The organism is Clostridium sp., assembly GCF_017888565.1.
Taxonomy (GTDB): Bacteria; Bacillota; Clostridia; order Clostridiales; family Clostridiaceae; genus Clostridium.
Genome location: NZ_JAGHFX010000058.1, coordinates 115,343 through 173,013, shown reverse-complemented (window position 1 = coordinate 173,013; position 57,671 = coordinate 115,343). Strand labels below are relative to the sequence as shown.

Below are 57,671 nucleotides of genomic sequence, written 5' to 3'. Positions count from 1 at the left end.
ACCTCTACATATAAATGTATAAGCATCTAAGAATCCTCCTACTATTGCAAGTAGTACTCCTAATCTTAGTGATTCAGATGTTATTTCATGACTTGGTATCATTCCTCTTACTCTACTAATAATACCTTTTATCTTAACTTCTTTTAAATCCAACTAAAAGCCCCCTTGATACTCACATTATTACTATTAAAGTATATTTTTAAGTAAATACTGCTTTTAATATTTACGCTTCAACTATATTTTTAAGCCATTTCTTTTGCTTATATCTTCTAAAACCTAATATAAATTTATAAACCTCTTCAAGTGTTATCATTGCATAAACATAATAAATAGGTAATCCTAAAATAATTCCTCCAAAGAAAGCCATTGGTATTCCAACACACCATACCCCTGTAATATCTAAAAGTAGAGATGCCTTTGTGTCTCCACCACTCCTAAGAACACCTACTATATTAACTAAATTAAACATTCTAAATGGTAAATAGCATATGAATACAGTTAAACATTTAGTTATATCTAATGCTATATTATCTGGAACAGAGAATAATTTAATTAATGGAGTTCTTATCATAAAGCATACTAATCCCATGACTAGTGTTAATAATAACTGTAATACAAAAAAGCTCTTAGCATGTTTATCTGCATCCTTTAGCTTATTAGCACCTAATTCATTTCCTAAAATAACAGCAGTGGCTGAACTTAATCCTTGGAATATAACAACACATATTTGCTCAACATTTTGAGTTATTGTAATTGAAGCAACGGCTTCATCTCCCATTCTTCCATAAACTAATGAATACATAGTAACTCCAAGTCCCCACATAAATTCGTTAGCTATAACAGGTGATACTGTAATTAAATATTTTTTAATAAACTCCTTATCAAAGTTAACAAGTTCTTTTATCTTAGCTGCTGCTGGTCCTTTACTTATATAAACAATAGCTAAAATAGATAAACACTCAACTAACCTAGCAATAACAGTTGCTATTGCAGCCCCTTGAACACCAAGTTTTGGTGCCCCAAAATTACCGAAAATAAATGTATAATTTAATATTACATTAACTCCAATAGCTACTACACTTATAAAAACAGGTGCCTTAACCTTATTTGTTGCTCTTAAAAGTGAAATATAACAATTTGTTATTGCAGTTAAAGGATAACTTAAAGCTACTATAATTAAATAAGATGCTCCAACAGCTATTGTATTTTCACTTGGAGTAAAAATTCTCATAACTGTCTTAGGCATAAAAAGTCCTGCTAACATAAAAATAATAGCACCTAAAAGTCCTATAATAAGAGATATTCCAAGAACTCTCCTAATATTTTTCACATCTCTTTTCCCCCAATATTGAGCAGTTAATATTGAAGAACCACTAACAACACCAAATAATAATAATGTAAAAACAAAAAACACTTTATTAGCTAGTCCAACTGCTGCAATAGCACTTTGTCCCAATGTTCCAATCATCATTGTATCAACAAGATTTAGGGTTGTATTAAGAAGTGCCTGTATAGCTATAGGAATCCCAATTGCTACAGTTTTCTTTAGAAATTTTTTATCCTCAACTAAATCTTTAAAATATGATATAACCATAATTTATCTCCTCCTAATCCTATTTTATTCATTATAAAAAGCGTACCTTTCGATACACTTTTATAAAAATTAATATTAATTCTATTCCTAGAATAAAAAGCACATATACAAATTTACTTATTCAGTCATTTGTCTCAAAATCTAAGTAAACTTATATATTCTCTGTATCTTAAAACATATGCAAAAACACTTATAAATACTAATTCTGCATTTTAATTCAATAAATCAATGCATATATCTTATTAATTATAACATAATTTAAAGTATATAATAATATAATTTTACACTTTAAACTTTTGAATCATTTCATTTAAATCTTGTGCAAGTTCCGCTTGAGATTTAGCTGTATTAGCTATCTGTTCCATAGCCTTAGTAGACTCATCAACACTTCCATTTATCCCCTCTAAATTTCCCGATGATCTTTGAGTCATGTCTGCCATACCTTGAACCGCTTCACTAACTTGATTCATTGTTGCTAAAATTTCTTCTGTCATTGCAGCTAACTCTTCTGACATATTATTTACAAATATTCCATCACCATGATACTGTTCTCCAATTTCTACAAAAGTTTCAAACTGAGGAACAATACTATCATTCATAAACTTCAATAATTTATTGCTATTTCCTGATAGGCTTTTAAAAGCTTCTTGCACTTTTTCTATAGTAGTTTTAACATTTCCTACTGCTTTTGAAGATTGTTCTGCTAGTTTTCTTACCTCTTCTGCAACTATAGCAAATCCTTTTCCTTGCTCTCCTGCTCTTGCAGCCTCTATAGCAGCATTAAGTGCTAAAAGGTTTGTTTGTTCTGCTATTCCTGAAATAGTTTCTGCCATTACTTTAATATCTTCAACAACTTTTCCCTTTTCTATATCATTCAAAACTTCTTTTTCCATTTCACTATAAACTTCTTTTGTGTTTTCAGCTGCTATCTTACTATCCCTTCCAATTTTCGTTGCTCTATTTCTTATCTCAACTGCATTATTACTACCTTCCATTGCTTTATTGGATAATACATTTACACTTGAGTCTACCTCTTGTACTGCTGCAGATATTTCTTCAGCTGTTGCACTATTTTCTTGTACACCTGAATTAACTTCACTTGTTAAAACATTTATACTTTCAAATTTTGCAGTAATTTCCTCTACTGTGGCTGATAATTCTTCACTTGACGCACTCATATCTTGAGATCTACTCATAATATTTTTTATTAATTCACTAATATCTTCTTGCGCCTTATTTAAATTAATTCCTATTTCCCCAAACTCATCCTTTGATTCTATTATAATTCGGTCTGATAAATTATAATTAGATAATCTATTAGATAATTCTTTTATCTTATTTAAAGATTTCTTTATTGATTTTTGCATTACAAAAGCAAATAAACTCATTAATATAAGTAATATTACTATAATAGAAACAATTAATATAAGTGAATTATTAAAAGTTTTTTCACTTTCTTCTTTAACTTCATTTGCCCATTGTTCATTTAAATTTATTAACTTATTTAACTCATAGCTCATATCATCTCTTATTTTTGTCATAGTTGAAATTTCTATTTCCGCTTCTTTTTTGTTACCACTAATAATTAAGTTTGTATATTTTTCCCTAACCCCTTTATATACCTTTAAATTTTCTTTAAATTTATTAAATATGTTTCTTTCTTCATTATCATCTATTGTCGATTCATAAATTGCAATTTGCTTTTCATTTTCTTCTGAAAGAGTTTTAATTTCTTTGACTAATTCATCTAAATCAACCTTATTACTTGAATTATTCATTAACTCTACATTTTTATAAATATTCAACTGATTTTTATCTATTTTATTAATTGCATGAATTGATTTTATAGTAGTGTCATATAAATAATCTACTGACTGATTAATCTTATTCATATTATTTATTCCTATTATTCCAATTACCCCCATCGAAAAAATAGTAACAAAAAAATATATTAGCAACCGTGTAGATAACTTTAAGTTATTATAAAATTTCATATGTCTCCCCTTATTTATTATTCTTATGTTTATATTATTTTTAAACTTCTGTTCATATTTATTATTAAACATTTATTTAGCAAATGTCAAATTTATCTTCTATAACCTTATTGTGATAACATAGTTGATTTTAAATTAATATCTCTTTCTTAAATTTCTAAACTAATTTATCTCTAATTTTTATATATTATTTAATAATTTTGTTTATTATTTTGTTTATATTAATTACTAATAATATTTTAAAGTTAAATGAGAGCATTAATGATATAAATTCATTAATGCTCTCATTTTAAGTAACGGATAGTTTAATATATAGCTTAAATATATTATTATTACATTCTACATAAATCTCTCCATTGTGAAGATCTATAATATTCTTAGCTATTGCCAAGCCAAGTCCAGAACCAGGAATCTCTGAATTTCTAGATTCATTACATCTATAAAACCTATTGAAAATTTTATCTATATCTTTCAATGATTCTTGTTCTATTTCATTTTCAAAAGATATTATGATATTATTATTTTTTTTAAAAATATTAATTAAAATATTACTATTTTTTCTACTGTATTTCACAGAGTTTGATAAAACATTTTGAAAAACTCTACCTATTTTACTAGAATCAATGCTCAAATTGATATTTGAATATTCATATCTCTTAATAAATACTATATTCTTCTCTGTTGCCTCAATATACAATTCGCCTATACTCTGTTCTATTATCTCAATTATATTTACATTACTTTTATTTAGAGAAACTGAGTTAGATTGAAGCTTAGAATATTCAAATAAATCTCCAATTAAGTCCCTTAACTTATAGGATTTTTCTATTGCACTTTTAGTATATCTTTTTTTATTTTCTTCTGAAGTTTTTTCATTATCAATAAGTTGTAAATATCCTATTATTGATGTTAATGGAGTTCTTAAATCATGAGAAACATTTGTAATTAATTCTGATTTAAACCTTTCTTGGTTTCTCTCTGAATCTATACTATTTTTTAAATTTTTAGCCATTAAATTCATACCCTTTGCTAAGAATCTTAATTCATCTTTTCCTTTTTCTGATATTAGATAATCTAAATTACCTGATGAAAACTCATATATTCCTTTAGTTAATTCTCCTATATATTTAGCTTTTCTAAAAGCGTAGATGTATATTATAAATATTGCTAACAGAAAGCTTATTGAAATAACTAAAATTATTTTTATAAATACTTCACTTCCAACTTTTTCTCTCCATATTAAAAGATTGTAATCTTTATTATCTAATCTAATATCATATCTTTGATATATATTTTCATCAGAGTATTTATTATGAAATATTTTTTCAATTTTATTAACATCAATTATAGTTTCATCTACATTTTTTGATTTCATATAGATATTTCCGTGAACATCTACAATAGCTGCATTAACCTTATTTAGATCACATACTTCATTAAAATATTCCTTACTATTATCATCAAGTTTATTCACGTATCTTTGTATATCTATATAACTTTTATTAAAAAGGTTAATTAATCCTACAGTTGAATTTTCATATTCAATCCTAATGCTCATAATAATTCCAGCTACAACAATTAAAAGAGAGATAAGACTTAATAATAAAAACTCTTTTTTCAAGCTTCTTTTAAACATATTTTTTATCCTATGATTTTTCAATTTTATATCCAACTCCCCACACAAGTTTTATATACTTAGGCTCCTTAGGATTAATCTCAATTTTTTCTCTTATATTTCTAATATGGACAGCCACTGTATTTTCAGAGTTATAAAATGGCTCACTCCATACTTTTTCATATATTTGTTCTGTACTTAATACTCTACCTCTATTTATAGCTAAAACTTCTAATATATCAAATTCTCTAGGCGTCAATCTTATCTTTCTATCATCTACCAAAACTTCTCTATTTGCTTTATTGATTCTAAGACCATCTATATATATTTCTTCATTATTAATTTCTTTGGCTTCACTAAAACTAGTAACTCTTCTTAACTGAGATTTAACCCTTGCTACAAGCTCTAGTGGATTAAAAGGCTTTATAATATAATCATCAGCCCCTATGTTTAATCCTAATATTTTATCACTATCTTCACTCTTAGCTGAAAGCATTATAATAGGCATCTTTTTTTCTTTCCTTATTTCAAGACATGTTCTAATACCATCAAGCTTTGGCATCATTATATCTAAAATTATTAAATCTATTTTTTCTTTCCTTAATTTTTCTAGGGCTTCTATTCCATCACTGGCTAAAACAATATTGTATCCTTCGTTAATTAAATAAATTTCTATTATTTCTCTAATATCTTTTTCATCATCAACAACTAATATTGTTTTTTTATCGTCCATCAAAAACATCCTTCTTTCAATTAATTTTTCATTTTTATCTTTTTTATCCAATTATCAATTGTATATCCTAAAAAAATTGTAAGCATTGAAATTAATGGATAAGAATATCTTTCAAATGTAAAATAAGGTAGATAAACAAAATTAATTAATATTATAGTTCCTATTATAATTATTATATCAAAACTCCACTTTAACTTTTTCTTACACATTACTATTCCCACTATTGATAAAATTAAAATTAAATAATGTTGAATTAGAGCTACTGTAAATCCTATTGCTCCATTCCAATAAAATGGTTCTCTCCAAAAATAAAATGTTTTCCCTAGAGTGTACCAGTATATATATTTAAGGGGATCTTTCCTACCATAAACTTTTAATCTTTCTATTCCTGCTTTAATTTCATTTTTATTGCTTTCAATATAATTATCACCTTTCTCATATGGAACTCCAAAACCATCACTTTGATCATAATTTACAAATGTTCCTTGTAGAAATGGATTTCCACTAGATGCTGTAAAAGGTATGAAAATATTAAACTGCTTATAATTCCTTATCCACCAAGGGGACATTATTAAGCAAAATATTAATAAAACAATACTAGCATACTTGATCATATCCTTCAATTTGTACTCTCTTTTTATTATCCAAGCTAATAGTATCACTGCTGGAAATGCTGCAATTGTAGGTCTAAATAAACATGCTATACTCCATACTACTCCTGATATTATATATAACTTTGCACTTTTTCTTTCAATTGCATATATGCTTAAATATACTAATAAAAGTAACAAGAACTTAAAAATAACCTCCATGAGAATTAAACTCGTAACATAAAATTCTACTATATATAATGAATTAATTAAACATGCTATTATCCCAATCCTACTATTAAATAATTTTCTTCCTATAAGGAATATTATATATAAGGAAGCACATTGAATAAATATCTGAAATATTCTAAATGCCACTATTGCATTAAACTTGCCAAACAAAGTAACAAAAACTGATAGTATAAAAGTTAATCCTGGCATAATATATACAGTTGGCTCATTTATATTTTCATAGGATAACATACCATTTTCCACTAAGTTCCATGCACTTCTTATATATTTAACATCATCATTATCAAATTTTTCTAAACTACCTAATAGTGTTGAATCTCCAAACTTTAATATATAAAATAAAGCTATTAAAGCAAAAATTACCTCTATTAAAATAAGGGTTACTTTTATATTTTTTTCTTCTTTTTTTATTGAAAACATATATTTCTCTCCCTAACTTAGACTTATTATAACTGCTCCACAAATTATTAGAACCAATCCAAATATTTTAAGGACATTCATATTTTCATTAAATAAAAATACTCCAATAATGGTACCAAACACATAACAAAGGCTTTGTAACGGATATACCTTACTCAAATCCTCTTTTGATAATATATAAATCCATACTATACTTGCAACTACATATATAATTCCTCCTCCTAAAACGTATGGATTAAGAATAAAGTTTATTATTCCCTTTAAAGTTATTTCAAAATTTATTGTTTTTGTACCTAGTTTCCATATAGTTTGTCCCAGAAGCAATAAAGCAATATTTATAATTATTAATAAATAAATCATTTATTTACTTTCTCCTTTAATAGCTCTAAAATAATTGCATTTTCTTGTGTCAATCTTATGACTTTTTTCTTCACATTAAAGATTTCATAAAGAATATAGACTACAAAGATTGTAATTATTAATGCTTTCATCTTATGCTTCGACTCCTTTCTTATTAAGACTTATAAAATTACTATAAGAACAATTAATTACAACCTTTATAGTTGATAATGTTACTTTAATCATATAGTACATAGCTCTAATAGGAGTTATAGAAGATTTCCCTGCTTCTCTATCATTCATTTCAACTTTAACCTCTTTTATATTTAATCCCTTCTTGCATGCATACACTATTGTTTCAACCTCTGGATAATCCTTTGGATAATAATTCAAAAACAGTTTTATTACTTTTCTATTTACTATCCTATAACCAGATGTTGTATCATAATAGCTTTTCCCACATAATATTGAAACTAACTTTGAAAAATATTTTATTCCAACATTTCTAAAAAAACTCGGTTTATATTCAGTTCTTTCAACAAATCTAGATCCTATTACAATATCTGCATTGCCTTCTTCTATTTCATTAATTAAATTCTTTAAATCCCTTGGATTATGTTGTCCATCTCCATCCAACTGGACAGCAATATTATATCCTTTGATATATGCATAAATATACCCACTTTGAACTGCACCACCTATTCCTAAATTATTAGTTAAATTGATAATTTTTGCTCCTGCTCTTATCGCCTCACTATATGTATTATCAGTAGAACCATCATTTACAACTAGAACATCTGCGAATGGAATATTTAATTTAACAGATGAAACTACATTATATATACTTTTCTCTTCATTATAAGCAGGTACAATAACTAATATTTTCATTTTTATTACCTCCATTTACAATTCATCTTCTATATACTAAATTCTAAATATCAAATTTGAATATTTTGAATTAAAATTCGCAATAAATATTAAAGAATTTATGAAGAATTTATGAAGTTCAAATTTATATACTTTAATATAAAAAAGGATATTAACTTTACTTAATTACAAGTAAAATTAACATCCTTTTTTTATAAAATAATTAAAGTAATTTATAGTTTAAAATAAGTCTATCCTTATCTTGTTTCTTAATAAGCTCACTAATTCATAATAGAATTGCTCTTATCAAACTAGCTATTATTATTTATCTATAATATTTTTATTTAAAACATTTCTTTATACAACAAAATCTATTTCTACTTCTGTTTCATTATAAGTTACTTGTCCACCTATATCTGATATTCCTGAGTCTGTTAAATAATTAGGATTCCCATGTTTTGTCCACCATCCAACATACATTAAAATCACATAATCTGCTACTATATTATTAACTTTTAGCTTTACTCTTATTTCTCCATTACGATTTCTTAAAGTAACTATTTTTTCTTCATTAAAAGATAAATTCCTAGCCATACTTTCATTTATATAAGCAATAGATATTCCATCTTCGTCCATCATATGTTGGCTTGATAAAGTATCTCTACTATGATTAGTAAGCAGTTTAAAACTTAATTTATTATCTTTCTTATTATCATTTTCTAAATATAAATTTTCATTAAAGAATATTTCAAACTTTCCTGAATCTGTTTTAAATTGTTTATTCTCCCAAGCTATAGGTTTATGGATTGTAAAATAGTTATTTTTTAAATACTCAATATCTACTTTGTCATTAAACTTCTTTAATGGTTCTATAACTTTTGATAAATATTCTTGCTTATTAACATATGGATAATTATTTAATTTAACTCTTTTTGCAAGTTCTTTAAAAAATTCATATTCATCCATTAATTCATTTTTAGGTTCAACTGCTCTTTCATTATAAATTATATATGGACTTGTCATAGAACTATATATTAAATCTTCACTTTCTAATGTGCTTGTAGTTGGAATAAACAAATCACATTCTTTAGCTGTATCAGTCATAAACATATCAAAACATACTTTAAATTCTACTTTTGAAAATGCATCCTTTAAATTATTTAAATGTGCTAATTGATTTAATAAATTGCTTTTCGTTATTACAGCCATTTTTATTGGTATATTATATTTTTGAGCTTCTTCATCTAATTCTGTATCTTTCAAATAAATTTTGTTATCATCATAAAAATCTTTTCCATTTAATGAATTATTTATAAAATCCGCCATATGACTTACATAAAAAAATCTATTTTCACAATTTTCCTCACTATTGTAAGGATCAGAATTAATTACCTTTGGATAAACTTTATTAGCATAATTAATACCACCGCCACTAAATCCAATTTGACCTGTAATAGCCCCTAAAATATCTACTAGGCTTATAGTATTTCCACCATTTTTGTATTTTTGCATACCATATCCAAGCAATATAGTAGAATATTTATTTGTATATAACATAACTAATTCTTCTATCTCTTTTTTACTTACACCGCAAATTTCTATTAGATCTTCAAGATTTAAGCTTTCCACATAATTTTTATAATATTCAAATCCATTAACATAGCTTTTTATGTAGTTTATATCATATAAATTTTTTTCAATTATTATTTTACCCATTGCAAGTGCAAGAGCTCCATCGCCATTAGGTTTGATTCTCACGTATTTATCTGACATTTCTGCAGTCTTTGTATATATTGGATCAATTACTACTATCTTGCTTCCATTACTTTTAGCTTTCTTTATACTTTGCATTGTATGTATAGTAGTAAAAGCAGGATTTTTTCCCCATATAAATATTGTTTTACTATTTATCATATCATCCAAAGAATGACTTTTCACATCTCCAAAATTATATGTTTGTGCTTTAATTCCAGCACTCCAACAAGGTCCACCTTTAGATTTACTAACTCCGCCATAAAAATTAAAAAATAAATCTCCCATACTTTTAAGTAATGCACCATTTCCATATTGTTCATAATACAATAAAGACTTTGATGAATATTTACTTTTATAATACTCAAGCTTTTCAGCCATAATATTTAAAGCTTCATTAAAGGATATTTCCTTCCATTCCCCATTTATCTTTATCATTGGTGAATATATTCTGTCCTTATGCTTTAACCTATCTAAATGTGCTAATCCCTTCTTACATATAAATCCTTTAGTATAAGGATGATCTTTATCTCCCTGGATTTTTACTATTTCATTTTTATCAACATAAATATTAAACTTACAACAATCAAAGCAATCTAACGTACAACCATGACTTAACTTTTTCATAACACACTCCAATTTAATTTATATATTTTACTTATTTTATAATATTTTAGGTTATCTAACTTTCTCTTTCTAGAATATCAAATTTTACTATTAGTTACTAGCATAAATATTTTTACTATTTAGCTATTTATTTTTTGTAAACTTTAATAGGCTATATCAAATCAGATTTGATATAGCCATTGTACAATTAAGATATAAATTTATTGAAACTTATTTACAAATAAATCCATAATACTTTTTCATTTCACCAGTTTCTACACTCACTAAGTCAATACATTCTCAAGTTGTATGTCCAAGTTAATCAATTTGCCATCCCCACTCACATGCAAAATAAAATCAACCTTAAAGTGAAAATTTCTATGCAAACAAGTTTAGCTTATACTAAAAAACACTATCCGATTTAGTATATTTGCATTACAAGATATGCTCATCCCTCCGTTAACGATTTCATCAGAATTTTCATGAACTACAGTTTTTATAATTTATTTAAACCTTTTTTAAAATGCTGTCCACCCTGCATCTGCAACTATCTCTGCTCCATTAATCAAACTAGAATCATCACTTGCAAGGAATAAAGCTATTGTTGCAATTTCTTCTGGAGATCCTGATCTAGGCACACTTTCCATGCCAAGTTTAACTCTTGAAAATCCAAATTGACTAGGATGACTTATCCCTACTCCAATTTCTGAATCTACGCCTCCAGGGCAAATAACATTACATCTTATCCCTTTATCAGCATACATAAATCCAATATTTTTAGTTAATCCTAATAACGCATATTTAGAAGCTGTATATGAAACTCCAGCTCTACAACCATTTAAACCACCTATAGATCCAACATTAATTATATTTCCACCACCTTGCTGCATCATTAAATTTACTGCCTTTCTACAAGCATAAAATGGACCATTTAAATTAACATTCATTACACTTTCCCATAATTCATCTTCAACTTCCCCAACTGGCATCATTTCATCCATTATACCTGCATTATTAACTAAAATATCAATTTTTCCAAACTTCTCAACAGCAAGATCTATCATCTTTTCATTATCTTCTTTTCTTGAAACATCACCTTGCATAGCTATTATCGTACCATCGTAATCCTTTGATATCTCAACTATTTCATCCAATTTTTCTTTTCTTCTAGCAACTACAACAACAGAAGCTCCTTCCTTTGCATAAAGAAGAGCAATAGACCTTCCCATCCCTGAACTTGCACCTGTAACCACAGCAACTTTACCACTAAGTTTCATATATAATACCTCCCAAATATAATTATTTTTATTTTAAATTAAATGATTTACTTTATAACCATAATACTTTGTTATTTTTTAAACTATATCTCTTATGTTATTTTATTTTTTGGTATCTATATGAATTAATTTATAATTTATTATAACTTTTAGTATGTAATCGATAAAAGCCTAGTGCCAGAAAAACTTCATATTTTATCCATATATTACTTTAAGTGTATTTTATTGTTACTTTTTTGTCAATTGTTAATGTAAATTTTTATTTTATATATTATCCCTTATTTTCATGATAAACTTATATAAATAGTAAAAGTATAGTTGATATCTTAAGAAGGATTTCAAAACTTTATTAGACAATACGAAATGTTCTTAAAACTAAAAAACTAATTCTTATAAATTTAAAATAAAGTTACACTTAATTTGTATAATAAATGTTATAATATTACTATAAATTTGAAAGGAGAAAAAGATTTGGCTAATATATTAACGCTTGTATTATCATTTATTATAGCTAGTATAATTTTAAATTATTCATCAAAATATTTAATAAGTACTGGAAAGATTCCATTTAAAGCTGCAAAAACAACTAAAGGTAAAATAATTTGGACAATCATCTGCTGTGCTATTTACATAGTTGGTTACGTTCTAATAGACTTTTTAACTTTAGGAGTAATAGGCTTTAATATCGCTAGAGGAGTATTACTAGCTATATTTGTAACTATGCTATTATTTGATTCTTATAAGAAATAAATAAAAATCGTACCATCTGCCGGTACGATTTTTTATTAAATATTTACAACTTGTCCTGTAGATAAGTATGTAATTTTATTTTTAAGGTTTTCTTTCAAAATATTAAATGCTTTATTTCCTGTACAACGACAAGTATAAAAATCAGTATTCTTATTACTTAAATTTTCAGCTATATTACTTATAAATTCTAAACTTTCACTTTTTTTATTTACCGGATTAAATAAATGAAACCCACTAATAACAGCTGCTAATTCACCAGATATCAGTTCTTCAGCCCTTTCTACTATATTAACTATTCCATTATGAGCACATCCACCAATTAATATACATTTATCATTTTCTCTTATCAATAGGCTTTGCTCATGAGTAAAGTCATCTTTATAATATTTGCCATCAATTTTAATAAATAATGAGTCATTTAAATTTGATGTCTCATATTTCTTTGGGACATTTGAAAAAAGACATATCTCTTCATCAACTTCAAATATATCTTCAGTAAATATAATTCTTTCATTAAATTGAAGTCTATCATCTAGACCCACGTAAAATTTAAGTCCTCCTAAAACTGAAGTATAATGCTTATTAAAAGCATCTTTATGAATATATATTTTTGCTTTATTATTGTGTTTCAAAAATAACTTTAATGCTCCTCCATGATCCTTATGCCCATGAGATATAATAAGAATATCAACCTCTGATATATCAATATTAAGTTTAATAGCATTTTCAATAAACAATCCATCAGAACCTAAATCAAATAATATATTATGCTTATTTGTTTTAATGTATAAAGATAATCCATGTTTACATTTAAACTCTTTCGATACTGAAGTATTTTCAACTAATGTAGTTATTACCATCACTATCACCAACCATTCCCATATTAATTCCAATTACTATTTTATCATATTTTACTTTTATTACATTACTATTTTATTAACTCTATATGCTATAATAATAAAAAATAACTTGTGAATACTTTTTATAAATTGCGAATATAAAGGCTACGATAACTTATATTTTGCCACTTAAAATTATCAAATGAAGAATTATCCTCATTAATGATATGTATTAAATTGGAGATTTTATTATAATGAGAAACTACAATTTGATGCATATCATTAAGGCTAATTCTCAATTTATAAATAACTACGAAAGGAAACGAATGATGGAAAAATATATTTCAAATATAAAAACTTCGAAGATTAGTATTGCCCCTATGGTAGACAAATCCCATAGGCATTTTAGATATTTTTCAAGGCTTTTAACTAAAGATGCTTTACTTTATACAGAAATGGTTACAGCCCAAGCAATAATCAACGGTGATAGAGATAAAATTCTTTACTTTAGGAAAGAGGAAGGTGATGTTGCTCTACAAATTGCAGCATCTAACCCTGAAGATGCTTATAAGGCTGTTAAATTGGCCAATGATTATAACTATACCGAAGTTAATTTAAATTGTGGCTGTCCATCTGATAGAGTATCTGGTAACTTAATGGGGGCAGCTCTAATGTCTTCTAAAGAATTGGTTTATGAAATCTTATGTGCTATGAAAGAAGCAACAGACAAACCTGTTACAATAAAGCATAGAATAGGAATAGATGGAACTGGTGTTATAGAGGATGAAAAAAGCAAAATTATAATGGATGGCTATGAAGATTTATTAGAATTTTTAGATTCTGTATCTAAAGCTAAGCCTGATAGATACACAATTCATGCACGCTCTGCTATATTAAAAGGCTTAAGTCCAAAAGATAATAGAGAAATTCCTCCACTTAATTATGATATGGTATATAAATTAAAAAGAGAATTTAATCATTTAAATATAGAAATCAATGGTGGTTTTAAAACATTAGATTCAATTAAAGATGCTCTTACAAAAGTAGATGGTGTAATGATAGGAAGAGCTTCATATGAAGATTGTTATCTTTTAGCTAACTTCCATAAACTTTATGAAAATAATAAAAATATAGAAACTATTTCAAGAGGAGAAATTATAAAGTCTTATATTCCATATATTATAGAAGAACTTGAAAATGCTAATAGTATTCATTCTTTAATTGCCCCACTTCAAAGTTTGTTTCAGAGTCAAAAAGGAAGTAAGAAGTATAAGCAATTATTATCATCTTCTAATGTAAAAAGGGAAAATATTATAGAGATACTTAATACTATTCTTGAAGTGATGCCTCAAAATATATTATGGGAAAATAATTAAATAATTTTATTATAAAGCGAGAGTAAGGTTAGATATTACTCTCCTTTTGATTTACATTTAATATCAAAGCTTCAATCTTTTCTTGCAAACATCCTGTTACATAAAAATAAACTTACTAGATAATCCTACTTTATAAATAATTTTTAAATTTATATAGCATACAATTTCTGAGTATATATGTATAATAATTTATATAATATATTTTTAATAAGTTAATTACGGGGGAACATATTGTGAGTAATTTTAGAGAAATTAAACCTGAAGATTTAAATGAAAGTGCATTTAAATTAATTGGTCATGACTGGATGCTTGTTACAGCTGAGAAAGAAAATAAAATTAATACAATGACTGCTTCATGGGGTAGTTTGGGTATTATGTGGGGGAAAAATGTAGTTTCTATAGTTCTAAGACCTCAAAGGTTTACGAAAGAATTTGTAGATGCATCTTCTACATTTTCCCTTACATTCTTTGATAAAAGTTACAAAAAGGATCTAAGCTACTTGGGAACAGTTTCTGGAAGGGATGAAGATAAGCTTTCTAAAACTAATTTAACAGTTGCCTATGTTGATAATACTCCAGCTTTCGAAGAAGCAAAGCTTACAATTATCTGTAAAAAGTTATACGCTCAAGAACTAAAACCTCAATGCTTTATAGACAAAGATATTGATAAACAATGTTATCCTGAAAAAGATTATCATACCTTATATATTGCAGAAGTAGAAAAAATTTTAATAAGAGAATAATAAAAACAAGGTGCTGTGGCATTACATTAAATGGCTTTCTGCGACAGCTCCTTGTTTTTTAATCTTTTTAATAATTATAAAACTTTCTATATAAGAAAATTTTATAAACTTTATTTAAACTAATTTAATTTTCCTAAAACTGATTCTCCAATAGTACCTTCTGACATTTTAACATCAAAATTATCAGCTATTGTTGCACCTATTGCTGCAAAACTATTACAAGTTTCTAATACTCCATTTCCTTTCATTGAAGGTGAATAAGCTAAGAATGGTACATGTTCTCTTGTATGGTCTGATCCAATATATGTTGGATCATTTCCATGGTCTGCAGTTATAATTAATAAATCATCCTCTTTAAGTTTTTCTAAAACTTTACCTAAACTAACATCAAACTTTTCTAACTCCTCTGCGTATCCTTGTGGATTTCTTCTGTGCCCCCATAATGAATCAAAATCTACTAGGTTTACAAAGCATAGACCTTCAAAATCCTTATCCATTATCTCTAATGTTTGTTCCATTCCATGAACTGAGCTTTTTGATTTATGTGATTCCGTTATTCCTTCACCATCAAATATATCATTTATTTTTCCTACAGAAATAACATCATAATTATTATCTTTTAACTCATTTAACACTGTTCTGCCATATGGCTTTAATGCATAGTCATGTCTATTGCTTGTTCTCTTAAACTCGCCTTTTCTCTCTCCAACATATGGCCTTGCAATTATTCTTCCTACCTTCCATTCATCTTTTAAGGTAATTTCTCTTGCAATTTCACAGCATCTATATAATTCTTCTAATCCAAATGTTTCTTCATGTCCACATATTTGTAATACTGAATCTGCTGAAGTATATACAATCATATCCCCAGTCTTCATTTGATGTTCCCCAAACTCATCTAATATTTCTGTTCCACTAGCACTTTTGTTTCCTACTATATTATGACCTGTTCTTTTAATCAACTCATCTAGTAGTTCCTTAGGGAATCCTGTATCAGTAAAAGTTTGGAATGGCTTAGTAATGTGTAAGCCAGCAATTTCCCAGTGTCCTGTCATAGTATCCTTACCTGTACTAGCTTCTTTCATTTTCATTTGATATCCTAATGGGTTTTCTTTAGCTTTTAAATGCTTTACTGGACGTAAATTTGCAATTCCCATTTTTTCAAGATTAGGCACTTTAAAAGACTCTACTGATTCTGCAATATGACCAAGAGTATCAACATTTACATCTCCGTATTCTTTTGCATCCTCCATTTCTCCAACACCTAATGAATCTATTACAATAGTAAAAATTCTTTTATATTTCTTCATGTTATTACTCCTTTCCAAGCTTCTTTATTTAAGACTATAAATAATATATTATATATTATTTGTTATAATTCAATTAATTAATCTTAAACTTAATTAGTTAAATTATAGCATATTTAAATTCATAATACATCACTAAACTTGTCTTTAACTTGTCTATTATATATTTATAATACTACAATCCATTTGTATCGGTCAACGTTTTCACTGTTGTATTTTATTGATATTTTATTAGAAAAATTTGATAATTTATTCTATAATTATATTATAATAACTAATATAAACTTGTATTTAACTTGTTTATTTTTATAGAGAGAGGTTTTATTATGCTTAATACTGATATTATGAAAAAATCTAAAACTTTAAGATATGTTGAAGTATATAACACATTATTTAAAATGATAAAGGAAGAAGACCTTCCAGATAATTATAGACTTCCTTCAGAACCTGATTTAGCTAAGGAACTAGGAGTAAGTAGAACAACTTTACGTCAAGCCTTATCATTATTACAAGATGATGGTTTAATAAAAAATATTCGTGGAAAAGGTAACTTCATAGTAAGAAATCAAAAAAATAAAAAGATTGGACTTGAAAAATTAGGACATATTATATATAAATCATTAGAAGCTAAAATAGATCATGTAGAAATGGATTTTCATATAGAACCTCCATCTGATTATTTTATAGAGGTCTTAGGTAAAAAGACTGTTGCTGCAGTGAATATTGATAGGTGGTATATGAGTAATGGAAATGCCCTTGCATATACTTATACAATTGTTCCTATTGAAACTATCTCTGCCTTTGATATAGATTTAAATAATACTAATAGCCTACTTAAGTTTATTGAAGACGATATTTACAATAATTGTAGCCATAGCTCTATAGATATTAAATTTTCATCATCAGGAAAATTTGCAACTAAAAGACATTCCATTTCCTCTGAAAAACAATATTATTTAATTGAGGAATCTATATATAAAAACAATGAATATCCTATTCTATTTAATAAACACTATTTACCATTATTGAATACATCAATTAAAATTCATACTTCTAAATAAAAATATTCATTTATAAATTATACTATCAAAGTACTATATAACATTATTTTAACTTATTTGATAATTTAACATATTTTTAATTCCTTATTAACTTTTAAGTAGTATTATATAAATATAATTATAAAGAAGGTGAGAAAATGAAAAAATTTAATATATGTATTGATATAGATGGAACTATAACTGATGCATACTATTGGCTTGAACCTTGTAACAGATACTTTAAAACAAATATTAAAGAAAATGAAGTCACAGAATACTCTATTTCTAAGATTTTAGGTATAAGTGAAGAACGTTATTTAGAATTTTATGAAAAATATAAGTATGAACTTCATTCCAAACAAAAAATAAGAGAGCATGTAAGATATGTAATAAATGAACTTAGTTTATATAGTAATATTTATTTTGTAACTGCAAGAGAAAAAAATCTTGCATTACTAACTCACGGATATCTGAGAAAAAACTCAATTTACTATGATAATCTGTATCTTTTAGGTAGTCATTATAAAGTAGATAAAGCTAGAGAATTAAACTGCAATATTTTTATTGAAGATAATTATTCAAATGCAATAGATCTTTCAAATGCAGGCTTTAAAGTTTTACTTATTAATACTAATTATAATAAAGATCCTATTAATAAAAATATAATAAGAGTAAATAACTGGTTAGAAATATATACAATAGTAAAAAAGCTATTATTACAAAGTGAAGCAATGTAATAATAGCTTTTTATATATCAGATTATATTCTTATTTAATTTATAAATTTTTATTTTCTTCTTCTTTTATAAACTGCTACTCCACCAAGTAGTGATGTAATTCCTAAAAGCATTGTTGATAATCCTGATGGCCCACCTGTTTGAGGAAGCTTGCCTGGTTTATTATTTTTATCCTCTTCTGTACCATTTGATGTATCTCCACCACCATTTTCTGGCTTTTCTTCTGGCTTTTCTTCTGGTTTAACTTCTGGTTTTTCATTTGGCTTAGATTCTTCAGTATAATCTGTAAAATCTTTTATTGCAGATTCAAGTTTTTTATTTGATAAGAATATTTCTTCTCTAGATCCACCATCTATTAATAATGTTTCAACTTCAGTTACTGCTACCTTTAAAGCTTCTATAACTTCATTTGATTTACCTTCAGTGTTTGTTAATAACTCTTTTGCCTTTGCTAAATTAGCTTTTGCAACTTCTTTTATAGCTTCTAAACTAAAGTTTTCAGTTACTATTTCATATATTTCTGGCCTTCCAGATCCTTCTTGGAATTCTAGAGTTATCGATATAACTTCTTCTGCCTTTTCCATATTAAACATATTGTAACCTTTGTCTAATGTTCCAAGCTCTATTCTTCTATCATCTGATGTTCTAGCAATAACTTTAGCATTAGATATAGTTTTTTCACTTTGGAATATTTCAACTTTATTTACTAAAGCACCATCAAATATGTTGTAAACTAACTTATCTCCACTAGCAAGATCTCTAGATGGTATATATGAAGTTTGAATATTGTTATCCATTAAATTAGGTAATCTATGATTATCGTCAGATGGTTTAGCAGTTGATTCAAATATAACCTCTGCTTCTGGTGAATTAACTGAGAAATCAGACATTCTAACCCATGAATCAGTACCCTTTGTTGCAGTAACTCTTACATATTTAGCATTGAAATCTAAATCATGCATTCTAAATTGCTCAGAAATCCCACCAGTATATATTTCTGTCCAATTTGTTCCATCTAATGAATATTCAACTTTACCATCACGGATTCTATCTCCACCAAATGATCTATCCCCAATAATTTGAATATTTCTTACATTAGTTACTTCTCCTAAATCTAAAGTGAAATAGTCCCCAATTTTTAATGCACCTGATGAAATAAAGCTTGAATCTAAGTCTCCATCAACAATAGCATTTAAATCTGTATAATTTCCGCTACCCTTTCTATTTGTTTCAATTGATTGACTTCCTCTTCCTTCAATCACTACATCCATGCTAAAATTCTTTACTGTTTTATTTTCATTTGCCACAAATCTAACTGCTTTTACAACTTGTGCTTTATCTAATTTTATTGTTTCACTATCTCCTAGCTTAATCCAATCAATTCCATTTATTGTATATTCAACATTACCATTTACATTGCCATTTACATTAACTCCAGTAATAAACTTAAATTCTGGAAGCTCTAATTCAACTGTATCTCCAGTTTTTAACTTAACTTTTTCCTCTGCAACAACTGAATTGATTTCATTTTTATCAGCTATACTCTTTCTATAAGAAAGCTTAGTATCTACGCTAGATTTAACTCCGCTATTAGTATTCTTATTTACCATAAACTCTCTTATGAATAATTGATTTTCTTGATCTTCTGTTGCTACATATTTAATATATCTAGCCTTCTCATTAATTTCATCTTCAAATACTTCTCTAAATGTATTTCCTTCAACTACAGTTTTCCATTCAACTCCATCATTAGATATTTGAAGATTTCCATTCATAATCATATTATCTTCTGAAGTTCTTCCCATTAATATATAAATATTTTCAATATATTCTTCTTGTCCTAAATCTACTATTACTTCATCTCCAGATTTAATATTTCCTGATGATCTATAAGCAGTATCTAGTTTACCATCAAACATATTTGAAAGTTCGTAAGGTGATTTAGCATTATACCATTCATCAAACTTTAGTGGTGAAAGATTATCAGATGTTGTTGCTTGATAATTATAAGCTTTCACTTCTTCCTTTAATACACCATCAAAATACATATTGTCTGTCTTTATATTAGCTTGTTTAATAAAGTCATCTAATACCTTTTCAGATATTATTGCCTTTGATGCATCTAATACTTCAATTTGTAAAGAAAGCTTTGATTTTAATTCCCACCATAGCTTACTATCACCTTTTAACATTGCTATGACCATATCTGCTGCTGTAGAGGCTGCATCTGCATAATTAGTAAGTTTTTCAAGTTGTGGAGCTACTTCTTCAAGCATTTCAGCATATAACTTAGATTGAGTTTCTGATACTGCTGATTTTATTGCTTCAAATCCTGATTTTAAACTCTCAAGTTCTGTAGCTGGAATTTGTTTATTATCAACCTTATTCCAGAAAGAATCCATTATAGCCCTCATTTCTGGCGCATCTTCTCTACCAGTATCAAGTCTTGTACTATGATCAGCAAACTTTTTAAAGCTTTCTTTTAATTCTTCTCCAACTAAATCTGAAATTGCATTATCCCAAGCTTTATCATGGTTATAAGCTGCAGTGTTCCAAGCATAATCAGCCCCTGTATGAAGAGTTATTTTTGATGCTTCTGCAAACTCCATTGGATTCATAATAAATCCACCAATTTTACTATCTAAATCATTTCCTAAATTATATATTGGTCCTAAAGCTAACTTATCAACTCTATAGTCACTAACAGGATAATTCCACCATAAAAGCATTTTTCTATTGTATAAATTATTTACTTTTTCTGCATCATCTAAAGTTACTGTTTCAGACATAACATTTTCGCCAGTCCACATAACTTCAATATCAGTATCTAGATTTTCTGCAAATCCTTTTGTATAAGGTTTAACTTGTCCATCAGTGAACATTGAAGTTCCCCAATATTGAGTTGGAACTGTTATTAACGGCTTAACATCACCTTTTGCCTTAACAAATTCTTTATTAAATCTATTCATTATAGCAGCTTGTCCTGCTCCATCATCTGTAAATATATCATCCCAAAGGATAGAAAAACTTCTAACTCCCATGTTATATAATGACTCACACTTATCAACAAGTGCCTGATAATCTGCTTCTGAATTTATGTCTATATCCTTACCTGGAGAAATTGCAAATACAAAATCAACTTTATTTTCAGCAGCTGTATTAATAAGTTCTTGCATTCTTGCCATTTCTTCTTGTGGATATGGATCTCTCCATTTATCTCTATGATATGGATCATCCTTTGGAGCATATATATACATATTTAATTTATTGTCTCCATAAAACCTAAATTGATCTAATCTATCTTGATGTGTCCAAGGATTTCCATAGAACCCTTCAACTATAGCTCTTACATGTTGAGTTGGGTAATCATTTACATAAACCTCAGGCATAACATTTTGATTGTTTTCTTTAAGCACTAATTCCTTTAAAGTTTTAACTCCATAGTAAGTACCAACTTCATCAGTACCTTCTATAGCTATTGTCATAGCCCCATTTTTATTTGGGTTTGCAGCAAGTACATATCCTTCATTAACTGAAATGGACTCTGCACCTTCTTTATTAATTTCAGATAAGAATTTATTCATTTCCTCTATGTTATCATCATCTTCACCGATTATTATCGTTGTTGATTCATCACTAAACTCATTATTTACTTCAAGACCTAACTTTTTTAAAAATTCCATTAGTTCTCTTACAGCATCTTTGTCTGCCTTATCTTGTCCAATTATGTTTACTTTATTAGATAAAACTACTCCTTCTCCTGATGATTCTAGTAATTGTGGTGTTGGGCTTACCCTTGGTGCTTCAACTTTTAATTTAACTATTTGCTTACCTTGATCGTTAAGCATATCTGCAAAAACTGTTGTTGGAGTTGTTGTAAATATAAATGATGCTACAACTACCTTTGCTAGAATAGAATTTAATTTTGCTTTTAACATTTTATCCCTCTTTCATTTGTATTTTGTTATAAATTTTTATATTAAAATAATAAAAGCTGCAATAAAAAGATATTTTATTTACAACCAAAATAATAATTATAAACAAAACATTTTTATCACAGCTAATGCTCTAAACTTAATTAGATTACACGCCAAAAATAAACATAATTTAACTTTCATTTACAGTATATATACATTCATCCAACTTGTCAACGCTTTCATGTATTTTTTTCATAATTATGTTAATTTATCTATGCTAATAATATTATAAGCTCATTATAATAGTGAAATAATGTAATATATCATTATAAAGAAAAAAGAGTAATAACCATAAAAGTTGTTATTACTCTTTTCTAAAAAATTATTTTTTCTTAATTAAACAGACTTCATTAAAAAAAGTTTTATCTAATTATTTGTAGCTTTTTTTCTCAATGTTATTACTCCAGCTATTAAAATAATTCCTCCAATTGCTAGAACCATAACTGGTGATGTTCCTCCTGTATTAGGTAAATTTCCATCACCTTTTCCTGAACTACTATTTTCGTCATCTGTTGGAGGAAGTGGTTTACTACCTTCCCCTTGATTACTATCATTATCTGAATTATCTTCACCTGGTTTTCCATCCTCTCCAGGATTTTCTTCTTCACCTGGAACTGATGGTTTTTCAACTAAAGAAGATATTGCTTTGTTTAAATCTTCTACTGCTCTATCTATATCTTCTTGAGTAGCATCTTCATTTATCATAACTTCTTTTGCTGCATTTAGCACTTCTTTTAGGTTAGCTATTGATTCTTCAGTGTATTTATCTGAGTTCAGCATACTTTCTGCTTTTTCTATTGCTTCTATCAATGCTTCTCTGTTAACACTCACACTTTCTTCAACTGTTGAAACTCCAATTTCATTTAGAGTTGGAGCCATTCCATCCCATTCTATTTTTATTTCAAATACATTTTGGAATTGTGATGTATTAAATACATTAACACTCTTACTTAGTTCCCCTATATTATTCCATCCATTTTCAGTTCTTATAGATACTGCTGCATTTGATAATGTAGTTGGATCTTGTAATACAGTAAATTTCTTGATTTCTGTGTTATCAGAAATATAATATGTTAAATGACCTGTTTTAGGCGCATTTACATTAGGTTTAAATGCTGTGTTTAATTTGCCATCTATTAAATTAGTTGGTTCAAACTTAGCTTCTGCTGCAGGTCTAACATCAAATGTTACATCATTAGTTGTATTTTCTATTTCTAACTTTGTAATATTAGTTTTAACTGACTCTTTACCTTTATTAATAATACGAATATAACGTGCATTTACACTAGAACTTAAGTCTTCTACAGCTGTCCATTCAATCCCATTGATTGATGTTTCTAAAGTTAAATTATCTTTATTTGAGTATTCAGCAACAATATTTTTTAATTCTTTTATTTTGTTTAACTTAATACCAACATATTCATTTTCTGCTAATGTAATATCATTTATATTTTCAAGTATAGCTGTTTCTGGTAATATATTAACTTTATTGTTAGATAAAGCTTCTATATTTGTATAAACATCTCTAAATAAATTGCTCTCATCTTCTTTATTAATTGAGAATTCACGAACTGATATCCAGTTACTTTTGATTTCTCCTGTTGGAACAACTCTTACATATTTAGCTTTTACTTTAAGGTTTTCTACAACTATTTTTTCTTTTTCTGGTCCATATGCAACACCATCTATATCGGTCCAATTTTCTCCATCCATTGAAGATTGGAATTTAACAAAGTTAAATTTATCTCCAGCACCTGGCTCACCTTGTTCAAATGTAATGCTGTTAACCTCTGTTACTTCGTTTAATTCTAAAGCAACATAGTCATCTTCATTAGCAGCTCTACGAATCCACATAGTTGATAATCTAGCATTGTCTCCATCAACTATATTTTGAACATGTCCCCAATATAAGTTGTATCCCATATTGGTATAAGGGAATAATGTTAGCTTGTTACTATCTGGATTAACTACTTGAGCCATTTTTTCACTAATTATTCTTGATAAATCCTTCGCAAATGGTAATAAGTGTCTACTACCTGGTTCTGGTCTAATTTGTCCATTAATTCCTTGAACTCTATAACTTCTTGAAGAAGTATATTCACTTTCACCTAAGCTATAATACTTAACAGCTTCTTCATAGTTACCTTCTTCTAAAGCAAGTGCTGCATTAACGTATGCAATTGTTGATTCAGATAAATCTCTTAGAGAGTCAACCCATGCCTTTATTTCATTTTTCATCAATTCATTTTTAGATTTTTGTGCAAAGTTATTAGTTGCATCTAAAATCTCTTGATATTCTGCTAAAACAATCTTACTATCTTCTACTATTGATTCTTTTCTAAATAACTTCTTTGTAAAATCTTGAATTATTGGTCTTAATTCTTCTGATTCCTCTAATGTTAATCCATGCCAAGTTGGAGCAGGATCACTCATATGTTTTGCAAATGTGTGCAATTCTTCAGTTGCATCTGGTTCAATATATTTAAATGAATCTTCCCAACTCTTGTCCATATCAAAACTTGCATGATTCCAACCATAGTCTGCAATTGCAAATAAAGATACCTTTGAAGCTTGTGCCTCTTGCATTGGATTAGTTACAATTCCTCTAAAGTTTGTAACATCCTTATCTAACATTTCACCTTTACCCATTAGTAAACGACTATTATTAATATCATTTACAGGCCAGTTTAACCACATGAAAGGTTCTCTTCCTACTGCTTCTTTAAAGAAATCGAAGCTATCTTGCTTTACATATCCAAGTATAGTATCACCTGTCCATAATATTTCAGTACTTTCAGGCATTCCAGAAATTGTTCTTAAATATTCATTATTAACATCTCCACCTGCTGACTCTTTTGTATATACCTTAGGAACAAAAATGAAACTATATACATCACCTTTTGATAATCTCCATTGTTCTAGATCATTCATAAGTCTTACTTGATCTTTTGCTTCTCCTTCAGCATCATCAGCAAGTACTCCAAATTGACGAACACCTATACTGTATAATTGTTCAAACTTTGCAATAATCTTTGATAAATCACTTTGATAGTTCTCATCAGTATCGAACTTCATTCCATCCTTTAAGAATGGGTGAATTGTCCATATAAATTTATTTTTTGTTTTTGCTCCAACCTCGGCTAATTGTCTAAGTTCTTCTAGCTTCTCTGCTGGATATGGCTCTCTCCATTTAAGGCTATGATATTCATCGTCTTTCGGAGCAAAAATATATGCATTCATCTTAAAGTCTCCACCAAACTTCATTAAATCCATACGATTTTCATTACTCCAAGGAATACCATAATATCCTTCTATAAACCCTCTCCAATGTCCATCTGAATAATCTTTAATTAATAATTCTCTTATTTCATTTCCTTCTATTTGTTTAAATATTAATTTTAATGATGTAAGCCCATAAAATGCTGAGTCAGTATCTTTACCTAATACTGCAATTACATTATCATCTACTGACACTATATGAGAATCTATTTTCTCAAAATGAGCATCATCACCTAAATTTTTATTATTAAAATAATTATCTACAATACCTTTAGAATTATTTATTCCTACTAAAAAATTTGTTTGATCACTTTTTATTTCAGTACCTACTTCGTATGAAATACCTTTAATATTCAATACTTCAAACAACCTATTTTTAGTTGCATCATCAATTCCATCTTCAAATATAACATTTGCCTTATTTTGAAAATTTATATTACCATCACCATATTCAATACTTTGAGGAATTGGATATATCTCATACCCTTCACTTTTTGCCTCATTTCCGTCTAAAGCTTTAGCCTTTAATGTAAATACATTGGGTAATAATGTAAATAACATAATTACCATCATAGTCTTTGCTATTAGCCTTTTTAATTTTTTGCTTTTTAGTCTCACTATCTGATCCCCCTTAATTTAAAATATATAATAATGTAATTTAATATATATTAAGCAATTAAATAATTGTTAATCCTATTAAATTATCAATATTAACAATAAAAAAACTGGAAAAGGTACACTTACCCTTCCCAGCTAATGCTCTAAATTAAATTAGATTACACGCTAAAATTTAACATATTTTAACTTACTTTTACATTATATATAAAATAAAACATTCAGTCAACGATTTCATGGAACTTTTTTCATTTATTGTAGTTTTGTTCAAACTCTTGTCCTATATTTTCAAGTGAATTTTTGAAAATTTATATTCCAATATTTTAAATATATTTACATAGCAAAATTTTTAATTTAATAAAAAATAAAGAATCCAAATATAATTAGGATTCTTTATTTTAGGGGTTATTAAACAATTTATTTTATTAATGAGAAAAATGTTTATATATTAATTTTAAATATATACAATTATCTTTAAATATTTATTTTATATTATAATGCAGCTATTTTTTTCCCATACTCTCTGCATCTATCTTCATCTTCACCTTCTGGCGTATAATTAACAATTAAAGACTCTAATGGCAAAGTAGCTCCTAAATCTTTAATCTTTTCTTCAAACTTCTCCATCCACTCACCAGATCCCCATCCATATGAGCCAAATAGCGCTACTTTTTTATCTCTTAAGTCATTCTCTATTAATTCTAAAAATGGTAAGAATTCGCCTTCTTCTAATTCTTCATCTCCCATAGAAGGGCAACCTAAAATAACTACTTCTTCATCTGCTATTGAATCCGCATCAGTTGTTGATATGTTTATTAGTTCTCCTATTGCTCCAGACTCTTTAACTCCTTCTAAAATTAATTTTGCCATTGCTTCAGTATTTCCTGTACCACTCCAATAAATAATTTTCATATATCTTCCCTCTTTCTTCATTATTTGAGAATGATTATCATTACTATTATATTTTTATAATACACTCTTGTTAAAATAAAGTCAATGTGTTTTTCCAACAATACATAAATTTATATTTTGTGGAATAATTATAATATTTATATTTTAAAAGATACTGAATCAATTAATTGTAGCTATAATAATTTACTCAATCATAAGAAGTTATTTTAATATTCTTTCTGATTTAATTATTTTAAATGGTATTATACCTAAATAGGTTTATTTCTTATAATTATTGGAGTGATTATAAATAGTATAATATCAGTAAAAACTAATCAAAAAAAGACATCGTAACTTTTTTAGCTACGATGCCTTGCTTTTTGTATTCCTTATTTAAATTACTCTATTTCTATACTATTGTTCTTAATAATATTTTTGTACCATTCAAAACTTTTCTTTTTACTTCTTTTATATGTCCCATTTCCTAAATCATCTGCATCAACATAAATAAATCCATATCTTTTCGACATTTGCGAAGTTGATGCACTTACAATATCTATACAAGCCCAAGATGTATATCCCATGCATTCTACACCTTCATCTATAGCTATAGCAATTTGCTCAAAATGTTTTTTGAAGTATTCTATTCTATAATCATCATTAATTGAGCCATCTTCTTCAACTTTGTCATAAGCACCAATTCCATTTTCAACTATCCATAATGGTTTTTGATATCTATCATATAAATCTATTAAAGAAACCCTTAATCCCTTTGGATCTACTTGCCATCCCCATTCACTTGTTGGAAGATATGGATTTTTAACTCCAGTAACTAAATTTCCACCAACTTTTTCTCTCTCTGCTGCATTTATACTTTGAACCATAGACATATAATAACTAAATGAAATAAAATCTACTGTATATTGTTGTAATATAGCTTCATCACCCTCAAGCATTTTCACATTGATATTATTCTTTTTGAAGTATTTTAAAAGATGTCTAGGATATTTACCTAATACTTGTACATCAGTATAAACAAAGTTATTTCTATTATCTCTTTGAGCTAAAATTATATCGTCAGGATTACAAGTTTCAGGATATGTTAAAGTTTTAGTTACCATACATCCTACTTGCGAACCTTGTATTATTTCATGACAATACTTAGTTGCTAGTGCACTTGCTACAAATTGATTATGCAGAGCTTGATAAATTGCTTCTTCTGCTTCTTTTTTACTTGCATATTTTTCTTCAACCACTCCAACTGTAGTAAATGGGTGACGGAAAACACTATCTATTTCATTAAATGTAAGCCAGTATTTTACTAAGTCTTTATATCTTTCAAAACATACTTTTGCATATTTTACAAACATATCTACAACTTCTCTAGATACCCATCCATCATAGTTATTAACTAAATAAATTGGCATTTCATAATGTGATAAAGTTACTAATGGCTCTATATCATTTTTTCTTAGTTCTCTGAAAAGGTCCTCGTAAAAAGCTAGCCCCTTTTCATTTGGCTTGTCTTCATTTCCATTTGGGAAAATACGAGTCCACGCTATAGATACACGTAAAGTTTTAAATCCCAGCTCTTTAAATAAAGCTATATCTTCTTTATAATGATGATAAAAATCTATTCCCCTACGTTTTGGATAGTAAGTATCCTCTGTAGCTTCCATTGCATTTTTTATATCTTGTAATCCAACATGCCATTGCTTTACATAATCTTTTATGTCTATATTAGGCTTGTACATAGCAACATCTGCTACAGACATTCCTTTTCCATCAATATTCCATGCTCCTTCTGCTTGGTTTGCTGCTATAGCTCCTCCCCATAAAAATCCTTCAGGAAAAGATAATATTTTTTTCATATAATACTGCCTCCATTATTTCTCTAAATTTTCTCCATTTGTAGCTATTATTTTCTTATAATAATTATAGCTATCCTTCTTTATACGTTTTAAAGTTCCATTTCCATTATTATCTTTATCTACATAAACAAAACCATATCGCTTTTTCATTTCTCCAGTACCTGCTGAAACAATATCTATTGGGCCCCACCATGTATATCCTATTATATCTGCTCCATCTTCTATAGCTTCATTCATCATTATTACATGCTTCTTTAAATACTCCATTCTTTCTTCATCATGTATCTTACCATCTTCTGTAATCTCATCTATAGCACCTAATCCATTTTCAACTATAAATAAAGGCTTATGATATCTATCTGTTAATTCATTACATACATATCTTAATCCTAACGGATCTATTGGCCATCCCCACTTTGTTTCACTTAAATAAGGATTCTTCTTTCCTAATAAGCCACCTGTATTACCTAGTATTTTCATTCCAGCTTCATGTAAAGATGATCTATAATAACTAAACCCTAAGTAATCACAACCACCCTTTTTAAGAATTTCTTTATCTTCCTCTTCCATTTCTATCTTTATATTGTTTTCTTTAGCAATACGGTTGAAATATGAAGGATATTCTCCAAGCATTTGTATATCACTATAAAATAAAGATCTTCTTCTTAATTCATAGGATTCAAATACATCTTCAGGTTTACAAGAAGCTGGATATATAGGAGATAATGATAGCATACATCCTATTTTAAAATCCTTATTAACTTCATGTCCCATAATTACAGCTTTCGCACTTGATACAAGCATATTATGACTTGCTTGATATATGTCTTGAAGCTTATTCTCATCTTCTTTAACTACTATTGCTGCAGCTATAAGTGGTAATGTATGAGCATGATTAATTTCATTAAAAGTCATCCAATACTTCACTTTACTCTTATATCTATTAAATATCACATTACAATAATTAACATAAAAATCTATAAGTTTTCTATTTTTCCATCCACCATACTTAGTTATTAAATTAAGAGGTGTTTCAAAATGTGATATAGTTACAACTGGCTCCATCCCATACTTTAATAATTCATCAAACAAATTATCATAAAATTCTAATCCCTTTTCGTTAGGCTCTTTATCATCTCCATTAGGGAATATACGACTCCAAGCTATAGAGGTTCTAAAGCATTTCATTCCTAGCTCAGACAATTCCTTAATATCCTCCTTATAGGTGTGGTAAAAGTCTATAGCTTCATGACTAGGATAATATTTTTCTTCATTAATTTCTAATTCTACATTTTTAAATCTATCTACTCCAACTGGTAGTATATCTGCAACACTTAAGCCTTTGCCATCTTCATTATAAGCACCTTCAGCTTGATTAGCTGCAATTGCTCCTCCCCATAAAAAGTTTTTAGGAAATGTCATTTTATTATGCCCCCTCACCTATTAGTTCTAAAACTTTATCTTCATTTGCTACATTACGATAATTTTCTTTCTTTAATGTTTTATTTTTTGCTTCAGTTACTAAAAGCATAGTTGTAGTGTCATAACCTTTTTCTTTAATCTTATTTAAATTAAATTCTATTAACTTTTGTCCTCTTGTTACTCTTTCTCCTTGCTTTACTAAAAGCTTAAAGTACTCTCCATTTAACTCTACTGTATTAATACCAACATGTATTAAAATTTCATCATTATTATCACTTTTTAATCCTATCGCATGTCCTGTTGGAAATGCCACTTCTATTATTCCATCAACTGGTGATGTTACTTCTCCTTTTTCTGGTATAAAGGCTATTCCATCTCCCATTGTTTTATTTGCAAAAACAGGATCTTTTACATCTTCTAATGGAATCATTTCCCCCTTAACACAAGCTGCTATTTCTGATGGTTTTAATGTACTATTTTTAGACTTTGCTCCGCGTTCCTCAAATCCTAAAATATATGTTAAAATTGCTGATAATCCAAATGCCATTGCTATACCAATTAAATAAATTACAAATGTATCTCCAAAGAATGCTGGTAAGGTTGTTAATGCTGGGAATACATATACTATAGCTTTAGTTTGGAACATTCCCATAAATGCACCAGCTATACCACCTGCTATTGTTTGAGCAATTAAAGGCTTTTTATATTTTACTGATAATCCATATACGATTGGTTCAGTTATACCACCTAATAAAGCTGGAATCATAGTTGATGCAGCAAATGCCTTTGTTTCTTTCTTCTTAGAACGAAGTAATACACCTAAAGCCACACCAGCACTTGCAAAAGTAGCAGCAGCAATCATCGGTCTTATTACATCATATCCTTGATTTGCAATATTATTTATCATTATAGGCACAACCCCCCAATGGATACCCATCATTACAAGGAATGTCCAACCTGCTCCAACTACTAAACCTGCTATTAATCCACTCTTGTCACTTAAGAAATTAATTAAATCACCCATTCCATTACCTAAAGTAACTCCAATTGGTCCTATTACCATAACTGCCAATGGTACCATAACTAATAAAGCCACTGCTGATAAAGTAAATATTTCTATACTCTTAGGAATAAATTTCTTTAAGAATCTTTCAACATATGAATATACCCAAATAGTTAATATTGCTGGAATAACTGTACCTGAATACCCCATAAGTACAACAGGAATTCCAAAGAAATCAACTACATCCCCTGTAGCCTTCATAAGACCAGCAAAGTTAGGTTCCATTAATGCTCCTACAATAGCAACTGCAACAAATTGATTTACTTTAAATGTTTTTGCTGTACTGAATGCTAAGAAAAGTGGTAAGAAGTAAAATACACTATTTCCCGCAGCACTTAAAATCTTATAAGTACTTCCTGTATTGTCCATGAACCCATAAGTTGTTAAAATAACAAGTAATGCTTTTATCATACCTGCACCTGCAAGTGCTATTATGATTGGATTAAATATAGAAGACATCGTATTAAACATACGAGTTAATATATTGCCTGAAGGCTTTTCTTCTACATCGTTAGTATTCATTGCTTCACTCTTAATTTCCGGGAATAATTTCAAAACCGTATCAAAAACATCTGTAACATGATTTCCTATAACTACTTGAAATTGTCCATTTCCTTCTACTACAGATAAAACACCTTGTATATCTTTAATTGCTTCTCTATCAGCTTTTGATGAATCTTTCAACTTAAATCTTAATCTTGTTACACAATGGAATAAACTATTTATATTTTCTACTCCACCAACTTTTTCAACTACTTCTTTTGCTAGTGAATCATAGTTTTTCTTTGCCATTATAATCCCTCCTATATAGTTTGTTCTTTGATGACACCGGTTACACCTTATATTGAAATTATAGCATTGAAAAGTTTTACATTATAAAATTTCGATTTTTGGAAACTTTAGAAAAATAAAAAAAAGCATGGTATAATTAATAAATTACCCATGCTAAAGTTTATATATTAATGCTTTCCTTTAACTTTTTATACTTAAAGGTTATAAAATCTGTAATAACTTGATACAATATAGCATGTGTTTGAACTTCAGAACTATGCTGAAAGTCTATACACAAGTCTACATAAGGATGATTTTCCATATTCTTATTTGCAGTTATTACTACTATTTTAGCTTTTGTCTGCTTAAATACATTTTTATTTATATTTCCCTGCATCATTTGATACTTCTTTATATAATCACCAGAATTAGTGAATATTATAATTAATGTATCTTCTTTAGCATTTTTTATAAATTCATCTTGTTTAATATCATGCATATGAGAAATAATATATTTTCCATTGTATGCAAGCTTAGTTTGAAAATCCATAGCTGCTGATTCAGAATATAAAAGTCCAAAAGCCGCTACTTTATCATATTTAATTAAATCCTTAGCTAATTCCTCAATTTTATTCATATCTAGATTTGATTTAATAATTTCTAAATCATGAATAATTGTATCTATATATTCTTCATTTGTATGACTTTCCATAAACCCAATTATATTATCATTATAGTTTAAATAATTAGAAGACTTATTACTTCTATATGATGCTGCTGCCTTAAGTTCAAGAAAATCATCAAATCCTATATGCCTTGTAAATTTTGAAATTGTAGATTTTGATACAAAGCATAAATCTGCTACTTCTGATATAGTCATATTTTGTATAGAATCATAATTACAAAGTAATATATTAGCTATATGATAATAAGTCGAACTTTCTTTTCCATCATTTAAAATAATTAATAATCTATTTAATAATGTCCCCATCAAGAATTCTCCCTTTAGTTTAGTTACTAATTCATTTATCATTTGATTTTTAAATTTGTCTAGTCTAATATTTAAAATAATCTATTATAGTTAAAATTCTATAAGATTTAATCCTATATTTTCATCATACTTTCTTCCTATAGCTCCATTTACTCTATCTATTATTATTTCTGCCGTTGCACTGATTATAGCTTTATTTAAATGTCCACCTATACATTTTCCTTTTAAATTAGCAAATGTTCCATGTATATGTAGATATACTTCCTCATTCATTATCGAAATATTTCCAGTAATATTTGCGATTTCAAAATCATCTTCATGAGTAGTTGAATAATACTTCTTTTCATTTGGCTTAAATAAGCCTACAACTACATGATTAGTAGCTCCTAATCCTGATATTGAACCAGCTATTATTTTTTGTTCTTCACAAACTTTTTTAATAGATTCAATAACTTCTTCACCTTTTTCTAATCTTAAAATAATTCTTTCACCAAATACTCTATAATTCATTTTTCATTCTCCATTTCTTAAATATGATTTTTCTAAATCTTCACTAACTTTACTCTTATTTTGATTTTACCATAAAAATAAGAATCAGGAATATCAATTGTTATATTCTTGACTCTTAAAATAATTGTATTTTATCGTTGTAATACTGAAAATTTAACATTATCTATATATACACTATTTATTAAATCATCCTCTCATACTGTTCCTTTTTCTAAATCTTTTAATTCACCTAATGTATATTATGTTTATAATAAAATAAATTTAAAAGGTGTACAATCTATCTGTACATCCCACTAGTAGATATTACTCTAATTAATATTTTATATTTCTTAATAGTAAAAAAGTTCCCTAGAGAAACTCTAAGGAACTTTATCTATATATTAAAAGCATTTCGCCATTTTTATTATTCTTTCACCTAAAAGTACTTTATCAAATACTTTATCGTAATCTAATTTTTCATAGAATTTACTCACTTTTTCATCTTTTGCAAGTAATGATATACCTTCATACTTTTCTTTTTTAGCAACTTGCTCTGCATATTTCATTAGTTTTTTACCTATTCCAAACCCTCTTGCTTTCTCGTCAGTAGCAATATTGGCTATATATAAATTTCCTCTTCTACATTCTCTAAATAGCATGTATTTAACTCTTGTAATTAAATAATAAAACTTTTCACTAAAGCCATCCATTTTTCTAATTTGCTTAAAGTCAGTTTTTATACTTAATCTATCTAGTTCATCATAAGGTATTAATATCATTGCACCTAATACTTTACCATCTGCTACTGCTACTGTTATATATTCAGTACTATACCTTGATCCTTTTGTTTTTATTAATGTTTTTAAATTATCTAAACTCTCCTGCTTAGATTCTCCCCCTCAAACATAATCAGGATGTACTTCTGTACAATAAATCAGATTAGCTATTGCATCAACATCTTGATTTGTTCCTTTTCTAATTATAATTTTATTCTTTTCCATATTTTTATTCCTCCCACACAGATTTTAATTTACTGTATAGTCTTATTATATATGAACATACCCTATTTATCATTGATATTTGTACTGTATTAGTTGTACTAATATGCTTAAAATGCTTTTACTCCAAACCAATAAAACATATAAAAATACAACAAAAGCCATACTAAAAAATTAAACATTAAATTTTACCTTAAGTATTAACATTAAGTAAAATTTATATTTCATTTTTGTATGGCTTTTGAAATTTTTTATAGATGTTCTAAATTAAATTCTTATAAATATAAAATGGTTATTTGTAGGAATTTTCATTTGATAACAATTCTGATTTAATTTCATTTGCTATTGCTTCATCTTTTATTTCCTTACGAAGTCCTTTTAAATCTCTTTCTCTCTTTTCATTTCTTTCTTCTAAAGTCTCAACTGTTTTGGGATCATCTGTTTTGTCAATCATTTCATTAGCTAAATTAATATTTTCTAAAACGTTATCGATATTTTGCTGTATTCTTGCCACATTATTACTTCTATCATCAGGATTATTTTTCATTTTAATACCTCCTATAAATTAAACTACATTAATATGATGTTCAATATATATTAGTTTATACTTTATTAAATATGAGGTTGTTATACCAAAAAAGGAACTTATAAAGCTCCTTTTCTATTTTTTATATTTTTTTAATTGCATGCAATTCATTTTTTATAAACAATACTAATCACTTATTTTTTCTGAAAAAATTTTATTTTCTTTTAAAAATTCTTTAACAAATTTAACACATAACCCTATAACAATTCCTGCTATAGCTGGAGTTATCCATGCTAATCCTTCATTATAAAGAGGTAAAAAAGTAATAGACTTTGTAATAAACCCTATTTTAATCCCAACTTGTCCCAATGCATCGATTATACTAACAATTCCTGTAAATAAAATTGTTAAACTATAAATTAAATGATCTTCTTTAAATATAAAATCTAACATTGAAAGTACTATAAGCATTATAGCTATTGGATAAATTGCATTTAATACAGGTACTGATATACTAAGAATTTTTGTTAATCCCATATTAGCCAGAAGCATACTAGATACAGTTAATATTCTAACCCAATTTTTATATGATATTTTATTAGTTAATGTAGAAAAATATTGACTACATGAAGTAATTAGTCCAACACACGTTGTTAAGCAAGCAAGAGTAAATATTAAAGCAAGTAATATTGCACCTGGTTTCCCAAATATATAATTAGTTACATTTGTTAATGTTTGCGCTCCATTTTCAGTTAATCCAAATCTTCCTCCACTTGCTGCTCCTAGGTGTGCAAGTAATGCATAAATAACTGCTAATAGTCCCCCTGCAATTAATCCAGCCCTTATAGATAAAGAAACTACAGTTTTTTCATCATTTATACCTTTAGATTTTATTGCTAGAGCAATCACTATTCCAAAATTTAAAGCTGCTATTGTATCCATAGTTAGATACCCATCTAAAAATCCTTTAAAAAATGGTGATATTTCATAACCATTTGTTGCAGCGCCATATCCACCTAACGGCTTTATTAGTGATCCAACTATCATAATTAAAATTAGAAGTAATAAAGTAGGAGTTAATACCTTCCCCATACGATCTACTAATTTATTTGGTGATAGTGAAAGCCAATATGCAACTGTAAAAAATAAAAATGTGTATATAAATAAAGATATATTAATTGATATACTTTCTGGTAAATATGGCGCTACTGCCATTTCAAAAGGTAGACTACCTGCCCTTGGAATTCCAAGTCCTGGTCCAATTGATAAATATATTAAAACAGTAAATATGCTTGCAAATACTGGATTTACTCTCTTTGCTAAATTAGTCAATCCTCCAGATTTTGCTACTGCTATCACTCCTAATACTGGAAATCCCACTGCTGTTATAAAAAATGCACTCATAGCTATCCAAGTTTTTTCCCCAGCTGCCTGAGCCATAAACGGAGGAAAAATTAAATTTCCTGCCCCAAAAAATAAAGAAAAAAGCATAAGTCCTATAAATAATAAATCTCTTTTTGATAAATTTTTCATATTAATGTTCCCCCTAATTAACTGTCTTTATACTTTAATTTAATAATCTCACCTTCGATATCCATAAAAAGCCCCCTCTTTTTAGGAAATAAAAAAACCGTCCCTTGAAAAACAAGGGACGGAAATATCCGCGTTACCACCCTAATTCTATAAAATTAGTTTATAAATATAATAAACCTTTTATAGCACTTAGCTACGTATCTAACAATACGCCTATCTTTTAACGGTGAAAGACTCCGGCAATACCTACTAAAGTTCAGCATTGCTTCTCAGAGATGATTTTCAGCTAATTTTTGAACATTGGCTTTCAGCACACACCAACTCTCTGTTGAACAAAATAATAACTTACTTTTTCTCTTCATAGAATTTTTATTTCCATATATTTGTTAATATAATATATCTAATTTTATTTTCTGTCAATACTTTATTAAATCTTTTTAACAAATTCTGACTTTAACTTCATAGCACCAAATCCGTCAATTTTACAGTCAATGTTATGATCTCCATCAACTAAACGTATATTTTTTACTTTTGTACCTTGTTTTAATGCTGATGAGCTTCCTTTTACCTTTAAATCTTTTATTATAGTAACAGAGTCTCCATCATTTAAAACATTTCCATTTGCATCTTTTACTACTTTTTCATCTTCATTCTCATTATTTGCTGAGTCTAAAGTCCATTCATGTGCACATTCTGGACACATTAAAAGACTTCCATCTTCATAAGTATATTCTGAATTACATTTTGGGCAATTTGGTAAACTTAGCATTAATTCATTTCCTCCATTAGTTAAATATTTAAGTTTGTACAATATATTAATTAAAATATTGTTCTTTCTAAAAAAATATATAAGGAAATTCTTATATATTTTTATACTATCATACTCACATTATATTTACAATTACTATACTTATTTGTTCTTATAAAATTAATTTTTATATACATATTTATTACTATTTTCCATTATAATATAAATCTATCTATATTAATTTTTTTAACCTTATACTGTAGTTTTCAAATATAAAACTTGTAAGCAAGTTCTTGATTCAGCTCAAAGTTGTAAAAAGAATAATTTTGAAAAATATAATAAGTTATGTTATCAAAATACAAACCAAATAGACGACTTCTTAAGTTCTGCTAATCCTAAATACTCAAACAAAATTTTAAAGAGTATGTTATATATTCATTTAGATTTGATTCTAGAAGCAGTCAATGCTAGACTAAAAAAAGATTGGAAAGCAGATATTGATGCATTTGATAAAGGAGAGGATCATATGATTATGTTTGCAGATATACTTTCTTATGGAATAATCAAGCAATTTCCAGAAAAGTTCAAATAATATCTGATGTAATAATTATTTCAAAGTAATTTAAATAAATTTGCTTTCTCTAAAAGAATACCTCTAACCTTATATTAAAAGATTAGAGGTATTCTTTTTACATTAAATTCTTTTTATACTTTTTGTTTAGTGTGACTCCAATTAATATTAGTGCCAATGAAATAATAATTATCAACTTAGAGCTATATAAATCTCCAGTTTGAACAAGCTCTCCTTTCGAGTTTTCTCCTAGTGAATTATTTTCATTTATAGATCCATTATTATTTTCATTGTTACCTCCCTGCTCGCCACTACCAGCATTATTTTCATTATTACCATTATTATTTTCGTTATTACTTTCACCATTTTCCGAACCATTTTCACCACTTCCATCTGATTCTTTAATAATAAAACTAATGATTTTAGTAGATTTATTTCCTGATTTATCAGTAGCTTCTACAGCAAACTCATATTTTCCTGCCTTTGCTATTTCCTCTCCATTATAAGAACTCCCATTTAATGTTGATATTATTTCTGCTTCTTCATCAACGGATACTTCAATTTTAATTTTAGAGTCTATATAAACTCCATTATCTTCTACTCCATTTATTGTTATTTCTGGAGCCCTTTTATCCAAGTTAAAATCATCTATTATAGTTCCATCAGGCTTTTTAGAAACAACTCTAATATCACCCTTATTAAACTCTAAAGTAGTGTATATAACTGTATTTTCATCATTATACACTTCAAAACTTCCATCATTAACAGCTTCATAATGTTTTGGTCCAGTAGTTCCCCCAACTATATATATTGTTCCACTTTTATCCTCTATTCCATTTTTTAATCTCTTTGTTCTACCATAAGCATGGTCATGTCCTGAAAATACTAAATCTATCCCTAGTTCTTCAACTACAGGTGGTAACATTTCCTTTATCAATTCATTTCCTCCATCAGGATTAGTATAATATGGAGGTTGATGAGTTAATAGTATTTTTAACTTCTTATCTGAATTATTTATATCTTCTTCTAACCATTCTAATTCCTTTTTAAGTAACTCTTTGTCAGATGTAAAGCTAATTACACTAAAATGAATATCATTATAATCTACTGAATAAACCCCTCCAATATTATCTTTAATTCCATTAGTAGGAGTATTAAATATATTTTTTGCTTTGTCTGCACTCGGATCTCCCATATATTCATGGTTTCCTAAAACATTTATCATGTCAATTGAGTTAGCTTTACTATACTTTCCAAAAAGTGAAGTTATAAAATCCCACTGATTAAACAATGATGAATCATCTATAAAATCTCCAAGGTGTATTATAGCATCAGAATCACTATGCTCATTTTCAATTATATTTAGTATATTATCTAACTCTGATAAACCCTGTTCTGATGGTGACTGAGTATCACCTAAAATAATGAATTTCATATTTTCTTTATCCTCTAGTGTTGTAAACTCTATAAATTCAGACCAATTTTCACCATCACCAACCCTACACATATAAGTTGTTCCTGGCTCCAATCCTGTTATCTTTACCTTGTTTGATCTTACTATCCCATTCAAATTTATATCACTATTTCCACTAAAAGTAAGATTAGTATATTCACCTTCCAATCTCTTTGTATTTATTTTATTTTTCAATAATCCTTTTGAATTATATTTAGATTTCGTTATATATTGGACTATTGCCTTATCCTCAGATGTTAATGGATTAGACATCCAAGATATTGATTTTTGTGTTTTAGCATCTTCAGTAGTTCCAAATAGTATATTTGAAGGGATCTTATCTTTTAATGGAGCATAAGATTGAGTCTTAATTTTTATAGAGGATAATCCTTCCTTTTCAGCATATATAAAAAACTTTTGTACTTTATTAGTCAATTTATCACTAGCAAGTATACCTTTTGAATTAGTCTTTCCTAAATCAACTTTATTTCCATCTTCATCTTCCATTATTACATTTACATCTTTAACCGCATTACCAAGAACATCAGTAACTTTAATTACACCTGGCTTCCCTACTAAGATTTCTTCTATAGATATGTTATATGCGCTAACTACAGGTATTTTTCCTATTCTAGAAGATGAAGTTGCTATAAAGTTATCTTCTTTTTCAAGAATATACTCCATCAATGAATTAATAATCTCAAAATTAACATCTGAGTCTAGTTTAGCTGTATTAGGTATTTTAACTTTTATATTAGCTAATATATTTTCTCCATTTGTTAAGCCTTCATTTTCGCAATATATATCTAGCTCTCCTGAATCGCTATTGTAGTTCCATATACCATTTTTAGATAAATTAGAAAAATCTACACTTTCTACTAAAAATCCATTATCTATATTTATTTTTGTCTTTAAATTTTTTATCTCATTCCCTGAAATAGACTTTAAAGCTAAATCTAAATATCCTCCTAATACTGCTTCATTATTAATAGAATCAATAGTAATCTTTGATGAATTAGTATCTATATTAAAATACTCAGTTTTAGTAGTTTCATTTCCAAAGTTATCTTGGGCAACTACTTCTACTCTATGAGTTCCATCAGCCCACTTGTATCCTGACAAAGAAACAGTCCCATCTTTATCATAAGAAAAATGGCCTTCTTTTCCCGTATAATCAATTCCATCGACTAATATTCTTACTCTGTCCCAATTAATTCCTGTTTTATATTGATCATCTTCATAATCATATAATCTAGCTGTAATATTAACATCATTTCTATTATAATCATTATCAGCTATATTGATAGATTCAATTACAGGTGCATATAAATCGTCTACTTTATTTCCATATACAGCTCTAATATTATCTATATAAATGCTTCCTTTAGTCATAGGTCCCTCTCCTGGAAGTCCTGACTTTAATGACATTAGTCTTATTCCTTGAGTTGGATGTATAGAAAATGGTCCTATAAAAGTATCAGGTATTTCAGCCTCTATATACCTCCACCCCTCCCAATCAATTCCCGGATTTTGATTTGATAAATCAATGGTTTTACTTTTTCCATCTCCGGCTATTAAATTCATTCTAAGCCAGTATCCATTTGCCTCTTTGGTAGCATAAACCCACATACCAATGGATTTTGGACTTCCTTGAATTAATATATTTTCTCCTGGGCCAGCATATACACCAAGAGTAGTCCCTATTTGTGCATTTGTAAAATCATAATTTATCTTTAAAGAATGATCATCAAATCTTGTAGGCTCCTCTGGATATGTTGTAAGTGCTAAAGATCCACTTTCCCCTCTATTAGCTGTAGAAAATCCCCATTTTTCTAATCCATTTTCAAAGTCTTCTAATATTATTGGTAATTGCCCTACTGTTACATTTATGCTTGCAGATATATTTGTCCCTTTTAAAGTAACTTTAATTTCTCCAGAGGAATTTTTATCAGACGAGTGTAAAACTCCATCCTTATCTACTGTTCCAATGCCTTCTGGTACTTCCCAAATTATATCTTCTTCATTACATTTAACATTTCTTTTATTAAATAAAGTATTTAACCCTAAATCTTTACTTTGATTTTTATCTAAGCTTACCTCTTTACTATAGAAATAAATCTCATCTGGTTTTGCTATTTCAAAATTAGCTTCTCCTACGACATTTTCTTTATATTTTAATAATACTTTGGCTTGCCCTTCTTTACCTGTAGATGAAAATAGTCCAGTGCTACTGTCTATTTTACCAAAAGAATTATCAGAAATACTCCACTCTAAACTTTCTTTTGGTAAACTGGCAGAAGATCCAGATGCATCCATTCCTTTTGCACTAAACTGTATGTCCGAATATGGTGTAAAGCTTTTTTCATTTGGTTCAATATATGCTGAATTAAATTCATGAGTTATAGGCTCCTTAGATATTATCATCCATGAATTAGCAACACTTCTTTCTGAGTTATCTGATGGTCTATTTTTAACCTCTAAATTATCTGTCCCAGGTATTCTAGATAAATGTGTAGTTGATCCACCTCCATCTAAATTGAGTGCATTAATAGCCCCCATAGAAATCATTAACTGTGCCAAATCATTCATTGATAATCCTGCTGAATATGGCTCCTGCCTTCCATCTACAGTTATAAAGAATACGTTTCCATTATCTTTTATACCAACTGCCGTTCTAGGTTCTTTATCAGCTCCAGTTTGAGGAGTTTCAAAAACTTGTCCCTCTTTAACTAATAAAGCATTTCCGCCTAAAGCTTCTTCAATATTATCTTTTACTTCATTGAATTTATTATAATCTCCAATTACTGCTGAACCATCTTTTAATATTCCAAAAAACTTCCTTGATTCTGGATGATTTTTAATTATTACCCCATCTTTTACTAAAACACCATTTGGCTCTCCTGTTGCCATATTATAAAAATCAGCATTTACACCAGCAACTACATTCTCTCCCTTTGCTAAAAGTGCTTCTGCTTGCTTTCTTACTGGTTGTAATCCATAAGCACTTTCATCATTAGGAGTCGAAGCTTCTATACTTACATTTTTGTTTTTAGTATCTATTTCTATTACGAAGCTTTCGATTCTTTTACCTGTACTATCTTCAAATGTATAACCTTTTTCAGTAACACCTGGTGCTAAATTTAAATTATAGTTATTTATTGCTTTAGATATAATTGGTGATGAAACACCAAAGTCCCCCAAAGCCTTTGCATTAAGTGGTGGAATAAAGTTAATTAAAATAGAAATAGCAATTAACAAACTAGCAATTCTCATTTTTACTTTTTTACTCATAAAACATCCCCCTATTAAAATATTTTATAAATATATTTTAACCCCTGAAATTAATATCTCAGGTTTTAATTGCAGTATTTCATGCTATTACAAACCTTTATAGATTTTATTTCATCATTATAAATTTAAAACGAAATATCATTACATAAAGTCTATCATACCTAATCTTCAATGTAAATATTTTACATATTGTATTTTTAATTTATTTTATTATTAAATTAAATAAATTACTTACTTTTTAAATATTGTTATTTTTTCTACTTTAATATAAAAAATGAAGAGTATTATTTCATACTCTTCATTTCATAAGTAACTCAAATTCATCTGGTGAAATAGGTTTACTAAAATAGTATCCTTGTATTCTATCACAGCCCATTTTATATAAAATATCAAACTGTTCCTTTATTTCCACACCTTCTGCAACAACAAGTATATTCATTTCATGTGCAAGCTTTATTATACATTCAACTATTACTCTATCATTTTCATTTATATGTATATTATCTATAAATGATTTATCTAATTTAAGCTTATCAATTGGAAGTAAACTTAAATAACTAAGAGATGAATATCCAGTTCCAAAATCATCTAATGCTATTTTAACCCCTAAGTCTTTTATGTCATTAAGTACCTTTAAATTTTCTTCTATATTATTCATAACTATACTTTCTGTTATTTCAATTTCTAAATATTCTGATGGTAATCCACTTTCATCTAATATATCTTTTATTGTATTCAAAAAATCACTTTGATAAAGCTGGCTAACTGAAACATTAACAGCTATAGTCATTGGTGTGATTCCTTTATCAATCCATTCCTTATTCTTTATACACGCATTATATAAAACCCATTTCCCAATTGATATTATTAATTCACTTTGCTCCGCAAGTGGTATAAACTCTATTGGTGAAACATTTCCAAAAGTATTGCTTGTCCATCTCAATAAAGCTTCTGACCCTATAACTTTGGAGTCAATCATATTTATTTGAGGTTGATATAACACTTCAAACTCTGATTTATAAATAGCACTTCTAAGTCCCTCTATTAATTGAGATTTTCTAACTATATCCTTAGACATACTCTCATGATAAAATAAGTATCTATTTTTACCATTTTCTTTAGCTTTATACATAGCTATATCTGAATTTTTAAGAAGTTCTGATTTATTTTTAGCATCATTTGGGAAAATACTTATACCAATACTTACACTTGTAAAAATATTTTTTTCTTTAATTTTAAATGGATTCTTAAATAATTCTAGAATTTTAATAGCTAGATCTTCAGCCTTACCTTTTTCATTAATATGTAGGCTTAATATTAGAAATTCATCTCCATCTAATTTACATATAAATTCATCATTATCTAAAACCTTCATAAATTCTTTTGCTATGCATTTTAAAAATTCATCTCCATAATCATGTCCTAGCATATCGTTTATATTTTTAAAATTATCAATATCGATTAAAAATGCTGCACCGCTATATTGATTTTTTAAACCTCTTAATAATTCATCATCAACTTTATCTAAGAACATATGCTTATTAGGTAACCCTGTTAGTTGATCGTAAAAGGCTAAAGTTTCAATTTTTTCCTCTGCCTTTTTCCTCTCAGTAATATCTGAAATAGATCCTGAAATCTTTACTGGATTATTTTCACTATCAATTAATGCTTTACCTCTTATAAATACCCACTTAATATTATTAAATATGTCAACTACTCTACATTCAACATTAAAATATGAAGATTTTTTATTTAAATGTTCTTCAAACAATGATAATACTTTTTCTAAATCTTCCTTTAATATTATTTTTTTAAATGTATCTATTAGATCCTCTGAATTATGAATTGTATATCCAAGTAAACCTTCAAATTTATTTGATAAATAATGTTCTTTATTTTTAAAGTCATATTCCCAAATTATATCATTTGCTCCATCAACAGCAAGTTTATATCTTTCCTCACTAGCTTGCACCTCATTATATTGCATTTCTAAAGACTCTTCTGTAGCTGCAAGCTCTTCATAGACAACGTTTAGTTCATCATAATTTCTATTTAATTCTTTTTCTGTTATAATTCTCTTTTTTATATTAATAACTAATATTACTATAAGAATTACTAAAGACAGAATTATTATAGAAACTATATATATTTGAATTTTATATGTACTATAAAATGAAAAAGGTTTATTAATAATATTATAATTGCTTGGAAGTTTGTCTATAGACATATCATATTTACTTAACTCATTATAATTAAATATAAATTTGCCAGGTGACTCTCTTTGAATAGGTATATTTTGCACATTCTCACCATTTAAAATATTTAAGGCCATCTCTGCTGCAATTTTTCCTTGACTATATCCATCTATTACTTTTCCACCAATAATATTATCTGATAATAAAAAATCCCAACATACATATATAGGTATATTTAATTCTTTTAGAGATCTATTAATTTCATCATATGGAATATAGTTGCCGTTTTCCGATTTTAATTGTCCTATTATTAAAATCGCTGTCTCTTTATTTAAATTATTTATCTTGTCTAAAATTTCTGATACATCAACATCTCTATAAAATTTGAAATTAATATCATAGCTATACTTCGATATCGATTTTCTAGCTAGTTCTTCATTAAATTTTCCAGAAGTCATAGAATCTGATATAATAATGATATCTTTTACATCTTTTTGAAAAAATAATATACTATCTATTGTTGACTCTACATCTACAGCTTCTACTACTCCTGTGTAATTTGGCTTTCCTTGAAGTATTTCATCATTAAAATTATTTATTCCACAAAATACAACCGGAACATCTCCAAAAATATCCTCTCCATAGTTTATCATAAAATTTAGCGCATCATTATCTGAACATATAATTATATCAAATTTAGTATTCTTATATTTCTCAGTATAAAGCTCATTTAATATACTTATATATGTATCACCACTATTATTTTTTAGGTCCATAAACTCATAATATAATAATAAATTATCATCTGTTTCTATAGTTTTTTCTATACCTTCTTGAATATCTCTAGTCCACTGTAATTCCTCACTATATGAATTCAAAATTAGTATATTTTTACTTGATTTCGCCTTTATAGGAACTTGAAAATTTAAGATAATAAATAACAATATTATGAATGAAAACATTCTTTTTTTCAGTTTTCCACTCATTGCATCCCCCTAACCATAAAATAAATTATTCATTCTGTATTTATTTGTAATCCTTTTTTATTACGATTCTTTTTAGTTGCACTATAATTTAACATAGGGTTTCATAAAATAATTATACTCAATGATATCGCTTTTTTCTACAATAAAAAACAAAAAGTACCATTAATTATTTAAATATTACTAATATATATATATTTACGACTAATTTATATTATTCTGGATAAAATACTATTATTATTTTTAATTTTTATGGAGGAAATATGAGAATACCAGAACATATCGGAATAATTCCTGATGGAAATAGACGTTGGGCCCTATCAAATAATTTGAGTAAAGATAAAGGATATTCACATGGAATAAATCCAGGACTTGAAGTATTTAAACTTTGTCAGAAGGAAAATATTAAAGAAGTAACATTTTATGGTTTTACCATAGATAATACTAAGCGTCCTTCTGAACAAAAAAATGCATTTATAAAAGCTTGCATTGATTCTGTTATGCTTCTAACAAAAGAAAATTGTGAAATACTAGTAATTGGAAATACTGATTCTGATGTCTTTCCAAAGGAGTTGCTTCCTTTTATAACAAGACAAAAATTCGGAAATGGAGGTATCAAAGTAAATTTTTTAATTCATTATGGATGGGAATGGGATTTGAATTTATTAAAAGAATCTAACTCCTCTAAAAAAAATATTTTACCTTATATTCATTCAGAAGATATTTCTAGAATTGACCTTATTATAAGATGGGGGGGAAGAAGACGCCTTAGCGGATTTTTGCCAGTACAATCTGTTTATTCAGATTTTTACGTAATAGATACATATTGGCCTGATTTTAATTCTGAAGATTTCTATAGTGCCCTGAGTTGGTATAATGAACAAGATATTACTCTTGGTGGTTAAAGTTTATTTAGTAAAAAATAATTAATTGATATTATACTTATATATTTAAGAGAGTGTAAATTTCATAAACAGATATAATAGACTCTTAAAATAATTGCTTACGATTATTTTACACTCTCAACTGTACTCCTTAATAATACCTTTCGCGAACCTCGCTTGTGAAACCATAATCAATAATGACTGGTTCACCCTTAACTATTCCCCAGCTACTAATCCTGCATAGATCATTTCTCAACAAATTATATCTATATACAATATTCTGAAATTCTCTTAAGCTAAAGAGCTCGTCAATACTTCTAACATTAAAATAATTAAGAATATCAGTAATACTGTTTATTTTATCTGCTTTTTGCATTACTAGATAATTAAAATTTGAAGAGACCTGCATAACCTTTGCAAACAAATCAGAGGAATCCATTGACGAAATTTGATATTCCACCCTATTTTGCGCTATTCCAGCTAAATTTTTTGCCACTTTCATCACATATCCATTTCCTAGGTCAAATACTCTTCGTGATGAACCTGAACCAATGTATTTATAAAACATTCTTCTCTCGTTAAACATAATTTACCACTCATTTCAATTATTCATTTGATAAAAATCTAAATAGAAATATTAAGGAATATTCTTCATATTATTCTATTCAGTTTGCAGTAAACTAGTTCACATTTTAAATTCCCTTCTCCTTTTTTAAACTTAAATTAATAAAAAAAGGATATCTAAAGCTATTACTTTAGATACCCTTAATTTATATCGAATTTTATTTAATAAGTCTTTTTCCAAATTGATTTACTAAACATAATTAACATGGGGTATATTTCTAACCTACCAGCAAGCATACAAAAAGATAGTATTATTTTACTTAATGGTGAAAATGCTGAAAAGTTACCTGTTGGCCCTACCATTTCAAATCCTGGTCCAACATTACTTATGGCAGTTAATACAGCTGTTGATGTTGTAACTAAATCAAACCCATCAAATGCAACAATAAACATGGCAATTAATGAAATCACAATATAAGCTCCTATAAATAAGAGTACTCCAGATATAGTTTCTTCATCTACTACTTTTCCATCTACTTTAACACTTTGTATTCTTTTAGGATGCAATATTTTATCTATACCACGTCTTATAGCTTTTAGCATTATAACTATTCTTATTGTTTTTACTCCGCCACCTGTAGAACCTGCCATTGCTCCTGCTATCATAAGCCCCATTATTATAATTTTACTAAGTGTTGGCCACAAATTAAAATCTACAGTTGCATATCCTGTTGTTGTAATTATAGATGCAACTTGAAATGATGATTGCCTTATTGATTCATTTAAACTTCCATTATTAAAATCCAAAATATTTATTGTTATAAATATAATAGATACTAAAATCATTAATAAATAATACTTTAGTTCTTCACTTTTAAAGAAACTTTTAATATTTCCTCTTATTGCTTGAAAATATAATGCAAAATTAATTCCAAATAATATCATAAATATTGTTATTATCCATTCAACAGCAGGGTTACCAAAGGCAGCAACACTTGAATTCATGTTAGAAAAGCCACCTGTTCCTGCAGTTCCTAATGCATGTATTATAGCATCATACGCTGAAAGTCCTGAAATCATTAATAAAATAGTCTGTATTATAGTTAAAACAAAATATATTATGTATAAAATTTTAGCAGTTTCACTTATTTTAGGAACTATTTTACCTGGGTTTGGCCCAGGACTTTCTGCTCTTAATAAATATATTGTATTAGATCCTAAAGATGGCACTAATGCTAATATAAAAATTAAGAATCCCATTCCACCTATCCAATGAGTAAAGCTTCTCCAAAATAATATTCCCCTTGGTAATGATTGAATTTCTTTAAGTATTGATGCACCTGTTGTTGTAAATCCCGATACTGTTTCAAAAAATGCATCTATAAAAGATGGTATTGCTCCACTTATAACAAATGGTATTGCTCCAAAAATTGCTATTACAATCCATGATAGTCCTACAGTTAAAAATCCTTCTTTTGCATACATACCTTTTTCTTTAATTTTTATCCTCCGTAAAATTAAAGCTATTGGCATCATCAAAATAATTGTTATTAAGAATGCAAAACTATCACCATCTCCATACCCTAGTGCTATTCCAAAGGGAATTAATAAAAGTATTGATTCATATAACAATACATTTCCTAAGACCTTTAGAACCATTTTATAGTTCATATTATCTGCCACCTCCAGCGAAGATGTCATCAATATTTAAAAGCTTCATATTTTTAGTTATAATAATTACTCTATCATTTATCTTTAAGCAATCATCCCCTGTTGGAATGATTATTTTATTATTTCTAACAATTGTAGCTACTAAAATATCCTCATTAAACTCTACATTTTTGAATTTTATATTTATATTTTTAGTGTCATTGCCAACTATAAACTCTACTGACTCTGCTTTATCATTACAAATTCTATATATATTTTCTATAGAGCTTTTTTTCTTATTTCTTAAAGTTCTTACATACCTTAATATTTTATATGCAGTAACTAACTTTGGATTTACTATAGAGTTTATTCCTACTGTTTTTCCTATTTCCCTATAATTATCTCTTGTTATTTTAGTTATTACATTATCTACAGATTTACTACTTGCTAAAAGAGATGCAATTATATTATCTTCATCTCTTCCTGTTAAAGTAATAAAACTATCAACTTCTAGTAAACTTTCAGATAATAATAACTCTTCATCCATACCATCTCCATTAATTATTATAGAATTTGGTAAAAGATTATTAAGTTCTTCACAGATGTTTAAATCTCTTTCTATTATCTTACAATTAACGCCAACTTCGCCAATAATTTTAGCAAGGTAATATCCAATTTTGCCTCCACCTATAATCATAGCTCTCTTTACTTTTTTCTTATATTTACCTAGTTTATTAAATAAATTTTGAATGTCTTTATGTTCACCTATGACATATACTCTATCATCTTTATGGAAAATATAGTCTCCTCTAGGCATTATAAATTCATCATTTCTCTCAACTCCACAAAAAAGTACATTCCCTCTAATAAAGGTAATATCGCTTACTTTTTTGCCTTCAAGAGCTGTATCGTCAGATATCTTGAATCCAACTAAATTTACTTTACCATCGGAAAAATTATCTATACTACAAACTGATGGATACTTAATTAACTTAGCTATTTCCATTGCTGCAGCTTTTTCTGGATTTATTACTAAATCTATTCCTACAGCTTCAGTTAATAAAGTTATATCTTCATCATAATCTGGAGTTCTGACTCTAGCTATAGTATGCTTAACTCCTAATTTCTTAGATGCTAAAGAACAAAGCATATTCAATTCATCACTATCAGTTACTGAAATTAATAAATCAGCTCCTCTTATGCCAGCCTCATCAAGAACTTTTAAACTAGTACAATTTCCTTTAACACACATAACATCTAAATTGTTGTTAATATGTTCTAAAGCTGCATCTTTATTATCTATAATAGTTATGTTGTCTCCATCCATAGATAGATATTTGGTTAAGGTATATCCTACTTTACCTGCACCGACTATAATAATGTTCATTTTTATTCTCCTTGTTAACTAATGTTACTCTTATGTGTAATACTTCATATTATACATTACAAATAATATTAATCATAGTCATTAAATTGATAAAAATTTTAGTAATATTAATTTTTGATATGCTTTTAAAATAAAGATAGTTAGATCTCGCTATAATCTAGATTAAGGCTTAAATTTTATATAACTAATGTAGTTACTAAAAAGGGATTTAAAGTAACTACATTAAATTTCTTTAGATTTTTATTAAAGTATTATAAAGAAGCCACCTACAATAAAAATATTATAAGCGGCTTCTTTTTAACGAGATAGAATATCAATATATTTAATATTAATTGGATTCCTTATCTTTGATATTTATATCAAAAAAATCTAAATCATTAATATCATCAATTTGTCTTATTTCATCTAATATCCATCTTTTTTTATTTTTTACAAATTTCCAATACTCTTCAAAATGAGTAGTTCTATACTTATTGCCTTCTATTATTTCATTAGTTTCCTCTTTTATTGTATAATCAATTGATTTTGCTTTTATATGAACCCATAAAGAATCTTCATTAGTTCCATCTTGATCCTTCAATGCAATAGGAATAGCACTTATTAATTTCATTTTTTCTAGGATGTTTTTTTCTTTTCTTACTTTCATCCATTCTGTTTTTGATCTATGCCTTATGTATAATTTTTCACTCATATATTCTTTAGCTAAATCTTGATTTCTTTCCATCCAAGCAACTTGAACTTTATAAAATGCTTCTTCTATATCATTCTTTATACTATCATAATCCCAATTATAATCACTCTTAGCCAAGTTCTTTATGGCAGAAATACTTTTTGCTTTCTTTTTGCTAAGTCTTACTTTTAAAATAATTGTTCCTGCTGATCCAATAATAGCAAACATTCCAAGATTAATTATTGAAGATATTGGATTGCTTCTCCCTCTATAACTTCCACCTGGTGCCCCACCATGAGATGAGCTTCTGCTTCCGCCGCCACCTCCACCGCCACCTCCGCCTCCTCCGCCTCCGCCTCCGCCGGCTCTAGCATAAGCAACTACTGGTCCATTCACAACCAAAATTACCAATATTACTACTGAAACTCTTTTTAGAAAATCACTAACCTTAAAATCCTTCATTACTCTCATCCCTTTAAACGTTTAAACTTTATTATTTATTACATATTTTTTTAATGCTAATAATACTTAAGCACTATTAATTAGATATATTCTTTAGTTGCATATAAGTTCTTCACTAAGCTTATCTATATTTTATCACATACTATTTTTTTACAAAATAGATTATTAACATAATAATTAAATATTATTTATTATTAAATTAGTTTTATTGGCAATCTAACTTCGAATATAGTTTTATCATCATCACTATATGCAGATATAGTTCCATTATGAAGCTCTATAATATTTTTTGTTATGGATAAACCTAATCCAGATCCCCCTATATTACTATTCCTTGATTTTTCTATCCTATAAAATCTATCGAATATATATGGTAAATCCACTGATGGTATAGACTGCCCATAATTTATAACTTGAACTACAGCCATTTTTCCCTCAGCCTTTGTAACTATATCAACATAATATCCATCCTGACCATATTTGATTGCATTGGAAAGTAAATTTTCAAATGCTCGAACTAATTTCCCTCCATCTGCATTAACAATCAGCTTATCATCTGAAAAGTTAACTCTTGATTCCATATTTGAATTTTTAAGCTGTACTTCGAAATAAGCTACAACTTGACCTAATAACTCAACTAAATTAATATCATTCTTATCTAATTTTATAGTATTATTTTGCATTTTAGTAAGTTCAAATAAATCATTTATAAGTACGTTTAAACTTTTTGATTTTTCATATGCTATATTAGCATAATATCTAAGCCTTACTTCGTCATAATATTTATCACTATCAATAATCTCTAAATATCCAATTATTGAAGTTAACGGAGTTCTTAAATCATGTGAAACATTTGTTATTAAATCATTTTTTGTTTTTTGAGCTTTTCTTTCTTCTATAGTCCTATTTTTAAGTTGAGTTGAAATACTATTTATATTTTCTGCTAATACTTTCATATCACCTTTAAAATTAACTTGTATTAATCTATCTAAATCCCCCTTAGCTATTATTTCAGTCTCATTTATTATTGCTACTAAACTCTTAGTTTTTTTATTTGTTATAAATAAGTAAAAGATTATAAATATTAATATCCCCAAAATTATAGCTATAAATCCATCTAAAAATTCGTATTTAATAAACCGCCAAAAGGCCCAAATATGCCAAAAAATTTCATAATCAGTATTTTTGTATAAGTAATCCAATATAATTTTGGTAATAAAAAATATCAAAGCAGTTAATGCTAAAGATTTTATTATATCAACTACTGAATATAACCATGCTCTATATATTCTCTTATTTTTCAATTTTATAACCAACTCCCCATACAGTATGAATTATTTTATTTCCCTCCATGAATTGTTCTAATTTATCTCTAAGCCTGCTCATATGTACCATTACAGTATTATTAGATTGATAGTATCTCTCCTTCCAAACTTTCTCAAATATTTCTTCGGTACTAAAAACTCTCCCTCTATTTGTTGCTAATAAATATAAAATTTCAAACTCTCTCGCCGTTAAAGATACATCATTATCATCTATTGTTACCTTGTGCTTACTCTTATCTATAATCATTGATTCAATTCTTATTATATTATCTGAAGCTTGCATTTTATTATTTAAAAAATATGCTCGTCTAAGCAATGCCCTTATCCTAACTGTAAGCTCTAAATGATTGAATGGCTTACATACATAATCATCAGCACCTGTCATAATTCCTTGTATTTTATCCATATCTTCTGTTTTTGCACTTAACATAAGTATTGGTATATTATACTTTTCTCTTACTCTCCTACAAACTTCTAATCCATCCATCTCCGGCATCATTATATCTAAAACCATTAAATGAATTTCTTCTTTATCTAATATTTCTAATGCTTTTTCGCCATTACTCGCCTTTAAAACATTATATCCCTCATTTTTAAGATTTATTTCTAGTAAGTCCCTTATTTCCTTTTCATCATCTATCACTAATATATTATTATTCATTTATCCTCCATCTAAATAACTATTTTCCTAAATATTCCTCTAAAGTAATTCCATTTTCATATATATATTTAGCAGCCTCTTCACCTACATATCTTATATGCCAAGGTTCATATTCAATTCCTGTTATATCTTCTTTTCCTAATGGATATCTTATAATAAACCCAAATCTATAACTATTTTCTGCAAGCCAATCTCCTTCTTTTGTTCCTTGAATTAAATAATTTTCTTCATTAGTAATATCAATACATAAGCCTGTTTGATGCTCACTAAATCCTGGCTTAGCAACATATGCCTCAGCATTTTCTATTCCTTGAGATTTTACTCTATCATTAAATGTATTTTTTTGTGATTTATATGATCTATATCCTGAATTGCCTAATAGTATTATACCATCATCTTTAGCTTTCCTTACTAAATTTTCTAATGGTTTAACAATGATTCCTGCCACATGTTTTTCTTCATTATTTACTATATCAGTAAATGGTATATCAGGAATGGTTAAATTTTTAGGTTTATAGTTTTTACTTAATCCATGATCTTTATTTACTAAAAGTAAATTATCATTTGAATTAGAATCGGGTTTTATATTAATATTATTTCCATCTACCCCCTTGTCACCCTTATTTAAATTACTCTCACTCTCATTAATAATTAAATCCTTTATAAATAAAACATCACTTTTTAATAAATATAACGCTCCAAAACCTACTAAAATAAATAATAAAAATCTTTTTAATCCTCTTTTCATCTTTTACACTCCTCTTCTAACCTTATAGTGCTAATTTTAAATTACACACCTTACGACTCTTATAAAAATTTCTTACGAAACCTTAAGTTTTATAAAAGCTGGTTAAAAGAATAAAAGGATTTAAAGCAAAACTTTAAATCCTTTTTAATTTAAGCGAAAACTTTGTTTTTACTATATATTTTAAAACCAATATCCTCTACTAATGTGAATATACTTGAAGTTATAAAGTAAATTCCAAGTCCTATAGGTGCTTTTACTGTTATAACTAATCCAAATAGTAACATTGGAATAATAGATTTTATACTTATAGGTTCTTCATTACTATTAAAAATCTTCAAGTATGAAATTATACTTGGTAATATCGAAACTATAGTATATATTAATGGAACAATAAACTTATCATCTGTACTACCTATCTTCATAGCCCAAGGAATCAGCATTGTCATAGCTTCAACTGGAAGCCTTGATATAGACATATATAATCCAGATATTATTGGTAATTGCACTAGTGAAAGAAAACATCCAAACATTCCTTTAGAGTTATTTAAGTAAAGCTTATTTAACTCCTCATCTTGCCTTTTTTTATTATTTTTATATTTTTCCTTAACAGCCTCTATTTCCTTAGAAAAAACTATCTGCTTTTTCATAGCAATTCTTTGCTTTATAGAAAAAGGGAGCATTAATAACTTTACAGTTATTGTTAGCAACACTATAGCTATACCCCAATCCCCTGTTATTTGAAATGCAAACTCTATCATAGATTTAAATATATTTATAAGACATCATTTTAAAACAAAGTACAATACCGCCATATATCTATTTTCTCATAGGTTTTATATTTATCAGAATTTAAATTTTTAGAAAAATCCAATTTTTCTTTGTTAATCGAATTATTAAAAATGACTTTATTAAATTTTCCCTTATTCTTATAAACATAGCCTTTAAAGCATATATATATGTAAGTTGCAATACTAAAAATAGAAACTAATTGAATTAGATACAGCATATCAAATTTCATATATGCTTCACCTCCTATGAGTTATATTGTAACTCATTATATGTTGTTGAATATAGAATGTCAATATGTGGAATTAATTTAAATAACTTTTATATAAACTTTTTAAATTAACTACCTTAGATATAAAATAATAACTGAAAACAATTTTTAAATAAAAATCGCTTCCAGTTATTATTAGAAAATCTGTTGTCCGTGTATAACAACAATACTTATGTTCTTCTACTTCTAATTATTTTTTCTAAATTAAGTATTTTTTAATTTATTATTTTCTCTAATAAGTCTAGAAATTATATAAAAATGGAAATGGTGGAGCATAGAAAGGGTATCCTAATAAAGCCAATGCAGCTAAATTACCAAGAGGAAGACCTCTCCTTCTAAAGCGTCTAAACCTTCTTCTTGGTCGGCCACCGCCATGGAATTGTCGTTGTGGATCAGATTCATTTTCATTTTCTGCTTCCATTACATCTTCTCCAACTAATACTATAACACGCTCTCTATCTACATCCTCAATAATTCCGTCAATTGTACTTCCATCTGTCAGTGTAATAATAACATGAAAAGATATAAGCCTTTTGCATTTATCATGTAATGGTTGTAAGTCTCTGTAATAATCAATTCTTTCCATAGACATTTTTTACCAACTCCTTTCATGACTATGATATTCACTTATAAAGTCAACTGTACCATTTAATTAATAAAATAAGTAAATAATTTATCTATTTTTGACTCTATAGTAAAATTAATATTCTACTAAAAAAAATGGGGCTGTCGCACAATTAAATAGCTTTCTGCGACAGCCTCATTTCTATATTATTATTTTTTATCTATTTATTACCTTACCTTGTAATCCTTCTATTACATCCAAAGTCTTTTCATGCAATGATTCATCAAAGCTAGCACAAAGACTTCCATCGACTACTACCTCTGCATTTCTAAATTGTGATTGAAACATTACTACATTACTTATTACACATATATTAGTGACTACTCCAACTATCTCTATCTCCTTAATGTCATTCCCTATTTCACTTGCAAGTTTAATCATATCACTTGGAGCCATTCCAAATCCGTACTTTTCATAGTGAATTATATTTTCTCTATTTGAAAACTCATTTAGCTTTCCATATAGTTCATGACCTTTAGTACCTTTAATGCAATGAACAACTGGTAAGTTTTTTCCTTCTCTAGTGTCCAAGTAATTATCTAAATGAGTATCATAAGTAAATAACACCTTATTATTATTCCTTAGATATTCATTCACCTTATTATAAATTCCACTTTCTAAAGATACAGCCTTTTCAAATCCCAATGCTCCATCAACAAAATCTTTTTGATAATCAATAACTACTAATAATTTTTCCAAATTAACTTCCTCCCAAATTATACAGTTTTATTATTATTTTCAAATATTATTATATATACCCTTAATATTAATTTAATAATATTATTCTATCATAATAGCTTGATAAAGAATATGTTTCTCTATTTATATAATGATTAAGATAATTATATAAAATCCTAAGAAACATCATTTCAAATAAATATTATAAATTATAATAAAACAACTTAATTTAAGAGGTGTTTGATATGAAAATCAGAAATTTTTTCTTTTAAACTATTGATAATCCACCATCTACTACAATATGTTGTCCTGTTACATAACTTGATGCATCAGATGAAAAGTATAAAATAGTCCCATTTAACTCACCTCTTTTAGCTGGTCTAGAAGCTGGACAAAGTGCATTATAACTCTTTAAAAATTCTTGAGACTTAAATAAAGTATTTTCAGTCATTTCAGATTCAAA

At 27.5% G+C, this 57,671-nt stretch carries 44 protein-coding genes and 1 other annotated feature (2 of these 45 running past the window's edge); of the genes, 7 read left to right on the top strand and 37 right to left on the bottom strand.

From position 1 onward, the window contains the following. The 10 genes from J7M87_RS11405 to J7M87_RS11360 all read right to left on the bottom strand — a co-directional run. Positions 1-153 carry the beginning of a YoaK family protein gene (locus J7M87_RS11405; protein ID WP_291651174.1) on the bottom strand. Its footprint begins 591 nt before the window's first position, so only the first 153 of its 744 coding nucleotides appear in the window; its start codon is at positions 151-153; its stop codon lies beyond the left edge, outside the window. A gap of 70 nt (positions 154-223) precedes the next feature. Beyond that, the gene (locus tag J7M87_RS11400) at positions 224-1,594 is read right to left on the bottom strand and encodes an MATE family efflux transporter (protein WP_291651173.1); all 1,371 of its coding nucleotides are present in this window, start codon (positions 1,592-1,594) and stop codon (positions 224-226) included. Between the two features lie 281 nt (positions 1,595-1,875). Continuing rightward, positions 1,876-3,588, bottom strand: a complete 1,713-nt coding sequence (locus J7M87_RS11395) for a methyl-accepting chemotaxis protein (protein WP_291651172.1) — start codon at positions 3,586-3,588, stop codon at positions 1,876-1,878. Between the two features lie 289 nt (positions 3,589-3,877). Beyond that, positions 3,878-5,224, bottom strand: a complete 1,347-nt coding sequence (locus tag J7M87_RS11390) for a HAMP domain-containing sensor histidine kinase (RefSeq protein WP_291651171.1) — start codon at positions 5,222-5,224, stop codon at positions 3,878-3,880. 10 nt (positions 5,225-5,234) lie between these two features. After that, positions 5,235-5,936, bottom strand: a complete 702-nt coding sequence (locus J7M87_RS11385; protein ID WP_291651170.1) for a response regulator transcription factor — start codon at positions 5,934-5,936, stop codon at positions 5,235-5,237. A gap of 20 nt (positions 5,937-5,956) precedes the next feature. Continuing rightward, positions 5,957-7,198 (bottom strand): glycosyltransferase family 39 protein, encoded by a 1,242-nt coding sequence (locus J7M87_RS11380; protein ID WP_291651169.1) that lies wholly within the window; start codon positions 7,196-7,198, stop codon positions 5,957-5,959. A gap of 12 nt (positions 7,199-7,210) precedes the next feature. Next, positions 7,211-7,558: an EamA family transporter gene (locus J7M87_RS11375; RefSeq protein ID WP_291651168.1), complete on the bottom strand. Its 348-nt coding sequence runs from the start codon at positions 7,556-7,558 to the stop codon at positions 7,211-7,213. A gap of 132 nt (positions 7,559-7,690) precedes the next feature. Beyond that, entirely contained in the window at positions 7,691-8,425 is a 735-nt protein-coding gene (locus J7M87_RS11370; protein WP_291651167.1) for a glycosyltransferase family 2 protein, read from the bottom strand. 336 nt (positions 8,426-8,761) lie between these two features. Continuing rightward, positions 8,762-10,783, bottom strand: a complete 2,022-nt coding sequence (locus J7M87_RS11365; protein WP_291651166.1) for a molybdopterin-dependent oxidoreductase — start codon at positions 10,781-10,783, stop codon at positions 8,762-8,764. A gap of 497 nt (positions 10,784-11,280) precedes the next feature. Then, on the bottom strand, positions 11,281-12,039 hold the full coding sequence (locus tag J7M87_RS11360) for a glucose 1-dehydrogenase (protein WP_291651165.1): 759 nt from the start codon (positions 12,037-12,039) through the stop codon (positions 11,281-11,283). A 471-nt stretch (positions 12,040-12,510) separates the two neighbouring features. Here J7M87_RS11360 and J7M87_RS11355 point away from each other — a divergent pair, with 471 nt between their 5' ends. Then, a complete protein-coding gene (locus J7M87_RS11355; protein ID WP_291651164.1) occupies positions 12,511-12,789 on the top strand; it encodes a hypothetical protein in 279 nt (92 codons plus the stop codon). Positions 12,790-12,824: 35 nt separating this feature from the next. On the opposite strand, the gene J7M87_RS11350 is transcribed toward J7M87_RS11355, so the two are convergent. Further along, entirely contained in the window at positions 12,825-13,649 is an 825-nt protein-coding gene (locus tag J7M87_RS11350) for an MBL fold metallo-hydrolase (RefSeq protein WP_291651350.1), read from the bottom strand. A gap of 233 nt (positions 13,650-13,882) precedes the next feature. Here J7M87_RS11350 and dusA point away from each other — a divergent pair, with 233 nt between their 5' ends. Continuing rightward, positions 13,883-15,004, top strand: coding sequence for a tRNA dihydrouridine(20/20a) synthase DusA (dusA, locus tag J7M87_RS11345; RefSeq protein ID WP_291651163.1), 1,122 nt, complete (start codon positions 13,883-13,885; stop codon positions 15,002-15,004). A 233-nt stretch (positions 15,005-15,237) separates the two neighbouring features. After that, positions 15,238-15,747 carry a flavin reductase gene (locus J7M87_RS11340; RefSeq protein WP_291651162.1) on the top strand — a complete coding sequence of 170 codons (510 nt, stop codon included), beginning with the start codon at positions 15,238-15,240 and terminating at the stop codon, positions 15,745-15,747. 119 nt (positions 15,748-15,866) lie between these two features. Here J7M87_RS11340 and J7M87_RS11335 read toward each other — a convergent pair whose 3' ends face one another. Continuing rightward, complete coding sequence (locus J7M87_RS11335; RefSeq protein WP_291651161.1) at positions 15,867-17,057, bottom strand: phosphopentomutase; 1,191 nt, start codon at positions 17,055-17,057, stop codon at positions 15,867-15,869. A 323-nt stretch (positions 17,058-17,380) separates the two neighbouring features. Here J7M87_RS11335 and J7M87_RS11330 point away from each other — a divergent pair, with 323 nt between their 5' ends. Further along, entirely contained in the window at positions 17,381-18,115 is a 735-nt protein-coding gene (locus tag J7M87_RS11330) for a GntR family transcriptional regulator (protein WP_291651160.1), read from the top strand. A gap of 137 nt (positions 18,116-18,252) precedes the next feature. Continuing rightward, positions 18,253-18,831, top strand: coding sequence for a hypothetical protein (locus tag J7M87_RS11325; protein ID WP_291651159.1), 579 nt, complete (start codon positions 18,253-18,255; stop codon positions 18,829-18,831). 49 nt (positions 18,832-18,880) lie between these two features. Here the strand turns inward: J7M87_RS11325 and J7M87_RS11320 are convergent, their stop codons facing one another. The 12 genes from J7M87_RS11320 to J7M87_RS11265 form a co-directional block, all read right to left on the bottom strand. Further along, positions 18,881-22,768, bottom strand: coding sequence for a beta-N-acetylglucosaminidase domain-containing protein (locus J7M87_RS11320; RefSeq protein ID WP_291651158.1), 3,888 nt, complete (start codon positions 22,766-22,768; stop codon positions 18,881-18,883). 405 nt (positions 22,769-23,173) lie between these two features. After that, a complete protein-coding gene (locus tag J7M87_RS11315; protein ID WP_291651157.1) occupies positions 23,174-26,704 on the bottom strand; it encodes a beta-N-acetylglucosaminidase domain-containing protein in 3,531 nt (1,176 codons plus the stop codon). A gap of 489 nt (positions 26,705-27,193) precedes the next feature. Continuing rightward, entirely contained in the window at positions 27,194-27,613 is a 420-nt protein-coding gene (locus tag J7M87_RS11310; RefSeq protein WP_291651156.1) for a flavodoxin, read from the bottom strand. 377 nt (positions 27,614-27,990) lie between these two features. Then, positions 27,991-29,463 (bottom strand): glycoside hydrolase family 1 protein, encoded by a 1,473-nt coding sequence (locus tag J7M87_RS11305; protein ID WP_291651155.1) that lies wholly within the window; start codon positions 29,461-29,463, stop codon positions 27,991-27,993. Positions 29,464-29,478: 15 nt separating this feature from the next. Further along, entirely contained in the window at positions 29,479-30,885 is a 1,407-nt protein-coding gene (locus J7M87_RS11300) for a family 1 glycosylhydrolase (protein WP_291651154.1), read from the bottom strand. A gap of 4 nt (positions 30,886-30,889) precedes the next feature. After that, entirely contained in the window at positions 30,890-32,740 is a 1,851-nt protein-coding gene (locus tag J7M87_RS11295; RefSeq protein ID WP_291651153.1) for a beta-glucoside-specific PTS transporter subunit IIABC, read from the bottom strand. A gap of 160 nt (positions 32,741-32,900) precedes the next feature. After that, positions 32,901-33,710 (bottom strand): MurR/RpiR family transcriptional regulator, encoded by an 810-nt coding sequence (locus J7M87_RS11290; protein ID WP_291651152.1) that lies wholly within the window; start codon positions 33,708-33,710, stop codon positions 32,901-32,903. A gap of 90 nt (positions 33,711-33,800) precedes the next feature. After that, positions 33,801-34,220, bottom strand: a complete 420-nt coding sequence (locus J7M87_RS11285; RefSeq protein WP_291651151.1) for a PPC domain-containing DNA-binding protein — start codon at positions 34,218-34,220, stop codon at positions 33,801-33,803. 380 nt (positions 34,221-34,600) lie between these two features. Beyond that, positions 34,601-35,017, bottom strand: a complete 417-nt coding sequence (locus J7M87_RS11280; RefSeq protein ID WP_287594959.1) for a GNAT family N-acetyltransferase — start codon at positions 35,015-35,017, stop codon at positions 34,601-34,603. Positions 35,018-35,489: 472 nt separating this feature from the next. Continuing rightward, positions 35,490-35,744, bottom strand: a complete 255-nt coding sequence (locus tag J7M87_RS11275; protein WP_291651150.1) for a small acid-soluble spore protein Tlp — start codon at positions 35,742-35,744, stop codon at positions 35,490-35,492. Positions 35,745-35,909: 165 nt separating this feature from the next. Then, positions 35,910-37,256, bottom strand: a complete 1,347-nt coding sequence (brnQ, locus tag J7M87_RS11270; protein WP_291651149.1) for a branched-chain amino acid transport system II carrier protein — start codon at positions 37,254-37,256, stop codon at positions 35,910-35,912. Positions 37,257-37,367: 111 nt separating this feature from the next. Then, positions 37,368-37,627 (bottom strand) — a binding site (T-box leader). A 56-nt stretch (positions 37,628-37,683) separates the two neighbouring features. Continuing rightward, positions 37,684-38,025, bottom strand: a complete 342-nt coding sequence (locus tag J7M87_RS11265) for a zinc ribbon domain-containing protein YjdM (RefSeq protein ID WP_291651148.1) — start codon at positions 38,023-38,025, stop codon at positions 37,684-37,686. A gap of 403 nt (positions 38,026-38,428) precedes the next feature. Between J7M87_RS11265 and J7M87_RS11260 the strand changes: the two genes are divergently transcribed. After that, a complete protein-coding gene (locus J7M87_RS11260; RefSeq protein WP_291651147.1) occupies positions 38,429-38,596 on the top strand; it encodes a hypothetical protein in 168 nt (55 codons plus the stop codon). A gap of 97 nt (positions 38,597-38,693) precedes the next feature. On the opposite strand, the gene J7M87_RS11255 is transcribed toward J7M87_RS11260, so the two are convergent. Together J7M87_RS11255 and J7M87_RS11250 are read right to left on the bottom strand one after the other, a co-directional pair. Continuing rightward, positions 38,694-43,319 carry a phosphodiester glycosidase family protein gene (locus tag J7M87_RS11255; protein ID WP_291651146.1) on the bottom strand — a complete coding sequence of 1,542 codons (4,626 nt, stop codon included), beginning with the start codon at positions 43,317-43,319 and terminating at the stop codon, positions 38,694-38,696. 298 nt (positions 43,320-43,617) lie between these two features. Continuing rightward, a complete protein-coding gene (locus J7M87_RS11250; protein WP_291651145.1) occupies positions 43,618-46,500 on the bottom strand; it encodes an ABC transporter substrate binding protein in 2,883 nt (960 codons plus the stop codon). 260 nt (positions 46,501-46,760) lie between these two features. On the opposite strand from J7M87_RS11250, the gene J7M87_RS11245 reads away from it, so the two are divergent. Next, on the top strand, positions 46,761-47,402 hold the full coding sequence (locus tag J7M87_RS11245; RefSeq protein WP_291651144.1) for an undecaprenyl diphosphate synthase family protein: 642 nt from the start codon (positions 46,761-46,763) through the stop codon (positions 47,400-47,402). A 130-nt stretch (positions 47,403-47,532) separates the two neighbouring features. Here J7M87_RS11245 and J7M87_RS11240 read toward each other — a convergent pair whose 3' ends face one another. From J7M87_RS11240 to J7M87_RS11190, 11 genes are all read right to left on the bottom strand, one after another. Next, positions 47,533-47,967, bottom strand: coding sequence for a hypothetical protein (locus J7M87_RS11240; RefSeq protein ID WP_291651143.1), 435 nt, complete (start codon positions 47,965-47,967; stop codon positions 47,533-47,535). Between the two features lie 200 nt (positions 47,968-48,167). After that, positions 48,168-49,616 carry a TrkH family potassium uptake protein gene (locus J7M87_RS11235; RefSeq protein ID WP_291651142.1) on the bottom strand — a complete coding sequence of 483 codons (1,449 nt, stop codon included), beginning with the start codon at positions 49,614-49,616 and terminating at the stop codon, positions 48,168-48,170. A 1-nt stretch (position 49,617) separates the two neighbouring features. Beyond that, positions 49,618-50,982, bottom strand: a complete 1,365-nt coding sequence (gene trkA, locus J7M87_RS11230) for a Trk system potassium transporter TrkA (RefSeq protein WP_291651141.1) — start codon at positions 50,980-50,982, stop codon at positions 49,618-49,620. 328 nt (positions 50,983-51,310) lie between these two features. Further along, on the bottom strand, positions 51,311-52,114 hold the full coding sequence (locus tag J7M87_RS11225; protein WP_291651140.1) for a Tim44-like domain-containing protein: 804 nt from the start codon (positions 52,112-52,114) through the stop codon (positions 51,311-51,313). Between the two features lie 194 nt (positions 52,115-52,308). Next, positions 52,309-53,418, bottom strand: coding sequence for a HAMP domain-containing sensor histidine kinase (locus J7M87_RS11220; protein WP_291651139.1), 1,110 nt, complete (start codon positions 53,416-53,418; stop codon positions 52,309-52,311). Continuing rightward, on the bottom strand, positions 53,408-54,100 hold the full coding sequence (locus tag J7M87_RS11215; protein ID WP_291651138.1) for a response regulator transcription factor: 693 nt from the start codon (positions 54,098-54,100) through the stop codon (positions 53,408-53,410). The genes J7M87_RS11220 and J7M87_RS11215 overlap by 11 nt, the downstream gene beginning before the upstream one ends. Before the next feature lie 19 nt (positions 54,101-54,119). Beyond that, a complete protein-coding gene (locus J7M87_RS11210) occupies positions 54,120-54,848 on the bottom strand; it encodes a M15 family metallopeptidase (RefSeq protein WP_291651137.1) in 729 nt (242 codons plus the stop codon). Between the two features lie 149 nt (positions 54,849-54,997). Continuing rightward, positions 54,998-55,606 carry a membrane protein insertase YidC gene (locus J7M87_RS11205; protein WP_291651136.1) on the bottom strand — a complete coding sequence of 203 codons (609 nt, stop codon included), beginning with the start codon at positions 55,604-55,606 and terminating at the stop codon, positions 54,998-55,000. Between the two features lie 540 nt (positions 55,607-56,146). After that, positions 56,147-56,497, bottom strand: a complete 351-nt coding sequence (locus J7M87_RS11200; protein ID WP_291651135.1) for a hypothetical protein — start codon at positions 56,495-56,497, stop codon at positions 56,147-56,149. Positions 56,498-56,686: 189 nt separating this feature from the next. Beyond that, positions 56,687-57,229 (bottom strand): isochorismatase family cysteine hydrolase, encoded by a 543-nt coding sequence (locus tag J7M87_RS11195; RefSeq protein WP_291651134.1) that lies wholly within the window; start codon positions 57,227-57,229, stop codon positions 56,687-56,689. A 247-nt stretch (positions 57,230-57,476) separates the two neighbouring features. Next, positions 57,477-57,671: the end of an SDR family NAD(P)-dependent oxidoreductase gene (locus tag J7M87_RS11190; protein ID WP_291651133.1), read on the bottom strand. 573 nt of this gene lie beyond the right edge of the window; 195 of the gene's 768 nt are visible here — the last part of the coding sequence; the start codon falls outside the window, past its right edge — the gene reads right to left on this strand; it ends in the stop codon at positions 57,477-57,479.

What these genes read in the sequence shown, in the direction of transcription:
- J7M87_RS11310 (WP_291651156.1), bottom strand. Translation starts at nt 27,613, where the DNA reads ATGAAAATTATTTATTGGAGTGGTACAGGAAATACTGAAGCAATGGCA.
- J7M87_RS11250 (WP_291651145.1), bottom strand. Translation starts at nt 46,500, where the DNA reads ATGAGTGGAAAACTGAAAAAAAGAATGTTTTCATTCATAATATTGTTA.
- J7M87_RS11205 (WP_291651136.1), bottom strand. Translation starts at nt 55,606, where the DNA reads ATGATAGAGTTTGCATTTCAAATAACAGGGGATTGGGGTATAGCTATA.
- J7M87_RS11290 (WP_291651152.1), bottom strand. Translation starts at nt 33,710, where the DNA reads ATGGGGACATTATTAAATAGATTATTAATTATTTTAAATGATGGAAAA.
- J7M87_RS11300 (WP_291651154.1), bottom strand. Translation starts at nt 30,885, where the DNA reads ATGACATTTCCTAAAAACTTTTTATGGGGAGGAGCAATTGCAGCTAAT.
- J7M87_RS11260 (WP_291651147.1), top strand. Translation starts at nt 38,429, where the DNA reads ATGTTATATATTCATTTAGATTTGATTCTAGAAGCAGTCAATGCTAGA.
- J7M87_RS11225 (WP_291651140.1), bottom strand. Translation starts at nt 52,114, where the DNA reads ATGAAGGATTTTAAGGTTAGTGATTTTCTAAAAAGAGTTTCAGTAGTA.
- J7M87_RS11255 (WP_291651146.1), bottom strand. Translation starts at nt 43,319, where the DNA reads ATGAGTAAAAAAGTAAAAATGAGAATTGCTAGTTTGTTAATTGCTATT.
- J7M87_RS11360 (WP_291651165.1), bottom strand. Translation starts at nt 12,039, where the DNA reads ATGAAACTTAGTGGTAAAGTTGCTGTGGTTACAGGTGCAAGTTCAGGG.
- J7M87_RS11200 (WP_291651135.1), bottom strand. Translation starts at nt 56,497, where the DNA reads ATGTCTATGGAAAGAATTGATTATTACAGAGACTTACAACCATTACAT.
- J7M87_RS11265 (WP_291651148.1), bottom strand. Translation starts at nt 38,025, where the DNA reads ATGCTAAGTTTACCAAATTGCCCAAAATGTAATTCAGAATATACTTAT.
- trkA (WP_291651141.1), bottom strand. Translation starts at nt 50,982, where the DNA reads ATGAACATTATTATAGTCGGTGCAGGTAAAGTAGGATATACCTTAACC.
- J7M87_RS11350 (WP_291651350.1), bottom strand. Translation starts at nt 13,649, where the DNA reads ATGGTAATAACTACATTAGTTGAAAATACTTCAGTATCGAAAGAGTTT.
- J7M87_RS11330 (WP_291651160.1), top strand. Translation starts at nt 17,381, where the DNA reads ATGCTTAATACTGATATTATGAAAAAATCTAAAACTTTAAGATATGTT.
- J7M87_RS11210 (WP_291651137.1), bottom strand. Translation starts at nt 54,848, where the DNA reads ATGAAAAGAGGATTAAAAAGATTTTTATTATTTATTTTAGTAGGTTTT.
- J7M87_RS11275 (WP_291651150.1), bottom strand. Translation starts at nt 35,744, where the DNA reads ATGAAAAATAATCCTGATGATAGAAGTAATAATGTGGCAAGAATACAG.
- J7M87_RS11245 (WP_291651144.1), top strand. Translation starts at nt 46,761, where the DNA reads ATGAGAATACCAGAACATATCGGAATAATTCCTGATGGAAATAGACGT.
- J7M87_RS11370 (WP_291651167.1), bottom strand. Translation starts at nt 8,425, where the DNA reads ATGAAAATATTAGTTATTGTACCTGCTTATAATGAAGAGAAAAGTATA.
- dusA (WP_291651163.1), top strand. Translation starts at nt 13,883, where the DNA reads ATGAGAAACTACAATTTGATGCATATCATTAAGGCTAATTCTCAATTT.
- J7M87_RS11295 (WP_291651153.1), bottom strand. Translation starts at nt 32,740, where the DNA reads ATGGCAAAGAAAAACTATGATTCACTAGCAAAAGAAGTAGTTGAAAAA.
- brnQ (WP_291651149.1), bottom strand. Translation starts at nt 37,256, where the DNA reads ATGAAAAATTTATCAAAAAGAGATTTATTATTTATAGGACTTATGCTT.
- J7M87_RS11215 (WP_291651138.1), bottom strand. Translation starts at nt 54,100, where the DNA reads ATGAATAATAATATATTAGTGATAGATGATGAAAAGGAAATAAGGGAC.
- J7M87_RS11390 (WP_291651171.1), bottom strand. Translation starts at nt 5,224, where the DNA reads ATGTTTAAAAGAAGCTTGAAAAAAGAGTTTTTATTATTAAGTCTTATC.
- J7M87_RS11320 (WP_291651158.1), bottom strand. Translation starts at nt 22,768, where the DNA reads ATGTTAAAAGCAAAATTAAATTCTATTCTAGCAAAGGTAGTTGTAGCA.
- J7M87_RS11285 (WP_291651151.1), bottom strand. Translation starts at nt 34,220, where the DNA reads ATGAATTATAGAGTATTTGGTGAAAGAATTATTTTAAGATTAGAAAAA.
- J7M87_RS11335 (WP_291651161.1), bottom strand. Translation starts at nt 17,057, where the DNA reads ATGAAGAAATATAAAAGAATTTTTACTATTGTAATAGATTCATTAGGT.
- J7M87_RS11385 (WP_291651170.1), bottom strand. Translation starts at nt 5,936, where the DNA reads ATGGACGATAAAAAAACAATATTAGTTGTTGATGATGAAAAAGATATT.
- J7M87_RS11325 (WP_291651159.1), top strand. Translation starts at nt 18,253, where the DNA reads ATGAAAAAATTTAATATATGTATTGATATAGATGGAACTATAACTGAT.
- J7M87_RS11240 (WP_291651143.1), bottom strand. Translation starts at nt 47,967, where the DNA reads ATGTTTAACGAGAGAAGAATGTTTTATAAATACATTGGTTCAGGTTCA.
- J7M87_RS11395 (WP_291651172.1), bottom strand. Translation starts at nt 3,588, where the DNA reads ATGAAATTTTATAATAACTTAAAGTTATCTACACGGTTGCTAATATAT.
- J7M87_RS11305 (WP_291651155.1), bottom strand. Translation starts at nt 29,463, where the DNA reads ATGAAAAAAATATTATCTTTTCCTGAAGGATTTTTATGGGGAGGAGCT.
- J7M87_RS11400 (WP_291651173.1), bottom strand. Translation starts at nt 1,594, where the DNA reads ATGGTTATATCATATTTTAAAGATTTAGTTGAGGATAAAAAATTTCTA.
- J7M87_RS11365 (WP_291651166.1), bottom strand. Translation starts at nt 10,783, where the DNA reads ATGAAAAAGTTAAGTCATGGTTGTACGTTAGATTGCTTTGATTGTTGT.
- J7M87_RS11375 (WP_291651168.1), bottom strand. Translation starts at nt 7,558, where the DNA reads ATGATTTATTTATTAATAATTATAAATATTGCTTTATTGCTTCTGGGA.
- J7M87_RS11380 (WP_291651169.1), bottom strand. Translation starts at nt 7,198, where the DNA reads ATGTTTTCAATAAAAAAAGAAGAAAAAAATATAAAAGTAACCCTTATT.
- J7M87_RS11235 (WP_291651142.1), bottom strand. Translation starts at nt 49,616, where the DNA reads ATGAACTATAAAATGGTTCTAAAGGTCTTAGGAAATGTATTGTTATAT.